This is a genomic window from Chryseobacterium sp. CH25 (genome assembly GCF_004119455.1).
Taxonomy (GTDB): Bacteria; Bacteroidota; Bacteroidia; order Flavobacteriales; family Weeksellaceae; genus Chryseobacterium.
In genome coordinates this window covers 1-57,671 of the sequence record NZ_NRQT01000013.1, presented here as the reverse complement: position 1 = coordinate 57,671, position 57,671 = coordinate 1, and the positions used below count along the sequence as shown (strand labels likewise).

The following is a 57,671-nucleotide window of genomic DNA, read 5'->3' as shown; positions in this document are numbered from 1 at the left end:
ATCGGCAGAAATTCCCCTTTTAGCAAATTCATCTGCAATGGTTAAAGCATAAGATGGAGAGCAGCAAATCACTTCCGGTTTAAAATCTATAATAAGATCTACCTGTCTGGCAGTCATTCCTCCTGAAATAGGAAGAACACTCATTCCCAGCATTTCTGCACCATAATGAAGTCCTAATCCACCGGTAAAAATCCCATAACCATAAGCATTATGTAACTGCATTCCCGGTTTTGCTCCAGCTGCATTGAGTGATCTTGCCACTACTTCGCTGAAAAGATCTACATCTTCTTTGGTATATCCCACCACCGTTGGTTTTCCTGTAGTTCCGCTTGAACAGTGAATTCTCTGAAGTTCAGCTTTAGGAACGGTAAACAATCCGAATGGGTAATTGTCTCTTAAATCCTGTTTGTAAGTAATTGGAAGTTTCGTAATATCCTCAATGGTCCTTATATCCTGTGGAGATATTTGCAATTCATCAAACTTTCTTTTATAAAATTCCGATTTCCCGTTCAGATAACCCATGAGATTTACTAACCGGTCGGATTGAAGCTGTCTCAATTGACCCAGCTCCAGATATTCAACTGAAAAATCCATAAAACTAACTAACATTTGTTAGGTGTAAATTTAACAAGATTTTGGAATATGACAAAATTTTTATGATTTTCGTCATATTTTGAATGATTCTAAATAATTAATCCAGACTACAAGGGAATAATCAGAAATCACAAAAGTTTTCAACCTTTAAATAAAGGCAAAAATATAGCTTAAAAGTATACAAAAGTCAAGATAAAATTAATTATTCATAGTGTACAATGATGTCATTCAGAGCGGAACAAAGTGTAGCGTGGAATCTAAATAAAGAAAATAAATAATAGAAAATATGAGATTCTCCCTTCGTCAGAAATCGAAGATTCGTCATAGTCAATGACAAAGAACATAAGATTTATTTTGGATTTCCTAGAAGTCCATAAAGAATCTTATCCCTTATTTCATCAGTAATTTCATCGGTAGAATCACTACTTCTTTTAAACCAGAAATAAGAATTGTTTAAGGTATGAAGAATAAACCTTGTAGTGAACGATGGTGATTTAAGCTCCCAGTTTTCTGCTTTATATATTTCTGAAATAAGTTCTTCCACTTCCTGTTGATAACTTTTTCTCAGCTCTATAAATTCAGGAAGTCTTTCCTCCAGATGTCTCCATTCTATGGAATAAATATGGGTAACATCCCGATTTTTAAGAACAACGGATAAGTGTTTATCCAAAAATAAATTCAGCTTTTCTCTTGGAGCGATATCTGTATTTTTTACTTCCTGAAGCTCATCGAAAAACTCCTGTGCAATACCAAAGCAAACCCATTCCAGAATTTCTTCCTTCGAACGGATATGTGCATATAATGATGCGGCTTTGATATTTAGCTTCGTAGCAAGATCCCTTACCGAGCTTCCCATATACCCTTTCTCTTTGAAAAGTTCTACGGCTACGTCTAATATTCTCCTTTGTTTTTCTTTAAGTTCCATCTGTAAAAATGCAAAAGTAGTTATTCTGAAATAAATTGAGCAGTTCTAAGAATCAAATTCATTCATTTTCAAATCTCTCTTCATCACTTTAAAGTTGGTGACTGACGGAATGTTCATCAATTTCAGAGAAAATTTTAAAGAATCGGAAATTTTGTCAAGTTAAATTATCGTTAAAAATACATAATCCGGAAATTTTGTCCATATTTTTTGTAAATTTAATAATTGAACAGTTTTTGCGATACAGTCATCGATTACATGATTAAATAATTGATAGGCATTAAGAAACTAAGCCTGAAAATTTAGTTTCTTGATGTTTTTTAAAACTAAACTTTAAACGAATCATTACCAAAAATATAGAAAATATGAACTTAAACCAATATACTGTAAAATCACAAGAAGCCATCCAGGCAGCACAACAGGTTGCTATGGAGTTTGGCAACCAACAAATAGAACCTCAACATCTCCTTGAAGGAATCTTCCAGGTAGATGAAAATATATCGCCTTTCCTATTAAAGAAATCTGAAGCAGATGCTAATTTAGTTAGAGAGCGAAACCGTGAGAATTTAGAAAAGCTTCCTAAAGTACAGGGCGGAAATATCTATCTATCACAATCAGCAAATAAAGTATTGCTGGATGCACCCAACATCGCTAAAAAAATGGGTGATGAATATGTAACAATTGAACATTTATGGTTATCTCTGATAGAAACCAGCTCTGAAGTTTCTCAAATGCTGAAAGATATGGGAGTAACCAAAAAGTTACTGGAAGGAGCCATCAAAGAATTAAGAAAAGGAAGTAAAGCAACTTCTGCAAGTTCAGAAGAGACTTATCAGTCTTTAAATAAATATGCTAAAAACTTTAACGAGTTAGCAGCAGAAGGCAAACTGGATCCGGTAATTGGGCGTGATGAAGAGATCAGAAGAGTATTACAGATCCTTTCCAGAAGAACCAAAAACAACCCTATCCTTATTGGAGAACCGGGTGTAGGTAAAACAGCTATTGCTGAAGGAATTGCTCACAGAATCATCAGTGGTGACGTTCCTGAAAACCTAGTGGATAAAACATTATATTCATTGGATATGGGAGCTTTGATCGCCGGAGCCAAATACAAAGGTGAATTTGAAGAGCGTCTGAAATCCGTAGTGAATGAAGTCAGTAAATCTGATGGACAGATCATTCTTTTCATTGATGAGATCCACACATTAGTAGGTGCTGGTGGTGGTGAAGGAGCGATGGATGCTGCCAACATATTGAAACCAGCCCTTGCAAGAGGTGAACTGAGAGCGATTGGAGCAACCACTTTAAATGAATACCAAAAGTATTTTGAAAAAGACAAAGCGTTGGAAAGACGTTTCCAGAAAGTAATGGTTGAAGAACCGGATACCGAATCTGCAATTTCTATCCTTCGTGGAATTAAAGATAAATATGAAGCTCACCACAAAGTAAGAATCAAAGACGAAGCAATTATTGCGGCTGTGGAAATGTCTCAAAGATATATTTCAGACCGATTTTTACCGGATAAAGCGATTGACCTTATTGATGAAGCATCTGCAAAACTGAGAATGGAAATCAATTCCAAACCGGAAGAACTGGATGTGTTAGACAGAAAATTAATGCAGCTGGAAATTGAATTGGCTGCTATTTCAAGAGAGGGCAATCAAACTAAAATTGATCATTTAAAAGAAGACATTTCAAAAATTTCTGAACAGAGAAATGAAATCAATGCCAAATGGCTGAAAGAAAAACAGAAAAGTGAAGATCTTACCCAGATCAAAAAAGATATTGAATCTCTGAAATTAGAAGCTGAAAGAGCTTCCAGAGCCGGAGATTATGCTAAAGTAGCGGAAATCCAATACGGAAAACTTCGTGAAAAAGAAGATGAGCTTGCCAAAGTTGAACTGGAAATGCAGAATCACCAGAATGAGCTTATCAAAGAGGAAGTAACTTCTGAAAATATTTCTGAAGTGATTGCAAAATGGACAGGTATTCCTGTTACCAAATTATTACAATCCGAAAGAGATAAGCTATTGAATCTCGAATCAGAACTCCATCACAGAGTAGTAGGCCAAGATGAAGCGATTGAAGCTGTTGCTGACGCTATCAGAAGAAACAGAGCCGGATTGAGTGATGATAAAAAACCGATCGGATCATTCTTATTCTTAGGAACAACTGGTGTAGGTAAAACTGAGCTTGCGAAAGCATTGGCAGAGTTCTTGTTTGATGATGAAAATAACATGACCAGAATTGATATGAGTGAATATCAGGAACGTCACAGTGTTTCAAGATTGGTAGGTGCTCCTCCGGGATATGTTGGATATGATGAGGGTGGACAATTGACTGAAGCAGTTAGAAGAAGACCTTATTCTGTTGTTCTTCTGGATGAAATTGAAAAAGCTCACCCGGATGTTTTCAACACCCTGCTACAGGTTTTAGATGATGGGCGACTGACTGACAACAAAGGCCGTGTGGTGAATTTCAAAAATTCAATCATCATTATGACCTCGAATTTAGGTTCGCATCTTATTCAGGAAAATTTTGAAAATTTAACAGAAGAGAATCAGGATGAAATTGTGGATAAAACGAAAGATGAAGTTTTTGATTTATTAAAACAAACTTTACGTCCTGAATTCCTGAACAGAATTGATGAGATCGTATTGTTCCAACCTTTAAAAAAGAAAGAAATTGGAAAAATCGTTCAGTATCAATTGAGAGGATTCAATGAGATGTTAGCAAAACGTAACATCATCATGACTTTCACTCAGGATGCCGTAGATTATCTGATGAACAAAGGGTATGACCCTGCATTTGGGGCCAGACCTCTAAAAAGAGTCATTCAGCAGGAAGTATTGAATAAATTATCTAAAGAAATTCTTGCAGGGAAAGTAAATGACGGTGATAGAATTACCCTGGATTATTTTGTAGAAACAGGGTTAGTATTCAGACCTACTGAACAATAAAAAGAAAGTAGTTTTTTTCATATACATTAATTTTTGTAGATGAGTGCTGTAGAGAAATCTGCGGCACTCATTTTTTGTGTAAAGACAGATTTTGATAACAGCAACGTTCATCCGCATGCATCAGAATAATAACCAATATAGAATGAGTTATAAACATTTTCTTAATTTATATCTTTTTAATGTGAAATATTATTAAATTTATCTTTCAAACAAATTAATAACTTAAACAAAATCAGTATGAAAAAGTTAAAAAGAACTGAATTAAAGAAAATCGATGGCGGAATCCTTCCTCCATTAATTGAATGTGATGAAAACTGGAACTGTCCCACAGGTCTATGCTGTACATCAGGAATGATTTGCAGAGATCCAAAAAATGGGGATGTATTTAAATATAAACGGAGAATTTTCTCCGTTTTTTTATGTATTATAATCTGATTTTACTTTATTTATTTTTTCATTAGTATACAACCCGTAAAAATACGGTAAAAATAACAGTGTAATTCCCTATTCCCTATTCTATTTTCTATGATATTTTTTTGCGAAATTTGCGGAAACACGGATATTCTAATATAAAACTAAGTTATGAAAACAGAATCTACTAATGAACAGGATCCTCTAGGATCAGGAGTAATGTCAAATGACCTTATTAAAGCTCTTATTGACAATTATCGCCAGAACCAAATGAATGCTATCAATGAAACTATGGGAATAACAGATTCCAATTCCATATGGTTTGACCTGCCAAAGCTGAAGAGATTTATTAGTCAAATAGAACATGAAGGCAAAAAAATACATCCTGAATGCGCTGAAGAAGATTTGGGAATCAGGTTTTATTACGCCGCCTATCCAAAAATTGAAAACTGGGACATTATGGAAAGCCATCCTGTTCCACAGGAGTATTCTGAAAGACATACGCTTGTGATGGTACCTACTTTGAAAAAAGAGAGTGAAGATGGTGAAGTTGTACACTTCGATTTCAATTCTATACCTGGCAAAGATAAAGAACCGAGAAACCTTTCCCTTTCTGCAAAAGGCATACACCCCCCTAAGGGAATTGGTGAAAACCAGGGAACTTTATCTCCCCCAGCAAGTTCAACCGGAATGTTTTAAAATTAATTAAAAGAACTTATTGTAAATTATGACTGAATTCCAGAGGTTTTTCGCACAATTTATGTATACTGGAGAGGCTATTGCTGCTTTAGTATCCATTATTTATTTTAACCGCGAAAAAAACTGCATTGGAAACTTTTCGCTTTGTATCTTATTGCCATTTTCCTGTGTGAATCATCTGTAAAATGGTTTGAGGAGGCTCTTCGTATCGATAGGATTATTTTCTACAACTACTTTGTAATGCCATTGCAGTTTATTTTCTTTTATTGGTTATATGCGATAAAATCTCTGAAGAAACCCAAACTATTCTATATCTTTTCTTTGCTCTATTTTGCAGCGTTTATTCCACAACTTTCACTCTTTGTAGAAAGAAAAGTTGTTTATGCTCCCAATTATACTTTAGGATGTATATTTTTGATGGTTCTGGTAGTTATGGAATATTATAAGCAGGTTAATTCAACAGAAATCCTAAAATTCAGTACCAACAGGATGTTTTATATCAATCTGGGTAATACTCTTTTTTATATAGGAACACTTCCGTTTATGACCTTCATGTCTCTTCTTTGGGAATATAGAGACATATGGGATCTATATTTTGCTTATTTTCAGGTTTCCGGAACTATCATGTATCTTTTATTTGCAAGTGCATTCATATGGGGAAAGCAGAATTAATAATTACGATCATTCTTTTTAATACATTCTTTGTAATGTTTGCCGTTGCTGTGGCTATCTATATCAGAAACTACAGACAACGCAAGAGGGAATATCTTAATGATATAGAAATGAAAAATGAGATTCACCAAAGAGAGCTCCTCTCTACTCAATTGGAGATTCAGCAAGCCACCATGCAGCAGATAGGAAGAGAACTGCATGATAATATAGGACAAAAGCTAACTTTGGTGAGTTTATATGTTCAGCAAATGCTTTATGAAAATAAGGTTCCTGAGGCAAATGAAAGAATTGACCAGGTCTCACAGATCATCAACCAGTCTCTTCAGGATCTCCGCAGCCTTTCTAAAACCTTAACAGATGATAATATCAGCCAGAAGGAAATTGTGACTTTAATTCAGGAAGAGGTTGATAATACCAATTCACTAAAAAGATGTCTTATTAGTTTTGAACATAATTTTGACCAGTTGGATCTTGGTTTTGTACATAAAAACCTATTACTGAGAATTACCCAGGAATTTATTCAAAACAGTATAAAACACGCTCACTGCAAAAATATTTTCATCAGTCTCAATACATCTGAAAACATACTTTGGGAGCTTACCATCCGTGATGACGGAATCGGGTTTGATCCCAACCAGACTAAATCCAACGGAATTGGTCTCACCAATATGAAAAACAGAGCAGAGATCATTGGTGCTAATTTTCTTCTGGAGAGTAAAAAAAATGCAGGAACCCGACTTAACATTATCTTAAAAAAACAGCCATGAAAAAAACAATTGTAATTGTTGATGATCATATACTTATTGCTAAAGCCCTTGAAGGCATTATTGGGAACTTCAGTGAGTTTGAAGTTATTTACGTTTGTGAAAGCGGTAAAGATCTGATTCAGAAATTTGAGGAAGGAAACACTATTCCGGAAATTATTCTAATGGATGTCAGTATGCCTATTATGGACGGTTTTGAAACAGCAGCCTGGGTCACTAAAAATCATCCGGATATTAAAGTAATGGCACTCAGCATGCAGGGCGATGATAACAGTGTCATTAAAATGATTAAAAATGGCGCAAAAGGATATCTTTTAAAAAACACCCACCCAAAAGATCTGGAAATAGCCCTTACAAGATTAAATACTGATGGCTTCTTTTATCCGGATTGGGCCTCAAAGATCATATTCTCTAACCTCAACAAAAACGACATAGAAACTACTGTAAAAATCTCTGAGCGTGAAAAGGAATTTTTAAAATACACTGTTACTGAGTTAAGTTATAAAGAAATTGCAGACAGAATGTGTTGCAGCCCGAGAACAGTAGAAAGCTACCGGGACCAATTATGTGAAAAGCTGGATTTAAAAACCCGCGTTGGTCTGGCCGTTTTTGCCATTAAAAATGGGTTTGCAAATTAAAATTAAGTAAAAAATTTTCTCTAAAAAAGATATAATTAGTTAATAATTTGCATGGAAAATATAAAACAAATAAAAACTCAAAAGCATTTTATTAAATTATGTAAAATTCAATGCAATATAAAATAACTTAAATTATCAACAATAAAACAATATAATAGATATAAATAATTTAATAAAACAAGAAAAATAGCTTGCATATTAATTTCAAATAATATAATTTCACATCCTCAATTTAAAAATCTTGATATGAAAAAACTATTTTTTGGAGCTCTTATGCTTGGCTTAATGACGGCATGTAACAATGATAACGTTACTAATCAAAATGAAGCTCCAGCCGATGAGCCTGCACTATCTGCTGCATTAGTACAAAGAGGATGTGCTTCCGAGGAAATAAGACAGGAAGCTTTAAAAAACAATCCTGAACTACAACAAAGATTTGCGGATCTGGAAATCAACACAGAAAACTTTGCTAAGAATCAGACATTTGGAAAAGTTCTAGCTGATGGAAGTGTAGAAATCCCTGTAATTGTAAATGTTCTATACAAAACTACCGCAGAAAATGTTTCTGATGCAAGAATCGCTGAGCAAATTGCGGTATTAAATGCTGACTATTCCGGCACAAACAGTGATGCCACTAAAATCCCTTCTGAATTTACGTCCGTAAGCTCAGGTGATACAAAAGTAAAATTCAAATTGGTAAATACCGTTAGAAAATCGACCTCCAAAACAAGCTGGGCAACAAATGATGACATGAAAAAAGCTTCCAAAGGCGGTATTGACGCTACTAACCCTACCAATTATCTAAATATCTGGATCGTTGGTAAAATGACAAGCCAGGGCCGTACTATTCTTGGTTACGCTACCTTCCCAGAATCTGCCGGATTATGGAATGATGGTGTTGTAATTGGAGCGCCATACTTTGGTAAAACAGGAGCATCTGCACCATTTAACCTGGGAAGAACAGCAACTCACGAAGTTGGGCACTACCTAAACCTAAGACACATCTGGGGAGATGCTAATTGTGGTAATGATCTTGTAAGTGATACCCCTACCCAGACAACAGCCAACTATGGAAAACCTAGCTACCCTATGTACAATACATGTAGCGGTGTACAAAGATCTGTAATGTTTATGAACTATATGGATTATGTAGACGATGCTGCTATGTTCATGTTCTCTGCGGGACAAAAAACAAGAATGCAGTCTGTAGTGGCATCTTCAGGAGCAAGAGCAGGATTAAGAGTCTATTAATAAAACAATTTTAAATATTTAAAATCTATCTCAAATCGAGATAGATTTTTTTTATGTCTTTACATTAGAACATAATGGCTAAAAAAAGAGCAGATTCAGAAATATTATTTTTATTAACTCATTCTCCAAACAAGAAACAACAAGGATATTCTATTCCCCCAATCCCAAACCCGTATTAATTGGAAAATAAATAAAAATCTAACATTTCATTCTTCTTTTAAGGGAACTTTACGATCAATTCAATGTAAAAAATATTCTATTAATAACTAAAAAGCATAAAATTATTCACCAATCAAACACACTTGATAGTGAAATATAAAACAATATATTGAAATTAATTAAAATACAACATAAACACAAATATATTAATACATGATCAAACAAAATCGCAATTAAATAATTATTTATTAATAAAACAGTAAAATAATTTGCATATCAATTTTAAATATTATAATTTCACACCCTCAACCACATTATATTATAACGATATGAAAAAATTCTTATTCGGAGCTCTTGCTCTGGGTTTTATGTCTGCCTGTAACAATGACAGCGTGACGAACCAAAATGAATCATCAATGAACTCAGAAGCTTCTCCTGCAGCTTTAACAGCTACACAGAGAAAATGTCCGTCAGAAGAAATAAGACAGGCAATGCTTCTTAAAAATCCTGCACTCCAACAAAAAGTAGCCGATATTGAATTCGGTACTGAAAAATTTGTAGAAAATCTTAAAGTAGGGAAAGTATTAGCAGATGGAACTGTTGAAATTCCGGTTGTTTTTAACGTTATCTATAACACTTCTACTCAAAATGTTTCCGATGCAAGAATCGCGGAACAAATTGCTGTACTGAATGCTGACTATGGTGCTACCAATTCTGACATTACTAAAATTCCTTCTGCATTTCAGCCTTCAGCCGCTGGTGATGTAAAAATCCGCTTCAAATTAGTAGCAACTAACCGTAAACAAAGTACAAAAACAGGCTGGAGATCCGACTTGGAAGAGATGAAAAAAGCCAGCACAGGAGGTATTGACGCTACAGATGTAAATAAAAATATGAATATATGGGTTGTTAACTCAATCCTTGACGAAAACAGCCAACCTGGAACTCTAGGCTATGCTTATTATCCGGAACATGCAGGGCAATGGTATGATGGTCTTGTAATAGGATATCAGTATATAGGAAAAACCGGGGCTTCTGCTCCGTTCAACTTAGGAAGAACCGTAACGCATGAGGTAGGCCACTACTTAAACCTTCCGCACCTTTGGGGATCATCCAACACAGGTTGCCAGACAGATTACTCTAATGATACTCCAGTTTCTCCTGGTCCTAACTACGGAAATCCAACCTATCCGTTAAACAGAGTTTGTGGAGGAGTAAGCCGTTCCCAGATGTTTATGAACTATATGGATTATGTAGACGACAAATCAATGGTTATGTTCTCTGCTAATCAAAAAACAAGAATGCAGGCTGTAGTATCCGCATCCGGACCAAGAGCTGGATTAAGATAATCAACAATATCAGCTGAAATATTATAAAAACATTAAAATAGTCTATCTCAATATTTGGGATAGATTTTTTTATATTTTTACGGGATTTTAAAAATAAAGACACGGTGATGAAAAAATCGGTCCTAACATTAGGGATTTTATTACATTTTTGTAGCTATAAAGCACAAGATACTATTCAGACTCGCAATCTTCAGCAGGATCTTGCTCTCATCAGTACAAACTCTCCAATAAAAGAGCCTACTCCTTTTTTCAAAAAAGAATGGGTAAAAAAATCTGTAGCTCCTGCTATTCTTTTCACTGCTGCTGCGGCTACATGGGGAGAAAAAGAGAATATCCGTGAGGTAAGAAACCGATATCTTCCCAATTTCAAAATGAAATATGATGATTATCTTCAGTATGCTCCTGCCGTAGCCGTTTACGGATTAAAACTGGGTGGTGTAAAAGGAAGAAACAATATTGGAAGAGCCACCCTATCTTATGGTACCAGTTTAGCCATAATGGCTATTTTGGTCAATTCGATTAAATACACTGCTAAAGTTGAGCGTCCGGATGGATCAAAAAACAATTCCTTTCCATCAGGCCATGCTGCTATGGCATTTACCAACGCAAGTTTCCTGCATAAGGAATACGGAATGGTAAACCCAGCCTACAGTATTGCAGGATACGGTTCTGCAACTCTTACAGGACTTGGAAGAAATTTAAATAACAGACATTGGGTTCCGGATATCCTGGCCGGTGCTGGTATTGGGATCATAGCAACAGAACTTGGATATTTTTTTGTTGATAAAATTTATAAGAACAAAGGAGATAATTTAAGCATCCTATCCAGAATACAGGGCAATGATTACCCTTCTTTTCTTTCCCTGAAAATGGGTACGGCATTAGGTACTACCAACTTCCTGAGAGAATCGGAGCTGGATGACAAGAAACAAACAGGTTTTGAAGGTGGATTGGAAGGAGCCTATTTCTTTTCAAAAAGATGGGGTGTAGGTGCAGATGTGTCTTTCAGCAGCTTCCCAATTAAATCTCAGAGGATCACCCTTGATGATGGACAGGATTTTGGGGATCATGAAATTAAGACACAATCTATGGGATTCTTGTCTGCAGGGATTGGACCTTATTTTTCTCATGAATTCTCAGATAAATGGCAGCTTATGGTAAAACTAACCGGAGGATATGCTGCTACTGCCAGTGGGAAAGTATTTGTAAAAGGAAACGATATAGATACTCCTAATCACGAGCTTCAGATAGCCAGATACAAGCCAAAACCGGCTTTCCGTTGGAATACAGGAGCTTCTATGACCTACAAATTCAATCCTGGACTGGGGCTTACTTTTTATACAGATTACAACCAGATCAATTCTACCATCCGTTATCATTTCAGTGATGAGATCAAGGAAAGTGCTGAACTGGATCAGGAGCTGAACAACCTGATTGCTAAAGAAAAAATCAATTATATTACTTTAGGTTTAAGATTAACTGCCTATTTTTAAAATAAAAAAGCCTTCAGATTCTGAAGGCTTTTACTTTTATAAAGTTTTACTGTTATCTTCCGGGGTGTAATCCATAAAGAGATCTCCATCCAGTTTTACAGATTTTACTTTTTTCTTAATCGGAATGACAAGATCTGTTAATTTTTGATCTTTCTCCCAAACAGAAGGTGAAAAATGCAGTTTCTCTGTAGTCCCGTCTTCATACGAAAGAACCGCATCAAACGGAATAGCAAATCCACCAACATTAGCTACATTTACAGTAAGCAAATCGTTCATTTGTGAGGTTCCAGCTACTTTTAAATCAATATAATTATTGGTATAGAACCAATTCTGGAAGAACCAGTTCAGGTTTTTTCCGGAACCCGTGTTCATTGAGTTGAAATAATCCCATGGCACCGGATGTTTTCCATTCCAGTTGTCCATATAGTGATGTAATGCTTTCTTAAATAATTCATCACCCAGATAATCTTTTAATGCAAGATAAGACAGTGATGCTTTCACATATGAATTGTTTCCGTATCCTGAGCCACTTACCTGTGTACTCATTGTAATGATTGGCTGATCCTGTTCTGCTGACGGATCATTGATCCATTTTTTTACCCGGAAATTTTTATAAAATTCTTTCGCTTTCTCTTCGCCATTTTCATCAATCCCAATTAAATATTCTAAAGTAGTTGCCCAGCCTTCATCCATAAAGGCATATCTGGTTTCGTTAATTCCCATATAAAAAGGGAAATAGGTATGTGCAATTTCATGATCTGCTGTAAGTCTGGCATCCTGAAGGTCATCCGGAATACTGGTATCATTAATCATCATAGGATATTCCATATCTGCATAGCCTTGAATAGCCGTCATTACATTATAAGGATATTCTACTCCCGGCCAGTTTTTGGAAAACCAATCCAGGTTATAGCGCATCCAGTCTACATAATGTTCAAAGTCTTTTGCTCCGGCATTATATCCAGCCTGAACGCTTGCTCTTTTGGTTTTCAGCTGCACACTGGCAGCATCCCATACATAATGATTACTCAATGCAAAACAAAAATCTGTAATATGACTGGCTTTAAATTTCCAGACATTCCATTTATTCTGTTGGGTTACTTTTCCGGATTTCATTTCCTGCTCTGTAGCGATATGCATCAGCTTATCACTTTTCAATGAAGCTTTATATCTTTTTAAATATTCCGGCTGAAGAACTGCTTCCGGATTCAGGAAGTCTCCGGTTGCCCATACTACATAGTTTTTTGGTGCTGTAATCGCAAAACTATAATCATTAAAGTCATTATAAAACTCCTGTCTGTCGGAATGTGGAAGCATATCCCATCCGTTATAATCATCGTATACAGAAATTCTAGGGAAAGAATAGGCTACATAGAATGTTTCAGGATCAATCTGCCCTTCTCTCCCACTTTGTACAGAAAGTGGGTATTCCCATTCAATTTTAACCTCAGCTTTTGACTTTGATTTTAGAGCTGATTTCAATTGTACTTTTTCAACGGTACCCCAATCATCACTATTGATGTTATATTTTTCACCATTTACAATAAATGATTTAATCTTAAGCCCTGTTGACAGGAAGTCTTTAGAAACAGACCCGGATCTGGGAGACTGTGGTTTGTGTAAATTATTAACGAATCTAATTGCCAGTTCATTGAGATTATCCGGACTGTTATTAGTATAAACAATGGTTTCTTTTCCGGAAACAGTTTTTGTATTAGCGTCTACTTTTACATCTACATTGTAAATTCCTTTATTCTGCCAGTAGTTTTTACCTGGTGCTCCGGAAATATTACGGGTTCCTCTTTCATAAGCATTTTTTATATTTCTCGGCATATACAATTCCTGAGCAGAAAGTTGCAGTAATGAAACTACCACCAGCATTCCGGAAAAAATTCTCTTCATAATAATCTATTTTTAGATAAGTATCAAAAATAGCGAAAATGTAACACCAGGCGATAATTTCTTCTACAATAATGTTTTATAATAATTAGTTTTTTATTTAAAATATTCTAAAAAGGTTGAAACCAGGAGATGAAAGCAGGAAATTATAAAAGTTATAAACAACGCTATTTCCTCTTTTTAATTTAATTATAGAGTGAAATCATTATAACTAAAAGTAGCTTCCAGCCTTCAATCCTAGTTTCCTTGCCCTGAATTCGCGTTAAAGTCTATCTGCTTCTGATGTCTTTTTTATCGTTTTGGCATTCTTCACAGATTGATTTCCAAAATTATACTTCAATGATAATGTGAATCCCTGAGTATCTGTATAATCCAGGAAATAATTATCCTGATTGGCATATTGAGTAGCCACCTTCTGGCGCGTGGTTCTGAAAATATCTTTCACAACTAATGCAACCTCCAGTTTTTTATTGAAGAATTTTCTATTCATTGCAAAATAGGCAGACCAATTGCTGGAAATCCTGAAAGGCCCCTGTATTCCTGAAGAGAAGTACTGATGCCCTACTTCCATTTTCCAGTCGCTGCTTTTGTCCAAAGTAAAGCTGGTAGAAATATCAGACACCCAATTCCAGACTTTATTCTGATGCAATATTCCGTCTACTCCATTGAAATAATTCTCATTATGCTCAAGATTTTGAGAAAGCACTATATTCCACCAGGGTTTTATTTGAAAATTTTTATATAGACTTGCTCCAAAAGCCTGTCCTTTCTCGATATTGGTAAAATTATAGACAACATTATTGGTTTCAGGTACCTGATATGAGATTTCCATTGCTGGAAATAGCTCTTTGCGGTAATAGAGATCAAGATGCCAGTCTTTCCAGGAATATGATAGATTAAGATTATGGATAATCGTTGCTTTTAGCTGAGGATCTCCTTGAAAATAGGAAAACAGATTGTAATAAGACTTTGCAGGATTCAACCACGAGTAAGCGGGTCTACTGATTCTTTTTCCATAAGAAAACCCAAACTCATGCTTATTTTCTGTGGTATACTGAGCATAGAAAGTTGGGAAAAAGCTCCAGTAATTATTTTTATTAAAGTTATAAGGTTCAGAAACAATTCCTTCAAGATCTGTCATCTCTGCACGAAGTCCTCCTTTGAAATTCCATTTTCCAATATGATAAGATAGTGAAGAATACAGGGCAAAATTATATTCTTTATAATCAAAAACACTACTTTTTTCAGGTCTGAATTCCATTAATCCATTTTCATTATCCGAGAAATCAAGTGTACTGTTTGTTTTCACAAAGCTGTATTTCGCTCCGGATTCAAATTCCAGCTTATCATCTTTCCATTGATAGTCTAATTGGGTAGAATACAGCTTCACATCTGCTTTATTCTGAGTTAAAAAATGTTCTTCTCTTGGAGACTGACCTGCAAAATCCAGATAAGTGGTTACATTCTGGTATTTATCTCCGTTATTTCCTGTAAAGTAGTTGATCCAAGAAAGGCTACTTTTTTTATTCAGTTTCCGGTCTATCTGAAAACTTACTGAATTATTTATGGAGCTTGATTCATGATCGTTCAATGTTCTATAATGAGATTCTACAACATTTTGATTGTTATAAATTAATGTAGGCACATCATAAATCCCATGAGATTTTGGAGAAAAATACCCTGAATAGTTGAGGCTTAGGCTGGTCAAGCTGTCCAGCTCATATTCCACATTAAAATTCAGGGTATTCTGGTTAGTGTTTTTATCCTTCCTGTTCATTGTACTTATCCATCGGGTCTGACTTTCGGAATAATTTACATAATCAGTTCCTTCACGGAAATAAGTTCCCATTCCCTTGTAGTAGCTTGCCATAACGGAAAGCTTATCTTTCTTATAATATTGCGACAATCCGAAAACTGCTTTTGCATACTGTGTTTGAATATATTTTGAAGACAGAATTCCACGATAGCCTTCAATCTTGTTCTTTTTCATCACAATATTCAGTACAGCACTTCCTGAAGCTTCATATTTTGCAGGTGGATTGGTAATAACTTCTATAGATTTTACCTCATCTCCCTGCGTATTTTCCAGAATATTTTTAAGTTCATCACCAGTCAGCATCACTTTTTTATCATTAATCGTGACCAGAATTCCTGTACTTCCTTTCACAGCCAGCACATTATTATTTACCGTAACACTTGGGGTCTTCTTTAAAATTTCCCATGCATTAAGTGATGAAATGTTGCTGTTTTCCACATTAAATTCCAGACGATCCACTTTTCTTTTCACCAGTGGTTTACCTTTCGTCATTACAATTCCTTCTATTTCCTGCGTTTCTTTTCTGAGAATGATCTGTAAAGCTTCAGGTTTTTCCAGATCAACATTCTTTTCAAATAAGGAATATCCGTTGTTTTTTACCACCAACTTCACATTTTGTTCTTCAATTCCTTCCAGGATAAAACCTCCACTACCATCAGTCTTTAACTCTTTCATTAATTCATTTTTGGAGTTGTACAAGGCTACACTTACTGCTGAAAGTTTTTCATTTTCGGTATTCATTACCGTTCCTGCAATTTTTTGTTTTTGAGCCAGCATCATCATAGGAAGACACAGAAAAAGAAGAGTTTTATTCATGATTACATTTTTAAAATAAGAATGATGTAAAACAGGACTAAACCTTGTTTTTACAGGACAAAATTCTATATTGAGCAGGAGAATTTCGGTTAACGGAAGGTTAATGATGGGTTAACGTCTTTTTTGCTTTATCTTCAAAACATAAGGTTAACAGAATGTTAATGATAAAAATTCGATTTAAGTACAATACGAAAGTTTTATCTTTGTTTCGATGATACCTAATAACAAAAACCTGATTTATATTTTCACCACGCTCTTCCTCTTATTGCTTGGAATTCAGGTTTATTTCATCTACAAAACATACCAGGTTAAAGAAAGAGAAATATACAGATCCATGGATCAGGGTATTTCCGTCTATACAGATCAAGTGGTGAACAATCATTCTGCAAAAGATTCAAAAGATGATTCTCTGCAAAAGAATATTATCAAATACTATCACAAAAAGCTTAACAAAGAGGATTTTTTAAAATATTTAGTCCATGAAAAAAAATATTCTGGTAAGAATTTAACCGCTTATATCAATGAGCGCCGAAAAAAAGACGGTTATATCATCTGTGTAAGAATTCAATATATCCAGCTTCTCCATCTTCCTGACAGCATCAGGCTTATACAGCAGCCGGTCACCATATACGAGACAAAAGATAAAGTCAGAAAAGCAGCTATTACCAGTATCGGAACCTGGAGAACGTCATCCACACAGGAATCTACAGGAAAAAAAACGATTAATAATATGGATTCATTCCATGTTGATACCCAAACAGAGATTGAAATTAAAAATATAAAAAGTCTCGTTTTCAGAGAAATCATTTTATTAATCATTTGCTGTATTATTCTGCTTGCAAGTGTTCTTGTATTGTATATTTTCACAGTAAAGAACCTCATCCGGCAACAAAAACAGGTTAAAGTTCTCCACACTGTTGTGGATAACATTTCCCACGAGTTTAAAACTCCGATAGCCACCTTAAAAATAGCATCTAAAACCCTTAAAAAGGGATGGAATCCTGATACTCTTCCACTGATTGACCGACAAATTTCAAGATTGGAAAGCCTGATGCTGCAACTGCATAAGGATGAAACCCCGGAAGAAATGACGGCTATACAACCTGAAAATTGGGACTTTTTTATTCAGGACCTTGCCTTCACCTATCCACAGGTAGATTTTAAGTTTGAAAATACAATTTCCAGCCAGCTTCCTTTTGATAAAAACCTCATGGAAACAGTAGTAAAGAATCTCTGTGAAAACAGTATAAAATATGGGGCTTCCGTTGTTACAGTTATTACCGGAAATTCTGCTCAGCAACTGAAAATTGTAGTTTCCGATAATGGGCAGGGCATGGAAAGTAAAGAACTGAAAAATATCTTTGAAAAATTCTACAGAATACAGGCTAATAATATTCACAACAGCAAAGGGCTTGGGCTTGGGCTTTATTTTGTAAAAGAAATTATTACATCCTACCACGGCAAAGTGGATGTATCCAGCCAGCCAGGCGCCGGAAGTACCTTTAAAATAACCATTCCTTATGAAAACTAAAATTTTACTGGCAGAAGACGACTCCGATTTCGGAATGATCCTTAAACAATATCTTGAACTGGAAGATTTTGACATCAGCTGGTTTCAGAATCCTGAGGATATTATCCCGCTTCTTTCTACTGATTTTCCTTTTCAAATGGGTATTCTGGATGTGATGATGCCCAATATTGACGGTTTCTCTCTTGCAAAAATGATATTAAAAGAACACAGCAACTTTCCACTTTTATTCTTAACTGCAAAGAACCAGAAAATTGACCGTTTAACCGGGTTAAAAATAGGTGCAGATGATTATATTTCAAAACCATGCGATCCGGAAGAACTGGTACTGAGAATCAGAAACATTCTGAAAAGAACATTACCTCCTGTGATGGAACCTCAACTGAAGATCGGAAACTATTCTTTAGACACTCAAAAACTTCTTTTATCCCATCCTAACGGAGATGTACGTATGACGGTCCGTGAACAGGAATTACTCTTATATCTTCTGAAACACAATCATTCTACCATTACAAGGAATGATATTCTGGATAGCCTGTGGGAAACCAATGATTATTTTACAGGAAGAAGCCTTGATGTGTTTATCAGCAGGCTACGCAAATATTTCAGTAGTGACCCGAAAGTAAAAATCCAATCCCTCAGAGGAATTGGATTTGAAATTGATTTTCCGACCAACTAATTCTTAAAAAGAAAGCTTCACAATAACCGGAAAATGATCCGATGGATAAAGGAGATTCTCTCTTCTGTCATTGATATGGCGATGAGATCTTATCTTAAAGCCGTTTGTAAAAATATAGTCGATTCTTTCCTTAGGTACTTCGTTAACATTGAACGCAGTAAAAGTTCCTACAGGTCCATAATGCTTCGTTTCCGAATGATAGAAAGTATCCTTCATATTTTGTGAAAGAATTTTCACAGGTTCTGTATCATCTGTAAGGTTAAAATCTCCGCTTACGGTTACAGGCAGATTCTTTGGATTAAGTTCTTTGATTTTTTTCAAAATCAGTTCTGAGGATTTTACTCTCGCTACATTTCCAATATGATCGAAATGAAGGTTCATCGCAAGGAATTCTTTCTTGGATGTTTTATCTTTAAAAACGGCATAGCTACAGATTCTGTTCAATGCAGCATCCCAGCCTTTTGAAGGCTTCTCCGGAGTTTCAGACAACCAGAACGTCCCTGATTTTATTACTTCCAATCTTTGGGTATCATAAAAAATAGCAGAAAATTCTCCTTTTTCTTTACCATCATCTCTTCCTACGCCAATATAATTGTAGTTATTCAATCCGTTTTTAATATCCTTCATCTGCTCAGGAAGCGCTTCCTGAACCCCAAAATAATCAGGATGGTAGTAGGTTAATAAATCAGCAACATCCTGCCTTCTCTCCGGCCATGCATTTTCTTTGTCTGAAGCAACATTCAGCCTGATATTAAAACTCATTACCGTAAGGTCCTGTGAAAATCCCCATGCAAACAACATCAGGAACACTATTGAAAATCTGAAATTCATAATTATTTTATCAATTTGAGACAAAAATAAGACTTCCCTGCCAGAGAGAAGTCTTATTTATATGATAATAATGTTAAATTATTTTTTAAAATTACAGTGTTAAACTGTTATTTTTCAAATTAGCATCAGGGATCTGAGAATCCGGATCTAATTTGATTTCTTTTATTGCCTTATCTGAGTCTACTTTGAAAGTCCATTCCGTATTTCTCTTCCAGACTTCGATAGGTATTTTAACACTTTTAGCTGTTCCGTCTGCAAAATTCAATTGAACAGTAGTAGGAACCGGCAATTGTCCGATATTTTCAATAGTGATCTGAACTCCTTTTTTAGCATCTCCATCAATATATTGAGCACTCTTCACAGCCTGATCAATTTTCCACTTATTGAAGAACCATCCTCTCCAGAACCAGGTAAGCTCTTCACCGGAAACATTCTCCATCGTATGAAAGAAATCCCAAGGAGTAGGATGTTTGAATGCCCAGCGATCAATATATGTTCTGAAAGCTTTATCAAATTTTTCAGATCCCAGAATGGATTCTCTTAAAATGGATAAACCAGCACCAGGCTTGTAATAGGCTAAAGCAGCAATATTCCGTTCACTCATATTATCTGGTCCTACCATAATAGGTTCCAGCTTATCATTCATAAAGAAATCTCCACCCTGTCCTAAATTTCTTTTTCGGGAATATTCACCTTTATTAAAAGCATCTGTTGAAAGTCCGTTGATAAATGTATTAAACCCTTCATCCATCCAGGCAAATAACCTTTCATTAGATCCTACAATCATTGGAAACCAGTTGTGCCCGAATTCATGATCCGTAACACCCCAAAGTCCTGCTCCTTTAGAGTTCATATGACAGAAAACAATTCCCGGATATTCCATTCCCCCTTCATTCCCTGCTACATTGGTTGCTGCCGGATACGTGTAACCATACCATTTATTGGAATAATGCTCTATGGATGCTTTCGTATATTCTGTAGATCTTCCCCATGCTTTTTCACCTGCACTTTCTACTGGATAAGCAGAAATAGCTAATGATTTTTTACCATTCGGAAGATTGATTCTCGCTGCATCTAAAATAAAACCTGCGGATGATGCCCAGGCAAAATCACGGGCCTGTGTAATTTTAAACTTCCAGGTTTTTGTTCCTGAAGATTTATTTTTACCGATTTCAGATTCCGGACGTATCATTACAGTTTTATCACTGTTTCTGGCCTGATTCCATCTGTTCGTTTCCTCCTTACTGTATACCTCATTTTCATTCAAAAGTTCTCCTGATGCCACTACATAATGATTGGCTGGTACCGTAATATTAGCTGTAATATCTCCATATTCCAGATAAAACTCAGAAGCTCCTACATAAGGAAGAGTATTCCATCCCATAACATCATCATACACACACATTCTTGGGTACCATTGTGCCATGGTAAAGATTTTACCGTTTTTCGTATCCTGTACTCCCATTCTGTCAGATCCGTATTCTGGTGAAATAAAAGAATACTCTATAGTTATTTTTGCAACGCCTCCTCTTGCTTTCAGTTCAACAGGAAGGTCAATCTGCATTCTTGTATCGGTAATTGTGTATTTTACCTCTTTACCATCAAGTTTTACAGATTTAATGGTATATCCACCATCTAAGGTCTCTCCATGCGCTCCATTTCTACTTCCGGATAAAGGAACAACAGCATTCCCGCGGGAATCTTTAGCAAACAGGTTCTGATCAAGCTGTAACCAAAGGAAACCAAGTTTATCCGGGCTGTTATTGGTATATTTAATTTCTGCGGTACCTGTAATCTCTTTTTTACTTTCATTCAGACTTACATTCAAATGATAATCTGCTGAGTTCTGCCAATAGGCATGTCCCGGTTGTCCACTCGCGGAGCGGGTTTCCGTACCTGTCTGAGGATAGAAGAATGGTTTAAATGCTTCTACATAATCATACTTTGGAGTTTCCTGTGCTGAAACAGTTCCTGTAAAAAAGAAAACCGTAATAGCCGAAACTAAGGTTGGAAGTTTTAAATTCATTTGAAAAAAATATTACTAATATAATACATAGGTAAAAAAAATACCCGGAATTGTTACAAATCCGGGCTTTTTTTTAAAATTAATTATCTTAGTTTGATTTTTTCGCTTTAATCATTGCTTCAAGCGCATCCCACATTTCCTTTGGAATAGCTTCCAGCATATTGAACTCTCCTGCTCCCTGAAGCCATTCTCCACCATCTATAGTTACCACTTCACCATTCATATAAGCAGAATAATCTGAAACAAGATAAGCTGCAAGATTTGCAAGCTCCTGGTGTTCCCCTACTCTTCTCAATGGAACTTTTTTCTTCATATCGAATTTTTCCTGAAGATCTCCCGGAAGAAGTCTGTCCCAAGCTCCTTTTGTAGGGAAAGGTCCCGGAGCAATTGCATTGAAACGGATTCCGTATTTTGCCCACTCTACCGCTAATGATCTTGTCATAGCCAAAACACCAGCTTTAGCGCAAGCAGATGGCACAACGTAGGCAGAACCTGTCCATGCATAGGTCGTAACAATATTCAGTACAGTTCCCGGAGTTTTAGAATCTATCCAGTGTTTTCCTACAGAAAGGGTACAGTTTTTTGTTCCTTTTAAAACAATATCTAAAATAGAATCAAAAGCAGAATGAGTCAGTTTTTCTGTGGGAGAAATAAAGTTTCCGGCTGCGTTATTCAAAAGAATATCAATTTTTCCGAATTCCTTCAGCGTTGCTTCCTTCATCGCTTCCACCTCATCCCAATTTCTCACATCACATGCTACACAAAGAACTTTTCCACCTGTTTCTTCTTCCAGTTCCTTTGCTGTAGTCTGTAATTTTTCCAGATTTCTGGATGTGATCACCACATTGGCTCCCAGTTCAAGAAAATATTTAGTCATTGCTTTTCCAAGGCCGCTTCCGCCACCGGTTACAATCGCTACTTTATCTTTCAGTGCACCTTCGCGCAACATTGGCTGTGTATATAGACTCATAAATTATTTTTTCTTAAAAATAATAAATATTAAAATGCAAAGTTTGAAAATCCCCTGAGAAATGATGTTATAAATAATTATTCTTTTCATCATTTTGAGAAACGATACAAACCATCATCTTTGTATAACAAAAAAACAACCCGACAATTAATGCGCAGGTTGTTTTCAATACATTTTTAAATAATAATTAGGAAACCACTACTCCTTTAAATGAAAGTGTTTTAGGAGTTTTGCTGTCACTTGTTGTAACGTTAACGGTTTTCATAAACATTCCTGGACTTGCTGCATTAAAACTAGCTTCTACAAATCCTTTTTTCCCAGGAAGGATTGGCGTTTTTGTATAATCTGCAGTTGTACAGCCACATGATGGAGCTACATTTTCTATTACAATGGGTTTTGAAGAGGTATTGGTAAATTCAAATCTGATCAATTTAGGTTTCCCTTGAGGAATGTTTCCTACATCAATAGATTCAGATTTCCATTTAATAACTCCAGCAATAGTCTTTACAACAGAAGTATTTTCAACAGGAAATACTCCTGCATAAAAAGGAGAGCATGCTAAAACAGCTAAAAGGGCAGTAATTTTTAAATTTTTCATGAGTACAATTTTTTGTTAATAATTAAAAAGGAAATTGAGAATGATCTTTTTTGATACAACAAATCTAATGGGGATTAGTGATCCGGCTTGTTAACCGTTCTCAAACATTTGTTAATAAGTTGTTAATGACAAAAAATAAATAGATATTTTTGGATAATATTGCTTCTGAAAATGGAGATCAAGAAACTTAATATTATCATCACACTTGGATTTGTCGCTATCATCGGGATTTTGATAGCTCAGCTTCTATGGACCCGGCAAGCCTATAATCTTGAAGATAAAAAGTTTAATCAGACCGTCAATATCGCGTTGCTGGAAGTAGTTGAAAAATTATCCGGTGGGAAAACGTCTTTTACTGAAAATCCAGTACAGAATATTTCCAATGACTATTATGTGGTGAATGTCAACAATGATTTTCATCCTACAGTACTTGAACATTATTTAAAAACTGAATTTACCCGTTTTCAGATCAATACCAATTATGTGTATGCCCTCTATAATTGCCGCAGCGACCGAATGATCTATGGGAAATATATTTCCACCCATCAGAAAAACACCAATAATAAGGTAATAAAATTCCCGAAACATGAAAACCTGGTCTATTATTTCTCTATACGCTTTCCGGATAAAGCCACTTATCTGATAAGTTCATTACGGTTTTGGTATTTGCTTACATTTGCTCTTATTATTATTCTCCTGGTGTATGTATATTCCATATATACGATCATTCAACAGAAAAAATTCTCAGAACTCCAAAGGGATTTTATCAATAATATGACGCATGAGTTTAAAACTCCTTTGTCCTCTATACTTCTGGCATCAGAAGCGCTTACCAAGCAGGAACTCATTAGGGAAAACCCTAAACTTAAAACCTATACTTCCATTATCACAGATCAGAGCTATAAACTGAACAATCATATTGAAAAGATCTTGAATATTGCTAAAAATGATGCCTCAGGACTCTCATTGAAACTCCAGAGAATTGTTTTATTACCATTCATCACAGAAATTAAGGACACCATCATTCAAAAGAATGAAGATCTTACGATACGGATAGAAATAGAAAATACAACATCCATCATTGCAGATGAATTTCATTTCACGAATATTGTGTATAACCTTCTGGACAATTCCATCAAATATTGTGATACAACCCCAAACATTCTCATTTCAGCATCTAAAGATTCAAAAGGATTATATTTAAAATTTAAAGATAACGGGATAGGGATTCCTCCTAAAAACATCCCTCATATTTTTGATAAATTCTACAGGATCAATACTCCAAAAAGTGATGAGGTAAATGGTTTTGGATTAGGATTATTCTATGTAAAAAAGGTTGTGCAACAGCATAACTGGAAAATTTCAGTTGAAAACAATCCTGACAAAGGAATTACGATTACTTTATTTTTACCATTTTAAATTCATACTATGCAAACCATGGAAAAGTCTAAAATTTTGTATGCCGAAGATGATGAAACCATAGCCTTTCTGATTCAGGATAGCCTGGAAAGCTATTATGACATTGCATGTTTCCCTGATGGAAAATCTGCATTGGAAGCATTTAATGCACAGGATTTTGACATTTGCCTTTTAGATATCATGATGCCTGGGATCAACGGATTTGAGCTGGCTCAATACATTCGTGATAAGAATACTGAAATTCCTATTATTTTCATTTCCGCCAAAGCATTGAAAGAAGATAGGATTAAAGGGTTAAAAATTGGAGCAGATGATTATCTGGTAAAGCCCTTCAGTATTGAAGAATTGATTCTAAAAATTGAAGTTTTTCTAAAACGTACAAAAAAAACAAACACCTATCCTTCCAAATACAAGGTTGGGAAGTATGATTTTGATCCTAAAAATTATACTTTACAAAACGCTATTGATACCATCACTCTTACTCAAAGAGAGTCTGAACTTCTTCATTATTTTATCCGTCACAAAAATACAGTTTTGAAAAGGCAGGATATTCTAAAGGCGATTTGGGGTGATGATGATTATTTTATGGGAAGAAGCCTGGATGTATTTATTTCAAGACTGAGAAAGGTTTTTGTAAATGATGAAAATATACTGATTGAAAATCTACATGGAATAGGCTTTCGATTTTCTGAAAAATGAAAAAATAGTTTATAAATTCAAATGAAACTACATTATTCTTTGATTTTTAATTATTTTTATCCTTTAATAATCTATTTTCTTCATGAAAAACCCCAGTACATTTATTTCCCTTTCATTGCTGTTTTTTACTTCAGTTTTGAATGCTCAAAAATTTGAAAAACTTTATCAATATGTAAACCCACTCATCGGAACTGAAAAAATGGGACACACCTATCCTGGTGCTACCGTTCCCTTTGGAGCTATCCAATTAAGCCCTGAAACTGATTCCATTTCTTATGAACTTAATGGAAAATATAATGGTGAAGTGTATAAATACTGTGCAGGTTACCGCTATGAAGACAAAACCATTACAGGATTCAGTTCTACGCATTTCAGTGGTACAGGACATTCCGATCTGGGGGATTTTCTGATAATGCCTACCATGGGAACACTTCAGCTTAATCCAGGAACAGCATCTAATCCTGAAAAAGGTTACAGAAGCAGGTTCTCACACCAAAACGAAAAAGCAGAAGCCGGATATTATCAGGTAAAACTTGACGATCATAATATCTTAGCAGAATTAACAGCTACTCCCAGAGTTGGAGTTCACCGATATACTTTCCCTAAATCTGACCAGTCCCATATTATTTTGGATCTGATGGCAGGAATCTACAATTATGACGGAAAAAATGTCTGGACCTACGCTCGTGTGGAAAATGGAAATACAATTACCGGCTACCGACAAACCAATGGCTGGGCAAGAACCAGAACCGTTTATTTTGCCATGAAATTCTCAAAGCCTTTCAAATCCTACGGACAGAAAAATTATGATGAGAAACAGGTATACAAAGGTTTTTGGAGAAAGTTCGATCAAACAAAAAACTTTCCGGAAATAGCTGGAAAGAACCTGAAAATGTATTTTGATTTTGATACCAATGAAAATGAAGCCATTGAAATAAAACTGGCCATTTCCCCGGTAAGTCAGGCCAACGCATTAGAAAATCTTGAAAAAGAGGCTGGCAACTTATCTTTTGATCAGATCAAAGCAAAAGCACAGGAAGATTGGAATAAGGAGTTAAATAAAATTGTCATTAAAGGTTCGGATATTCAGAAAACTAATTTTTATACGGCAATGTATCATACCTTTATCAATCCTACAACCTATATGGATGTAAACGGAGAATATAAAGGATTGGATCAGAATACGCACAAAGCAGAAAACTTTACCAACTATACTACTTTTTCTCTTTGGGATACCTATCGGGCACTTCATCCATTCTTTAATATTATTCAGCCGAAACGCAACAATGATATGGTAAGATCTATGATCGCACATTACAATCAGTTCTCTATGAAAATGTTACCCATCTGGTCACATTATGCTAATGATAACTGGTGCATGAGTGGCTATCATAGCGTAAGTGTGGTTGCAGATGCTATCATCAAAGGTAATTATGATGGTGATCCTAAAGAGGCTCTCAAAGCCTGTGTAGAAACGGCAAACAAAAGAGATTACGAAGGTATTGGTCAATATATTGACTTAGGCTATATTCCCGCAGAGAAAAACGGAACTTCTGTCTCCAATACTTTGGAATATGCTTATGATGACTGGGCTATCGCTCAATTGGCAAAACATCTGGGAGAAACAGAAATTTACAATCAGTTCATCAAACGTTCTGAAAACTGGAAGAATAATTTTGATAAATCTACAGGTTTTATGCGCCCACGTCTGGCTGATGGAAGCTTCAAAAAAGATTTTGATGTATTAAGTACCCACGGACAGGGATTTATTGAAGGAAACTCATGGAACTACAGCTTTTTTGTTCCTCAAAACCCAGATGCACTCATCACAATGATGGGCGGAAAAAAGAAATTTGCTTCAAAACTTGATGAATTGTTCTCCATGCATTTACCTGATGAGTTTTTCGCAGATACAGAAGATATTACCCGGGAAGGAATTATTGGTGGATATGTTCACGGTAACGAACCTGCCCACCATGTCGCTTATTTTTACAACTGGGCAGGCCAGCCCTGGAAAACCCAATCGCAGATTCGCCACATCCTTGAAATGCAATACAAAGCAACCCCTGATGGATTGGGTGGCAATGACGATACAGGACAAATGAGTGCCTGGTATATTTTAAGTTCATTAGGTTTTTATCCTGTGGCTCCCGGCTCAGAAGATTATTCCATTGGAAGCCCAGCCGTTGATAACGCTATTTTGAATTTAGAAAATGGGAAAACATTTGAGATTGAAGCCATCAATCAGAGCCCACAAAATGTATATGTACAGAAGATTCTCTTAAATGGAAAAGAAGTGAAGAATTTCACATTGAAACATTCTGAAATTACGAATGGCGGAAAACTTACTTTTTATATGGGAAGTAAAGCTAAAAAATAGAGTTTCTTAGAATACTAAATAATCTCTCGCAGATTATGCAGATAGAACAGATGATTATGTTTTAAAATCTGCGTAACCTGTGTGATCTGTGAGAAATAAAAATATTATCCAGTTTATTAAATTATGAATAAGTTTTGGCTAAAGCCAATGGAATATCTGAAATAAAAAAAGCGGGCTAAAGCCCGCTTCTATTGAATGTATATGATTTAGTCTCTCGCTTCAAAAAGCAATCTCTCTCCAAATTTCTCCTCTGCAATTTTTCCGTTATCATAAACAAGGTGTCCATTTACAAAAGTGTGGGTTACTTTAGAGTGGAAATTCATTCCTTCAAGCGGGCTCCAACCGCACTTGTATAGTAAATTATCTTTGGATACCGTCCAGTCTGCATTTAAATCTACCAAAACAAGATCTGCTTTATATCCTTCTTTTACAAACCCTCTCTTCTCTACTCTGAAAAGAATAGCTGGGTTATGAGACATCTTTTCAACGATTTTCTCAAGGGAGATTTTCCCGTTTTTATAATTTTCAAGCATTACAACCAATGAGTGTTGAACTAATGGTGCTCCAGAAGGGCATTTGGTATATACATTATTCTTCTCTTCTGCAGTATGAGGTGCGTGGTCTGTTGCAATTACGTCAATTCTGTCATCCAGCAATGCTTCCCAAAGTGCATCTTTATCCTTTTGGGTTTTTACAGCCGGATTCCACTTGATTAAACCTCCTTTTGTTTCATAATCATCATTCGTAAAAGTAAGGTGATGAACACATACCTCAGCGGTAATCTTTTTGTTTTTTAATGGAATATCATTTCTGAATAATTCCATTTCCTTAGCCGTAGAAAGGTGGAAGACGTGAAGTCTTGCTCCTGTTTTCTGAGCCAATTCAATGGCTTTTGATGAAGATTTATAGCAAGCCTCTTCACTTCTGATCAGATGGTGAAATTTTACTGGAATATCTTCTCCATATTCATCTACATATTTTTGAGTATTCGCTCTGATGGTAGCTTCATCTTCGCAGTGAACTGCAATCAGCATTTTGGTATTGCTAAAAATATTTTCAAGTGTCTCAGGATTATCTACCAACATATTTCCTGTAGATGATCCAAGGAATAATTTAATTCCCGGAACATTTCTTGGATTTGTTTTTAAAACTTCTTCAAGATTATCATTGGTTCCTCCCATCATAAAACCATAGTTGGCATATGCTTTCTGAGAAGCTATCTCATATTTATCCGCCAATAATTCCTGAGTAACAGCATTGGGAACTGTATTAGGCTGATCGATAAAACTGGTTATCCCACCGGCAATAGCTGATCTTGATTCAGTTTCAATATCTCCTTTATGGGTAAGACCCGGATCACGGAAATGTACCTGATCATCAATAACTCCCGGAAGAAGGTACTTTCCGGAACCATCAACTACCTGATCCGCTTCTTCAGAAATTCCGGCAGCAATTTTAGAAATTAAGTCATTTTCTATTAAGATATCGCTTTCGAAGATTTTGCCTTCGTTCACGATGTTTACATTTTTGATTAGGGTCTTCATTTTACTTTTTTAGAAATTAGATTAGAAATCAGAGGCAAAAAAAGGGTATTTTTCAGATAAAACTGATGAATAAATACAATCATTAACTGATAATATCCTGCTTTTAACATCTCTGAAAAGCAAAATTAAGGTTTATGAATGAATTTTAATACCACTCGTAATAAATCAATTTCTAAATATTTACATTTGCATAAAATTTTTTGAATTGTATAAGAAATTATTTGGACAGACGGCAGTATATGGGTTAAGCTCTGTATTAGTGAGAATTTTCCCTTTTATTATTGCTCCAATTGTTACCTCCTTCTTTGGTCCTGCAGCCTCATCTCCCTTTGTAGACTGGTATTCTATTGCAGGAGTAATTACAGTATTACTTACCCACGGTATGGAAACTTCTTTCTTCCGTTTTGCACAGGAAGAAAACATTGATAAGAAAACGTTGATTTCAACATGTTCAGTAAGTATCATCAGTATAGGTCTTATCTATCTTATTTTAGGATATGTTTTCCGATATCAGCTGGCACAGGCTTTTGAAACACCGGATCAGGTCAACTTTCTGGTTATCTTTTTATTTATTCTTTCATTAGATGCTTTTGCTACCATTCCATCGGCAATTCTTAGACTTCAAGGGAAACCTTTTAAATATATGCTCTCAAAAGTAGCAGGTTCATCCATCTATTTTTTACTGGTGTTATTTTTTATCAAATGGCTTCCGAAACATCCTGAAGGAATATTAGGTTTTAAATATAATCCTGATTTCGGTATCGGATATGTTTTTGTGGCCAATCTTATACAAAGTATTATTACTCTTTTAATTGTTGGGAAAGAATTCTTCAGTTTCAGTTTTTCTAAATTTGATTTCAACTTGTGGAAAAGGATTATGAATTATTCATGGCCAGTGATGATTGCCGGACTTGCTGGTATTGTAAACCAAACGCTGGACAGACAGTTCTTGAAATATTTACTCCCTGAAGAAGAAGCCCGTCACCAGATTGGTGTATATGGTGCTGTATATAAAATAGCCACTTTTATTACTGTTTTCAGACAGGCCTACCAGCTGGGTATTGAACCTTATTTTTTCTCAAGTTTTAAAAATAAAGACTCTCATAAAACCTATGCTGTATTGATGGATGTATTTGTCATTTGCAGCTGTATTATTTATATGGGACTTATGGTAAACCTTCAATGGATATCCGAAAAATATCTGGGAAATCCTCTTTATTATGAAGGAATTAAAATCATTCCTTTTGTAATGCTTGGAGCCTTATTCTTAGGAATTTATCTTAATCTTTCTATATGGTATAAGCTTTCAGATCAGACAAGAGTTGGATTGTATATCTCTATTATCGGAGCATGTATTACTATTTTAATCAACTTCCTGTTTATCCCTCAATATGGATATTGGGCAAGTGCTATGGCCGCTTTGATAACTTTCACCTCCATGATGGTTATCTCTTATATCTGGGGACAAAGACAATACCCTATTCATTATAATACTGGAAAAATAGTAATGTATCTGGCATTCACCATTACTTTCTCTTTACTGTCTTTTTATGAGTTCAGAACTAATTATCTAATAGGTAATCTATTTTTAATCTTATTTCTTGGGCTTGTTGCTTTTAAAGAAAAAGCCATATTATCTAAAATTATTAAAAGATCATAGAAATTGGTCTTGGTTTTGATGACTATTAAGCTTAAAAAAATTAAACAGGTTCTTAAATATGATAAGTATTACTTTTTCAAAATGTTTTAATTATTATATTTAGTACAAAATACACTACATTTAAACAAAAAACATCGTTATATCATCTATGAAAATTATTGTTCCAATGGCTGGACGTGGTTCCAGATTACGTCCACATACATTAACAGTTCCAAAACCACTTATTCCTATCGCAGGGAAACCTATTGTACAGAGATTAGTGGAAGATATTGCTAAAGTTGCAGGGGAAAAAATTGAAGAGGTAGCTTTTATCATCGGAGACTTTGGTCCTGAGATTGAAAAATCATTAATTCAGATTGCCGAAAAACTGGGAGCAAAAGGAAGTATATATTATCAGAATGATCCTCTTGGAACAGCTCATGCTATTAAATGTGCTGAACAGTCAATGACAGGAGACGTGGTTATTGCTTTCGCTGATACTCTTTTCCGTGCGGATTTCCAACTGGATAAAAACTCTGATGGAGTAATTTGGGTTAAAAGTGTAGAAGATCCATCTGCATTCGGAGTAGTAAAACTGGATAATTATGGATTCATTACAGATTTTGTTGAAAAACCTAAGACCTTTGTATCAGATCTAGCCATTATTGGTATTTATTATTTCAACAGTGCCGAAAAACTGATGGAAGAGATCAATTATATCATGGATAATGATATTAAAAATGGTGGAGAATATCAATTAACTACAGCATTGGAGAACTTAAGATCGAAAGGAGCTAAATTCACACTAGGTAAAGTAAATGACTGGATGGACTGCGGTAACAAAAACGCTACAGTAGAAACCAACAGCAAGATCCTTGCTTACGAAACAGCTGAAATGGCTCACTATCCTGCTTCTGCAGTGATTGAGAACTCACTGATTATCCCACCATGCTTTATCGGAGAAAATGTAAAAATCTCTAACTCAAAAGTAGGACCTGGAGTTTCATTAGGAAACAATACCATTATTGTAAATTCTAACATTGAAAACTCTCTGATCCAGGAAAACACAAAAATTAACCACGGAAATCTTTCCAATTCTATGATTGGTAATTCTGCTCAATATGTGGGAGTAGCAAGAGAAATTTCTCTGGGAGATTATTCTGTTTTAGATTTTCTATCCAAATAAATTAAAATTAGAAATTCTTTAACTTAAATAAGATAAAACCAAACCACACAAAATCTTTTGTGTGGTTTGGCGTTAATATTGCACCGTTTTTTAAATCAAAAAAGATAAATACATGAAAAATTGGATTCCACTTCTTTTATTACTTCTTGCTTTATCGTCATGTAAAACCCGTAATGCTTTAAAAAGTGATACAGGTAACACTAAAGACAGTATTAAAACTGCAGAAGACAGTAATAGTCCAAAAGATGCAAACCAGCCCGTAAAAGATAAGCTTACCTTTTACGAACATGTATTGATCCCAGCAAAATTCGAACAGATCAAAATCGACAGTAAAGTACGTGTAGAAACCGGAAGTTTTATTCCAACACTGGATGCAACCATTTATATTGAGAATGATAAAAAGGTTTGGATGAACCTGAGGGCTCTTTTCCTAAATGTAGCCAGAGGAATTGCCACTCCGGAAGGAATAAAAGGACAGGATAAAACAAGTAAGACCTATATTGATTCTGATTTTGATTATCTTAATAATCTGTTGAATGTTAATTTTATTGATTATAAAGCATTAGAAAAGATTCTTCTGGGAAGAACTTTTGTAAAGATTAACGATTCCCAGTTTACACTTACTCAAAATGCTCAGGGATATAAAATGGTTTCTAATGTAAACCAGAAAATTGTAACCGATGAAAAAAACAGAGAGTATAAAATTGCCCTGCAATATGATACCAACTATGATTTACTGAGCGTTAATCTAAAGGATGTTTTATCACCGGATGAACTCGAAATATCTTACAGTGACTGGAATGAATACAATGGAATTCGCCTTCCGCAAAATGTTAAAATAATTATAAAAGGCTCAAAATCTAGTCAGATTTTACTGGAAAACACGAAATTTGACTTTTCGAGGATGGAAACACCTTATTCTGTACCATCCAGTTATAAGAAAATTGAGATTAAATGATTAAAAAATTTAGCTTTTTAATAGGTGTTCTTATGTTCGGACTGCACCAGGGACAGCAGAAGAAAGAACAGCTGCAGAAGCAGAATGCCGAACTTAAAAAACAAATTGCACAAATAAATACAGATTTAGCTAAAACAAGAAGCGAATCTAAACTCTCTATAGCCTACCTGACCAGCGTTAATCAAAAGCTAGTATTAAGAGAAAAAGTCTACAATAACACTCAAAAAGAAAAGAGATTTATTGAAGATGATATTTATCTGAAACAGCTTGAAATTAACCGTCAGAATAAAGAACTCGCAGTTCTGAGAAAGAACTATGCTGAGGTCTTGGTAAATGCTTATAAAAATAAAGGAGTACAGAATAAAGTAACCTTTATCCTTTCAGCAAAAAATCTTGGTGAAGGTATACGAAGAGTACAATACCTAAAGCAGTATTCTGATTACCAGGATAAAAAAGCTGCTGAAATTACTGACGCTGCCAATAAGATCAAAAAAACCATTACGCAAAGACAAAACTCTGTAAAAGAGAAGCAAAACCTTCTGACAAACCAACAGAAGGACTTAGCTACGATTAATGCAGAAAGAGCTCAAAAAGAACAATTGGTAGCTGATTTTAAAAAGAATGAATCAAAACTTACTGCTGAACTGAAGCAAAAACAGGTTCAGTCTAAAGTTCTTGAAGGCCAGATCAGAGCTATTATTGCTGAAGAGATAAGAATTGCAAAGGCTGAAGAAGAAGCAAGAAGAAAAGCAGAGGCAGAAAAAATACGTTTGGCAAAACTTGCCGCTGAAAGAGAAAAAGCAAGAATTGAAGCCGAAGCTAAAGCAAGAGCTGAAGCATTAGAAAGAGAAAGAAGAATAGCTGAAGCAGAAGCTAAAAGAGCAGCTGAATTAGCAGCAAAAAGAGCTGAAGAAGAAAGAAAACGTAATGAAGAAGCTGCAAGAGCTGAAGCTAGTGCAAAAGATGAAGCAAGAAAATTAGCAGCTAAAAAAGCTTCAGATGAAGCAGCTGCTAAAGCTAAAGAAGCAGCTGATAAACTGGCGGCAGCAAGAGCAGCTGAATTAGCCTTAGCCAAGAGAAAAGAAGAAGACAAAAAAGCGGCAGAATCAAAGGCTATGACCAACTATGGAGTTACCACTTCCGCAGGAAGCAGTTTTGCAGAAAGCAGAGGAAGATTAGGATATCCTGCAGACAGAGCCGGGCAGATTACCCACCGTTTCGGAAGACAGCCACACCCAGTTTTCAAAAATATTACAGAAGAAAATAACGGTATCAAGCTATCTGTTCCATCAGGAACTCGTGCAAAATCCGTATATCCGGGATCTGTATCTTCAGTACTGGCTAATAATGATGGCACAAAGACTGTAATTATTAAACATGGAAGCTACTTTACCATTTATTCCAACTTAGGAAGCGTAAGTGTTTCCAAAGGACAACAGGTTTCTTCAGGAACTCCAGTAGGAACTGTAGCCCAGGATTTCGACGGTGCTTATACCCTTGATTTCCAAGTATGGAACGGAAGTACACCAGTTGATCCACTAGGTTGGATTTCATATTAAAAAAAGTGTAACTTTGCAAAAATTTTAAGAGATGAATACACTAACAATACTTGCCATATCTTGGCAGCATATCCTTATCGTAGCGATCGTTTTGGTGCTACTTTTTGGAGGAAAGAAAATTCCGGAACTAATGAGAGGCGTTGGTTCAGGAATCAAAGAATTTAAAGATGCGGTAAAAGAAGAAGACAAACCAGGTTCTGAAAACAAATCGTCTTCTACAAACAATAATTCTTCAAGTAACTAAAATTCCTTAGAATTAATGAAATTTACTGAGACTGCATGGAAAGTCTTCAATCAATCTATTGAAGACTATCACGTGTCTGATGACGTTAACACTCTAATTAATAACCCGTTCGAAAAAGATAGTTTGGAACGGATTTTGTATGCAAAGAACTGGATTGATACCGTTCAATGGCATCTGGAAGATATTATTAGAGATGAAAATATTGATCCGGCTGAGGCTCTTCAACTGAAGAGAACAATTGATGCCTCTAATCAGAAAAGAACTGATTTGGTTGAATACATTGACAGCTGGTTCCTTAATAAGTTTGAAAATATAACTCCTAAACCTGAAGCAAAGATAAATACGGAAACTCCCGCTTGGGCAGTAGACAGATTATCAATTCTTGCCTTAAAGGTTTATCATATGTCATTAGAAGCTAATAGAGAATCCGCTTCTGAAGAACACAGAAACAATTGCCAGGCTAAACTGGATGTTCTGCTTACTCAGAGGGAAGATCTGTCTACTTCTATAAATCAGTTGCTTGCTGATATTGAAAACGGTAATGTTAAGATGAAGATATACAAACAAATGAAAATGTATAACGATGAAAGTCTTAACCCAATCCTTTATCAAAAAGGGCAACAAAAATGAAAAGACTAGTTTTTTTTGGAGTATTACTAATATTAACATCTTCCTGCGCAACGGAAAAGCTTAACCTTTCTCCGCTGTCAAATAACTTTTATAGCGATACAAAAGGCTCTGATTCTGATAGAAGCTCAAAGAAGAGTTTTAATATCAATATCAAGGAAAACGTAAACGCTTCTGAGATTTCAAATATCATCTCCACATTCCCGAAGTTTAAAAACAATGGGCTTAATGATGAAATTGCAAGTTTGAAATACAGCCTTCAGAATTATTTATATGCTATTGATGCCAATAATTCTACAGGTAAAAGCAGAGCACTGAAAAGCTTCGAAAAATCATACAAAAAAATTCAAAAGCAAAGACAAAGCCTTGAAAAAGATGATGATGAAGTTCTAAACAGATACTTGGTACGTTTAAAAACCAACATTTCTGTGATTGAGGATGCTTTACCAGGAAGTTAAAAACTAATTGAACTATCAATGATTAAAATTCAGGCGGAAGCCAATGTTCCTACAGAGCACGGCAATTTCCGAATGATCGCTTTTTCCGAAAATGAAAACGACTGGATGCCTCATATGGCTATCATCGCAGACAATACAGATTTTTCAAAACCTGTTAATGTCCGTTTCCATTCAGAATGTATTACCGGAGAAGTCTTCCATTCAAAAAAATGTGAATGCGGCCAGCAATTGGATGCAGCCATGAAATATATCCACGAGAATGGTGGCATTATTATTTACCTTCGTCAGGAAGGACGTAATATTGGAATCATCAATAAATTAAAGGCATACTCATTACAGGAAAAAGGACTTGACACTGTACAGGCTAATCTTGAACTTGGGCTTCCTGCAGATGACAGAAACTTTGGGGTAGCCATTGAAATTCTTAACCTTCTGGACGTGAAAGATGTCAATCTTTTAACCAATAATCCTGAAAAGGTAAAATATGTGGTAGACAGTAATGTTCATCTTAATTCCAGGATTCCATTACAAATCCCAGCCAACGAGATCAGTAAAGGCTATTTACAGACAAAAAAAGATTTCTTTGGACATCTACTTGATGACAATGATAACTAGATAAAATAAAAGCTTCAGATGAATTCTGAAGCTTTTTTTATTGGGTGAAATACCTCAACAAGCTGTGAACCTAATAAAATAGTTTCATCTCTATTTAAACTCATCTTTTTTCTTATTTATTACAAGTTCATTATTCATCTCATCCTTTCCCCTCATTCTATAAAAATCAAAAGCCCCGGAAGATAACTCCCGAAGCTTTTTTAATTATAAAAAACTGAAAAGATATTTCTTAATTAGTGTGCGTTGATTGTCTTAATTTTAGACTCATCAAGATTGTAATGTTTTACTACCGCATTATAATCGCTGAAATCAACAGTGCTTGCTTTCGCAGACTTTTTCACCGGATCTGCTGGTACCAGCACAATTCTGAAAGTCTGGTTATTTAAAAAGTCATTAGCCTGATCCGTAGTTAAAGTTGATAAAAGAAAGTTTTGATTTTCAATTCTCACCTGAACGGCTTTATTACTGAAAACAAAATTATATTCAAATCTTCTTGGTGAAGCAGAAGTTGCAGGATCTACATATACCGTTTTAGGAATTTGCTGCCAGGCATCACCTGCTCTTCTATAGACTAATACTACATCAGTTGGTTCAATGGAGATGTCTGCAATTAATGAATAATTGTTGCTGGCGCTAAATGTACCAGGTGCATCAAACATAAGTGGAAAAGTATCATTATCCTTTCCCGGGTTTACCACAACCGGATCATCATTACTATTATCACAACTATATGTAAGAAATCCAACACCGGCTAATAATATAAGTGGAAGAATTTTTTTCATTTCTATAAATGTTTAGTTATTATTTATATTGCGTATTCAAATCATATACCAAAAATTTCAAAATCTTTGTTTTTGTCAATTTTTTTAATTGTATTTTTGTTCTTATTCAAAAAGTCATGAAGAAATTATTATATACTTCACTCTTTATTGCAGCATTGATTAGTCCTAAGGTTAATGCCCAGTATCAGCCTAAAAACACTTCTAAAGAAGATATGAAAAAGGCTCAGCAATGGGTTGAAAAAACTTACAAAAATCTTTCTCAGGATGAAAAACTGGGACAGCTTTTTATTATTGCTCTTTATACCAATAAAGGAGAAGACTATATTAACCAGGTAAGAAATATTGTTACCAATGATAAAATCGGCGGTCTGATTCTGATGCAGGATGATGCTGCAAGAGAAATCAATTTGGTGAATGAATTCCAACAGAAATCCAAAGTCCCTTTAATGATCGGAATGGATGCTGAGTGGGGATTGTTCCAAAGAATTGCAACAGCACATAAATTCCCATGGGCAATGACTTTGGGAGCTATTCAGGATAAAAATTTAGTTTATCAGATGGCTGCTAAAATTGCAGAAGACTGTCACAGAATGGGGATCAACTGGGACTTTGCTCCGGTAGTGGATGTAAATACCAATCCGAACAACCCTATTATTGGCAACAGAAGCTTCGGTTCTGAGGTGGATAATGTGATCAGTTCTGCTCTATCCTATTCTAACGGACTTCAGGACAATAATATATTAGCAGCGATTAAGCATTTCCCTGGTCACGGAGATACCAGTACAGATTCGCATCTTGATCTTCCGGTAGTTTCCCACAATATGGAAAGACTTAACTCTACAGAGCTAGCACCATTCAAAGCTTTAATGAATAAAGGTATTGGCGGAGTTATGGTGGCTCACCTATATGTTCCAAGCTTAGAATCAGGAAAAGGAATTCCGGCTTCTGTTTCTAAAAATATCATTACAGGATTACTGAAAGACAAACTTGGATATAAAGGATTAATTATCACAGATGCCCTAAACATGGGTGCTGTGGCCAACAAATATAAACCTGGAGAATTGGATGCGATGGCATTTAAAGCAGGAAATGATATCATGCTTTTCTCACAGGGAGTTGCTGAAGGAAAAAAACTGATTCAAAAAGCTATTGACAGTAAAGAAATCTCTCAATCCAGAGTGGAAGAAAGTGTAAAAAAGATTCTTTTAACAAAATACTTCCTGGGGCTTACTCAATACACGGCAAAAAATCCAGACAACATCAATGCTGATCTGAATAACGATTCTCATAAAACTTTGGTTCAAAATCTTTATTCTAATGCTTTAACATTATTAAAGGATGAAAAGAAGCTTCTTCCTTTAACAGGAAAACAAGTTTATTATGTTCCTTTAGAAGAAGCTCCTTATCAGACATTCGCCAACAGAATGGGATCTAATGTTATCATTAAAAAAGCAGGTGAAATCAGTACAATTCCGGCTGGTTCTACCGTAATCGTTGGTTTCCACAAGGATAATTCAACAGCTTATAAACCCTATAAAGTATCTTCAGAATCTAAAAAAGTTCTTTCCGATCTTACTAAAAATCAGAATGTAATCCTTAATGTATTCGGAAGTGCTTATGCTTTAAAAGATATTGACCTGTCTAAAGTTTCAACCGTTCTGGTATCATATGAAAACAATGACGATTCTATGAATGCAACAGCAGATGCACTCAACGGAAAAACAAAAATCTGGGGCAGACTTCCTGTACTGGTGAATGACCAGCTGAAACCGGGAATGGGTATAGACCTGAATCCTGCTGCTCCAATGAACACAAAATAAAACAACATCAAAACAACGATAATCTAATGAAAATAGGCATACTTTGCTATCCAACCTATGGTGGAAGCGGAATTGTAGCAACAGAACTGGGAATGTCCCTTGCCAATAAAGGATATGAAGTACACTTTATCAGTTCTGCTCTTCCTGCAAGATTAGACATTACCAATCCAAATATTTTCTTTCACAGAGTGAATGTTCAGACGTATCCGCTTTTCCAATATCAGCCTTATGATATTGCGTTAAGTTCTATGATCTACAGGGTTGTCAATCTATATAAACTGGATCTTTTACATGCTCACTATGCTATTCCTTATGCGTATGCAGCATTTACGGCTAAACAGATGCTACAGGAAGACAACAATGATATTCCTTTGGTAACAACGCTTCACGGAACAGATATTACTCTTGTAGGGCAACATCCAAGTTATAAACATGCGGTAGAATTTTCTATCAACCAGTCGGATGCCATTACTTCGGTTTCTGAAAGTCTGAAGAAAGATACTCTTCAGTTTTTCAATATCAAAAAGGAAATCCAGGTAATTACCAACTTTATTGATAATTCTGAATTTGACGACTGTACAGAATGCCAGAGAACTCAGTTTGCCAATCCTGATGAGAAAATCCTGATCCACGTATCAAACCTTCGTCCTGTAAAACGTGTGGATGAAGTATTACAGATCTTTAAAAATGTTGAAAAGAAGGTAAAATCTAAACTGATCATCATTGGTGAAGGTCCTGATATGGAAAAGGTGAATCAATTCCTTGAAGAAAATCCGGATCTTATCTCAAAAATCCGTCTTCTGGGGAAAGTTAATGATCTTTATAAAATTCTTCAGCTGTCTGACGTATTTTTACTTCCTTCTGAGCAGGAAAGTTTTGGTCTGGCAGCACTGGAAGCTATGGCAGCTTATACACCAGTTATCAGCTCAAATGCGGGGGGAATTCCCGAAGTAAACATTCAGGGAGAAACTGGATATTTAGCAGAAATTGGAAATGTAGAAGCCATGAGTAACTACACCATTAAGTTGTTGAGCAATGAAGATCTTTTAGCCAAAATGAAAGAAAATGCGAAAGAACAGGCTATAAAATTCGATTTGAAAAACATTCTTCCTATCTATGAGAAAATGTATAGAACGACTATAGAAAATTTTAAAAAGGAGTTGACGAAAGTATAATATTTCTATTATATTTATCGTCACACTATGACGGAAAAACTACTTCAATATCTTTGGAACTATAAGGTTTTCAAATATTTTGACTTCAAAGATATTGAAGGTAATTCCGTTGAAATTATACAATTTGGGAAATGGAATAAAGATGCCGGCCCGGATTTTCTCGATTCAAAAATTAAAATCAACGGTGTAGTTCTTGCCGGAAATATAGAACTTCATATCCGTTCTTCGGACTGGATTTTTCACAATCATTCTCAGGATCCGAATTATCAGAATATTATTCTACATGTTGTTTTTCAGCATGACATTGAAATCAGTACGCTTACCGATCAGAGAGTTCCCACTCTTGAACTGAAACATTATATAGATGAAGATATAGTGTGGAAATATGAAAGATTAATTAATGGAAATCAGTTTATTGCTTGCGAAAACATTTTTAACAGAGATAAAATTCCTGTAAACTTTCATGAGGGAAATATTCTGAAAAAACTGGAAGAAAAATCTGCTGAGCTCGAGCAAAGTTTAGCTCTTTATAAAAATAATTTTGAAGCCGTTTTATTCCATAGCCTGGCCTATTCTTTCGGGCTAAAAGTAAATGCTCATATTTTTAAACAGATTGCAGAAAGTGTAGATTACAGCATTATCAATAAGATCCGACAAAATCCACCTCAGCTTGAAGCATTGTTCTTTGGTATTTCGGGATGGCTTACTCAACCTGAGGATGGGCAGATGAAAATTTGGAAACAGGAATTTGATTTCCTTAAAGCAAAGTTCAAATTTACTGATCTAGTATTTCATCCTAAATTTTTAAGATTAAGGCCCCCTAATTTTCCTACGATCCGCCTGTCTCAGCTGGCCAGTCTTTATCAGCATCAGAATCTATTCTCAAAAATCATGGAAGCAGAACGTATTGAAGAATTGTATGATCTTTTTAAATCTGTAAAAGCTTCTGAATACTGGGACTATCATTTTAATTTCGGAACGATTTCAAAAGTACAGCCTAAAACATTGAGTAAGGATTTTATAGACCTCATTATTCTGAATACTATTCTTCCTTTAAAGTATGCTTATCATAAATACCACAGTGAAGAAATCGCAGATAAGATCATAGATTTCTATCAAAGTATCTCTGCTGAAAAAAACTCAATCATCCAGAACTGGAAAAATCTTGGAGTTCCCGTAACGAATGCTCTGGAAAGCCAAAGCTTCATTTATCACTATAAAAATTCATGTGAAGAAAAAAATTGCTTAACTTGCAGTATTGGATTTAAACTTTTAAAAGAATCTTGAAATGCTGAGTAATATCCGTCATAAAATGGAAAGAGAATGGTTTGGTGTACTGACAAGAACGGGTGCCAAACTGGGAATTCCTGTCTCCAAATTAAGGATCTTCTTCATCTACTCTACTTTTGCTACTGCCGGATTTTTCTTTCTGATCTATCTGGGTTTGGCATTTACTTTGTGGATTAAAGATATTTTTATCACAAGAAGACCAAGCGTTTTTGATTTATAATTATGGAATTTTTACCAATTACTTCTGCTGAAGATCATAGAGTTCAGGGAATCTATACTTCTTACACCCATACTTTTCCTGTAGACGAACAAAGAGATCAAGAACAGTTTCTGGATTTATTTTCAAATCCGAAAGTAAAATTTATGTCTATACTGCATGAATCTGAAGCAATTGGCTACCTCATCTTATGGGAACTTAGTTCTTTTGTTTTTGTAGAACATTTTGAAGTGTTTGAGGCTTTCAGAAGTAAAAAACTAGGATCTAACATCATGCAGCATCTATTGGAAAACTATCCGAGAATTATCCTGGAAATCGAGCCTGAAGATCTGAATGAAGATGCTAAAAGACGTTATTCTTTCTATCAGAGAAACAATTTTGATGTGATTGATACTACTTATATCCAGCCAAGCTATGGAGAAGGGAAGCTGTCTCTGAACTTATGGTTGTTGGCCAACTATTCTCCTGAAAATGTGGAGGAACTTAAAACTGAAATTTGCGATATTGTTTATCCTTAATATAGAACGCCGGAAAATTTCCGGCGTTATTTTTTTATTACTATTGAAATACTATCTGAATAAGATTAATCACAGATTTTTGTGTTGTATTCTTTCTGTTTATGAGATTTAAACTAATCAACATCTAGTTTACTTCATATTCTAGTTTTATGGTGATACTGGCTTCTTTTTCTTTAGAAGATGTATTGAATGTTCCGCCGTAAGAATAGTCTTCGTTCGAGTTAGGAGCTGTAATCTGAATAACTCCCATTGTTGCTTTTTTTAGATTTCCTAAACTGCTTCCGGAGTTCTCTGCAATCTTTTCAGCTCTTTCTTTAGCATCTTTTGTTGCACTGGCGATCATTTCCTGCTTTACCGTGGCCAATTTTGTATAAAAATAGGAAGGTGAAGAAGAGGTAAACTCAATTCCACGGTTGATAATTTCAGTGATATTTCTGGAAAGGTTTTCAATTTTGCCGACTTCCTTACTTTCGATAGATACATTTTGAGTCAGGTTATAACCAGAAAATTCTCCCTGTACGTAATTTCCATTGGAATCATTGTAACTTCTGAACTGTTTCTGAATATCAACAGAAGAAAAGACAATCTCATTCTGTTTTATTCCTTTTGAAATCAGATAATCATTGATGACTTTTCTATCCAAAGCTAGTTCATCATAAGCAGATTTCAGATCGGAATTATTCTTAGAAAAACTTCCGGACCAAGTAATAAGATCAGAAGTAAAGTGCTTGGTTCCCAATCCAGTTACAGAGATGGTATTTTCAGATTTATTTCTGTTTTTGATTGCATTTCCTAAAAATCCTAAGCCTAGAACAAATCCCAAAGCTCCCACCGCTACCGCAATAATATTTTTATTCATAAAATTCGTGATTTTGATTTGATTATGAGTTTATTGCAGCAATTTCCATTCCAATATTTTAAGTTTTTTTTAACATTTTAAAAAGAACTTAATTTTATGAATAAACCTTGTCTATCTATGACTGTTATTAAGCCGTTCAATAAAAACCGGAATCACTTCTTCCATTCTCAGCATAACCCCTGAAAGATTTCTCGCTTTTACATAGGTACGAACCTGAGGTTTTGCTAAAAATGAAAATTCAATAAATTCAGAAATTTTATCTGCAGGAATCCCGGCCTTTACAAAATAATCATCTTCTACCCTGCTCCGAACCCAGGCAATATGTTCCTGCAAATCGTCATATCTGTACTGTCTCTTCTGCTTCCTCGCCTTACCGCTTATCAAATCATAAACTCCCTGTACGTTAAGATTTCCAAGTAATATAGGCAAAAGAACACTTTTTACTTCTGCCGGTTTTTCTCTCATCTTTCCTACAGGTTCAGGCAGTCCAACAGCTTGTTTTACCTGCTCTCCTCTGTCTACTTTCGCAACAATTCTGGAATCCTGCTCCAGGTCGCCGGACAGCTTTTTTACAATTTTCACTTCTCCAACATCTTTGGGAATCTGAAATAAAGTTATTAACAATTGTGGATTGATCCCATCCGTAAGAACCCGTCTGGAAACTCTTTTGAAATCTTCTTTTACAAACCTCAGTTCATCACTAGGATTAGCATCAATAGAAAATATTCCCTGTGAATTAGAGTATGTCTTTTTATCTGTAGACATATTGACAATGGTTACAGCGCTCAGACTTTCTCCATTATCATCAATAATTCTTCCTGTTACAGTCTGCTGGGAGAACAAAAAATTACTGCATAACATCATCAGGAAAATAATTCCTTTTTTCCAATTCGTCATTACCCTATTTCTGAAGTTATAATCCAATTGTTCTTATCTCTTTAAAAATGTCAATATTTTACTTAGTATCAAGCTTATTTAGTTTTCGGTATTCTGCAAAAGCAACCTGCAACTCAGACCTTAATACAGCTTTGTCAAAGTCCTTTCTAAATTTTCTAGAAAGGTATCTTGTTTCTTCCGCATACACTAAAAATGTATCAATCTGTTCATCTTCCATCCCATATTTTCTAAGGAAATCTAAATTTACTTCATTTTTAAGCTGTATCATAAAGTTTTGATACTCTATATAATTTGCTTTTGTAATTTTAGGTTTATCTGCCTTACTAATTAGACTAACTGCCTTACCAATAACACCTAAAACATCCACCTGCCCTACTTTATAATCATGGCCTGTAAAAGTTTTAGAGATCGATTTATCTGGTAAAGGTTCCTTTAAAGGACTTCTCATATATTTTGACATCTCCGATTTTAACGATCTCAGCTTTTGTGGCTCACTGAGACGTTTACTATCTTTTGCAAGGTTCCCGGTAGGTTTGAAGGCAATCTGTACTTCCGGAATCTGGATGGTTGACCGGACAAGACTGATATTCATGGGCTGCTGTACATTTTCCTGAGAAACTTTCTTCACTACTCTATCATACCCTGCTTTTATAAATCGTAATTCATCTCCTATTTTTCCGGAAACCATAAAGTGCCCATCTCTATTTGAAAGTACCATCTCATCAGTTCGAATGTTAACTACAGTTACATCCTGTATTTCAGCACCACCATCAGAAACCACTTTTCCGAAAATGTAACTTTGGGCATTGAAATGGATAGAAAAAATCAGAGATAGAAAAAGAAGTAGTTTGAATTTCACAGGTTATTTTTTATAGAGCAAAGCTAAAATTATTTTTAAATTGTTGTATAAGTTTAACCACCGTTAACGCGTTTTAATATTTCTTTCTGCTTTTTGATGCTGAAACTGTTAAATAGGCTGTTTAAATTGTTAAATTTTCTTTTAAATTTTAGCTAACTTGCAGTCTCAATTCTCTTTTAACAATGCAAAATTCTTACACAGTCATCAATGCTTCAGCCGGATCCGGGAAAACATATGCCCTGGTTCAGCGACTTCTGATGATCTGTCTCCGTTATCCTAATCAACAGCAATCGATCAGGAATATTCTTGCTCTTACGTTTACGAATAAGGCTGCCAACGAGATGAAGGAAAGAATTTTGTCATGGCTTGGGAATTTTTCAGCCAGTAATTATGCAGAGAATGCTGATCTTAAAAATATTCAGAAGGCTTTTGAAGAACAGGGGCTAAAGATTACTATTGATGAGCTGCATCATCGTTCTAAAAGATTACTGGATCATATTCTTCATAACTATTCTACTTTAAATATCGGGACGATTGACCGTTTTAATTCAAGGCTGGTGAGAAGCTTTTCTTATGAATTGGGATTGGCAAAAAATTTCAATCTTGAAATTGAAGCGGAACCGTTTCTAATTGAGGCTGTGGATAAAATGCTGGATCAGATTGGTGAGAATGACACCATCTCTAATTCTTTTATGGATTATGTGGATTACAGTCTTGAAAATAATGAAAGGATCAATCTTAATAAAAACCTTTACGACTCGGCAAAGGAGTTTGTAAAGGATATTCACTATGAACACCTGAAAAACAATGATAGTTTTGATGATACGAATTATGAAAACATCAAAAATACGCTTCGTAAAGAAATTGTCCTGAACAAAAAACAGGCTGCAGAGCTTGCTGCATCCTCTATTGAATTATTCAAATCCAGAAATATTGAGATTGAAGATTTTGCTCAGGGAAAAAACGGAATTGGTGGTTTCTTTACCAAGGTCATTGATTTTTATCAACAGAAAAGAGCAGGTTTTCCTTTTCCTACTACCCAGGAAGAATCTGTCATCAACAATTACAGAAAAGGAGCCTCTTCAAAATCTAAGCATAAGGAATCTGAAATTTTTGAAATTCTGGATCAGCTTATTGAAAACAGAATGAAGCTTATTCTTCTGTATATTGAGACTCAGAAAAAAGAAAAGGTTTTATCTGCACTGTTGCCTTTAAAGGTGAATAAGGATATTCAGGATGAGCTGAAGAAAATTGAGGAAGAGAATGATCTTGTTCTTCTGTCTAAATTTAATATTCTTATCAATGAGAACCTTAAAAATGAGCCTTCAGCTTTTATTTATGAAAAAGTAGGAGCACAGTTTCAGCATTATTTCTTTGATGAGTTTCAGGATACCTCAGAATTGCAGTGGCAGAACTTTGTTCCTTTGAGAGATCACAGTGTTTCCACAGAATATACATCCTTTACTCTTGTGGGAGATCCTAAACAGAGTATCTACAGATTCCGTGGTGGGGAAAGTAAACTGATGCTGGATATTATCAACAAAAAAGAATTTTCTCCCAAAGAAGCGGATCTTTTGGTCCTTAAAGACAACTGGAGAAGTGCCAGAAATATTGTACATTTCAATAATGAACTCTATCAGTATCATTCTCTGGAACTGGAAGAGGAACATAAAAATATTTTCGGGGCAGATGCTGAACAGACTCCGAAATCCAAGATTGACGGACGCGTAAAGGTAAACCTGATCGAAAATCTCACCAATGAAGAGTTTTATGATGATACATCAGAGAGCATGAGGAAAGATATTCAGGAATGCCTGGATAACGGATTTAAGTTTTCCGATATTACGATTCTGTGCCGTGGGAATTTTGATATTTTCAGCTATTCTCAAAAGCTGGGAAGTTTAAAGGTTAATTACCATGGTGAGGAAACCAATATCAAAACGATTTCTGATAAAGGTCTTACGCTGGAGCTTTCCAATACATTAAAAGCGGTTATTGAGTTTTTAAGATGGGAAATCAATCCAAAGAACAAACCCTGTCTTATTATGATGATGTATTACCTGAATACATTGGGGAAAATTCACATGGCAGATTTCACACTGGAAATGAAAGAGATTCTGGATATTGAAAGTCATGAGGAAATACTTCAGTTTATACAGCAGAAATATTCATTACAGTTAAAACAGGATCATTTTCCGAGATTCAACCTGTATAATTTTATAGAGTATTATATCAATGAATTTTCAGTGAAGAATAAAGAAACGGATTTCCTGCTGAACTTTTTAGAAATGCTTTTCAACTTTACCCAAAATGCAGGTGCAAGCACCAAAGAGTTTTTAAAATATTGGGATGAAGAAGCTTCTTCTTACACTATTCAGGCTTCAGAAAATATTGATGCTATCCAGATCATGACCATTCACAAGTCTAAAGGGCTTGAGTTTCCTATTGTTTTTATTCCTATGATGAACAAAAACAGGGACAGCGAATTTACCAACTGGTTTGAAACAAACGAGAATGATGCTTTAAAATCCGTCAACATTAACCAGTTCAGTAAGAATCTGGAAGTATATGATGAAGAAATTCAAAAATTCAATAAGAAAAATTCATATAAAAATCTGATTGACAGATTGTGTCTGCAATACGTAGCAACAACAAGACCTGTTGAACAGTTATTTTTCTATCTTCAGAAGGCTAATAAAACTTCAAATAATCTTGAACTGCTGGAATTTATTCAGACTAAAAATACTGAAAATGCAGATTCATTTGATTTATATGAGGTGAAACCTGAGATGTTGAAAAAGCACTCCAAAACCAAGAGTTCATCTTTTAAAACACAAAACATTCAGAATCTTAAGAATGTAAATGAAAAGAGTACTTCTATCAAAATTGCTACCCCATCTAAAAACTACCAGGTAAGAAATGAGAAAGTAAGAATCGGGCTTTTTGTACATGAGCTTTTATCTAAAATCAATACTGAAAAAGATATTAACAAAGTACTGGAAGGTTATGCATTGGAAGGTCAGATTACATTAGAGGAAAAGAATGAAATACAGACCACTTTACAGGAGATTGTGAAAAAATATGCCGAATTCTTTGATGAGAAGTGGGAAGTGATCAATGAAAAAGATATCATGATTTCTGAAAATGGAGAAAGCCATATTTCAAGACCTGACCGCATTCTAAAAAGTGAAGAAGGTTATATTATTGTAGATTTTAAAACCGGAGAGGAAAAAGGCAAGGATGAAGAACAGGTACAGGGCTACAAGAATATACTTGAAAGATTAGGCAAAAAAGTTCTGAAAACACAGATCATCTATCTCTAATCTATAGACCCCATTGGAATTAGGGACTGATATTGTTGAGCAATAAATATGATACCCTACACATACCACTTTTCTTAACCAAAATATAATACTCATTGAAGTATTTAGGACAATAGATTAAATTGTATCTTTCGTCATATAAAAAAACTACTGGAAAATGTAAATTAATCTTTATGCTTAAAAACTAACACAAGTATTTATTATATAGCCATGAAAATTTATTTTATCTCATTTCTTATAAGCATCATTATGATAGTCTTATCCGGAACGGTCATATTTAATATTCTGGAGTGTATTGATCCCCCTGTAACCAAGGATGGTCATAGGTATATACCTACAGAAAACCTGGCAAAAGCCTCATTTTCAAGCCTTATTATAGGAGCTGTTACTTTTATTGCTGCTATCAGAATACAGAGATTAAAGAAGAATAAATAAATATTCTATAGATCAGTCACAAACATTATGTTAAGGAATCGGATCATTAAAAATTGGAAAGTCCTATACAATATTCAATGGGTTGGCTTCAGTATTTTCATTGTTTTAACAGCTATCTATTATTGGAATAGGGCGGCTCATATTTATTTTAACAGGAGTCTTCAAACCATTAATTTTAAAAGTATATTTTCTCTGATAATGACCTTGCTTTTTGCTTCTTTTGCAATGGTTATACTGATATACCCCCTACTGTTTCTCATACAGGCTTATATCATCCGACATGAAAAAAGGTACGGTAGAAAGCTCCTTTTTTTATTTGTATTATATCTTTTGGCTGTCTTTTCAGTATTCTCATTATATACAATCAATAACAGTCATGCTATAAAAGCCTTGTAAACTTTGCATTAACCGCTTATAATAAACTACCTAAAAAATATAAAACAACAGACTAAAATAATCACCATATAATGATTATTATATCACAAAACTAATATTTACTCTTTTATCCATAGTATATCCCATTAATTAAATAGAGTATTAATTTTACTTAATTTATATCTCTTTTTAATGAATTAAATGTATATTTACACCTCAATTTTAAAAATTTTAATAATTATGAAAAATTTCAAGAAACTATCTCGTGAAGATCTTAAAAGATTAGGTGGAGGTAATGGAGTTAAGTGCGAATTAAGCAGAGGAGAATTTGTATGTGAAGATCAGTCAGGAGGGGGTAATGAGCCTTGTAAGCAGTGCGTATCCTGTTCAAACAGACAGGGAGCCCAGTCTTGTTACACAGATCCAAACGGTGACTGCGCTGAAGCAAAAAGAAAAGCAGCATACCTTTGCTAATTATTATTCATGTATAAATATTTTCTTTTTATTTTCTTTTGCATCCAATCTACTTATGCTCAAAACTATAGGATTATCTATGATTTTAGTTATAAGTTAGATTCTACAAAATCTAACCCTGATACAATCGAAATGGTTCTTGATTTACAAGGTAACACCACCAGATTTTATTATAAAAAATTAATTAAGCTTGATTCTCTGGTAAGAAATAAAGAAATCATTTCTTATACATTTCCTATCCAACAAGTTATAAAAAGGAATCGGAACTCTTTTGAAAATGAAAATTTTGTGAATGTAGAGGATAAGTATTACAGTTATCTGTCGAGTGATAAAATAGTCTGGAAAATACTGCCTCAAATTAAATACACAAATAATTATAAACTGCAAAAAGCGGAAGCTATATGGGGTGGCCGAAAATGGGCAGCATGGTTTGCACCGGAAATTCCAATATCTGAAGGGCCTTACAAATTTAAAGGCTTACCAGGATTAATATTAGAATTAGGAGATACTGGTGAAAATTTCAGTTATAAACTGATATCGTTTCATAAGGACTTATCAGATTATAATACTGCAAACATTGTTGAAACCAATCTAGGAATGATCCCAATAAAAATTTCACTTAAAAAGTATCAGGAATTATTATTAAACCGATATAGCAACCCGTTCAGTGAATATAATAACATGAAGGAGGGATCCTGGGGACTAACAATTAATGATAAATATATCAATACCTTGGAAGGCTTAAAAAGTATTAAGAGAGATTATCAATTAGAAATCAAAAGGAATTATAATCCTATTGAATTGGATAAAGCTGTTAAATATAAATAAATAATATACAGAACATGAAAATAAAAAACCGCGGTCTTCTGATCGCGGTTTTATATTGTTAAAAACTTTCGGGTTTTAAGCAGTTGTATCAGGAGCAAATACTCTCTGAGACAATTCCTGGTCAAAAAGGTATAATGCAGATGGATTATCGCACACCATTTTGATTTTAGTTACATACTGAGATGCACTTGCCTCTTCTTCCACCTGTTCATTGATGAACCATTGCATGAAAGATGTTGTTGCGAAATCTCCCTCTTCATTAGCATTCTTTACAATATTGAAAATACTTTTAGTTACAATTTTCTCATGCGCCAATGCCTTTTCAAAAATATCTGTAGCACTTTCGAACTCATGTGGTGGCTTTGGAATTGCTCCAATGATAATTTCTCCTCCTACATCATTCAAATAATCAAACATTTTATCTGCGTGCATTAATTCTTCTTTGCTCTGTACTCTGAAGTAATTTGCAATCCCATCCAGGTCTTTTCCTGAAAACCATGCAGACATTGAAAGATAATATTGAGCGGCGTATTGTTCGTGGGCAATCTGTTCGTTAATTAATTTTGCAATTTTTTCGCTAACCATAAGTATTGAATTTATATTCAAAAATAAGGAATAAATGCCCGAAATCAAAAGTTTTACGGAAAATTAATACAGAAAGGATGGAAAAAATCCCATCCTTTACACATTAAAAAATCAAAATTATAAATTGCTATTTTACTTCAGGAGCAGCTGTATTCATCGGCTTTTTCATCATTCTTCTATCCTTCATTGCCATTCTTTTCTGTTCCATTTTAGCTTTTCTGTCAACCTGCCATTTATCATACTGTTCAGGAGTAAGGATCTTCTTCATATCAGCATCCATTTGTGCTCTTTTGGCTTTCATTTCTTCCATTTTAGCCTGTCTTACTTCTTTATTCTTTGCAAAATCAGCTTTCATTTCGGCTTTTCTTTTTTCATGTAATGCCTTTACCTGTGCTACCTGCGAAGCATTAAGGTTAAGATCTTTCTGCATCTGTGCAAGATGCTCCTGCTCTTTTTGTTGCATTTTCTGCTGCATTTCTGCTCTTTTTGCTTCTCTGTCCTGTGGAGTTGTCTGTTGTGCCATTGCAAAACTTCCCATTCCGATAAATGCTATTGCTAAAACTAATTTTTTCATCTTTTTAAAATTTAATTAATTGTTATTATACCTTTTTGATTCAGTATTAAACCATAGGTTAAATTAACGCATTCATAAATAATGTTAAATTTTAACTAAAATAAATCAATAATTAAACAAAAAAAGGACAGATTATAAAAACCTGTCCTTCACACCACTTAAATATAATATATGAAAATTAATTCCTTACCAAGCTTCCTCTAAAGCCTCCACTATTACCACGACTTGGTGAAGAATTTTCAGATCTTTGCTGTCTGAAACCACCACTTCCTCCTCTGAACCCACCATTATTTTCTCTTGATGGAGCCGCTTCCCGTCTTACTTCATTACTACCTCTAAATCCGCCATTATTATTCCTAGAACCTCCATTATCTGAGTTTCCTCGGAATCCACCGGAATTAGAGTTTTCTCTAAAACCGCCTGAATTACCATTTCTGAAACCCCCATTATCTGAATTTCCTCGGAATCCACCGTTATCAGAGTTTCCTCTAAAGCCCCCGGAATTATTATTCCTGAAACCTCCATTATCTGAATTTCCTCTAAAACCTCCCGAATTACGGAATCCACCACTTGATGAACCAGAATTTCCAAAACCGTTATTAGGTCTGCTGCTGCCTCTTACAATATCAAAAGTAGGATTCTCAACTCTTCTGAACCTTGAACGGTCTACTCTGTAAATATTGATGTTTACATTTCTGTATCTTGGCATTACAGTATATCTTGGAACATAATACGTTCTTCTATAATTTTGGAAATATATGATAGGACTTGCCCCTCTGTAATAGTTGTTCTGAAATACTATGAAAACTCTTGGTCCCATAATTCTTTCCAAAGCATAGAATCTATCATAATACCATCTATCCGGATTAAATCTGTAGAAGTTATCCCAAGCTGTAAAATTTGCATACAGGTTATTCAATCTTATAATCTGATCTACCTGCCAACGGTTTAATCTGTTCTGTATAAAAAAACCGTTCCAGTCTATATTGATAATACTGTTTCTGTAATCGTTATAATAGCTTTGATAATAATCTCCTGGATAATAGTCCTGAGGATAGTTATAATAATAATCATCAGGGAAATAATTTCTGTCATCTTCATCGCTATAATAGCCATTGCCATTCTGATAATAACCATCATCACCCCAACCATTATTCGGATACTGCTGAGCAGACGTTAAAACGCCAAGCCCAAAAGCTAATCCCAAAAATATTTTTTTCATCTGTATAGTCGTTAATTGGTTAATATATAGCAGAATATCTCAATTCTATCTTTTTGATGCAAATAAAAAAAGAAGTTAAATCCATAGATCAAACTTCTTTTAAAATATATTTAACTAATTGATAATCAGATGTTAAATTTACACTCTACCACTATCTTTTATCCAGTGAGCAATTTTTTCGTTGAACACTTTTTCATCTTTAAGCGCTTCCAGTTTTATATGCATTCTATACTGCCAATAATGAGGGAAAACGGCTGGATTATTTATCCTTTCATTATCTATTTTAGGATTGGTAAGTTTTGCATCTGTAGCCAGGAATTCCTGAATTGGGAAGATAGCCAACATAGATTCATTATATAAATGCTGCTTCATAATGATTTCCGCCAAATGAGGAGTTAATTCTGCAGGAGCTTTTCCATATTGAACCAATTGCTGATTAAAATATTTCTGGGTTAAAGCAGGTTCTTCTTTCCACCATTGTCTCAAGGTTGAACTGTCATGAGAAGATGCAGTCACCACATTCATATAATTGGCATTTCGTGGATCATAGAATGGAATATTCTCTGCAGGCATACGTTGAACTTTCAGAGCGATAATCGCCAGTTCATCCATTACAACTGGTACACAGGCAGGAACCATACCAAGGTCTTCTCCACAGATCAGCATTTTAGTAGCATTCAGAATCATCGGAAGTTTCTCCATAGCTTTTTCATACCAAAGATGATCCTGTCTTCTGAAGAAATAATCATGATACAGCTCATAAATATTTTTCTGTTCAGCTTCCGGAAGATATTGATAAGATTCTGTATTATAAACATTGAATCTTGGATGGTAAACTGTTTCTCCTTTTCTTTCTTCCGGTAAAAACAAAACATTGGCACAAAGGGAAATCAACTTTTCCTCAAGTGGACCATATGGGTTTTTCTTAAAGAAATCTGCCAGCTTTCTTTGGGTATCAAATTCTTCTTTAAAGGAATAAGTTCCATCTGCCTTACGGTCCATAAATACCAGAGCCTTTCCGCTATCTGCCGCAAAATATTTCCATAAGATTTCATTGTTGATAAAGGGCTTACAATATCTTTCAAATGTAAATGGAATCTGCCAAGCCTTAAATTCGTCTGCAACAATAGGAACAGCAGGATAAAAATATCCTAAAATTCCCTGTACGGCAGAGATAGGCATTCTCCATATTCTGAAGAAACCTAAAATATGATCAATTCGCATGGCATCAAAATACTGTTCCAATGCTTTGAACCTGTTTTTCCACCATCTGTAATCATCAGCCTTCATGGCTTCCCAGTTATAGGTAGGGAATTCCCAGTTTTGCCCAAGTTCTGTAAACTGATCAGGTGGTGCTCCGGCCTGGAAATCCATTCCGAAAAGTTCTGGCTCTGTCCAGGCTTCAACAGAATATCTGTAAATTCCAATAGGTAGATCTCCTTTTAAAGATACTCCAAGATTATGAGTATAATCTACAGCATCCTTCAACTGAACATGAAGCTGGTACTGTACCCAGGCATGAAGCATTGAAAGATCATAATCTTTACTTTTTGTTGTAAAAAGCTGAGTAATCTTTCCTGCAATATATTTTTTATGAGTTTTCCACTCATTGAAATTAGGTGTTTTGTATTTATCTCTTAAGACACAGAACGCTGAATAAGGAACCAACCAGTATTCATTATCTTTAATGAACTTTTTAAAGTTCCTATCCTTATAAATTTTATCTTTTTCGGCATTGAAAACTGCTCTCAGATACTTCCATTTCCCATCGATCATTTTTTCATAATCAATAAGATCAAGAGCGTTTAAAGCCTCTTTATCAGCCTTATATTCTTTAACTAATTCTTTCGGTAAAGAATAATCAAGCTTTTCTAGTGAAATATATTGGGGATGTAATGCATACACTGATACAGCTGCATAAGGATATGAATCTGTCCACGAATAATTAGCTGTAGTATCATTAATAGGAAGAATCTGGATAATTCCAAGGTTCGTTTCCTTTGTCCAGTCTGCCAGTTTTTTGATATCTGAGAATTCTCCTACTCCAAATCCTTCTTCACTTCTTAAAGAGAATACTGGAACAGCAACTCCGGCATCATGATACATCTGATACCCTTTAAATCTGAAATAATGATTAGAAACAATTTGCAAAACATCCGGCAATGGATTGGCAACTGTGATTCTGTTTTCACCGGTTTCAACATCTATAACCCTGTTCTCTTTAGTATCGAAAATACAATATTTAAACTCGATAATTTCATTTTCAGGAATTTCAACAGATACTTCCCAAAGACCAAAATCGGTCTGATGTAAAGGAACCACTCTGTTATAATCCCAGTGTCCTAAAGATGCAGTGCTTCCAAACAATACAATTCTCCAATCTTTATTATAAATAGGAGCCTCAAGTCTGAATAAGTGAGTATGTTTTTTTAGAATTGTTGATTTTTCCGGATTAAAGTCATGTAACTTATTGTAGAGAATTTTATTATTCAGATAATTCTCAGGGAAGTTTTTATTATTCCATTCATCAAAAATGATAAACTCTTTATAGTTATGTGGGAAATTAAGATGATGCTGAACAAACTCGTCTCTTAAAACATTTCCTTTTTCATTAACAACTCTGTACTGATAGGAAATGGATCTGGAAAAAAATCCACCTCGCATTTCCACAAACCATTCTCTGCACAAAACATCGTATGGATATGGGCCGCAGTACCTTCTTCACGAATCACCAACTGCAGATTTTCTCCGGCTTTTACAATATATCCTACATTAAAGTATAGCTTCATCTATATTTTTTTATAAAAATACATTTTAATATCGAAAAATAAAACTTGTTGAATATCAAATAATCATTAAAAAACCTTCTCAATAAAATCGAAAAGGTTTTTGTAATAAGTCTAATTTTCCATATCACTATTGAGGTGATTATTCAGTAACAAGAATTTTTTTGTTCAGTATAACTTTTCCGGATTCGTCAGTTAAACTTATAATATAAGCTCCGTTAATCAATCCCTTAAAATAAACCTTCTGATCCAATGATCCATCTTTAACAGATAAGCTCTGGCTCATTACATTTTTACCGGACATATCGAAAACATTCAGCTTAATATTTCCTTTTACATTCTTATTATTAACGTATACATTTACAAACTGCTCATTAACTCTGGTAGGATAAATATCAAGGTTAGCTAAAGCTTTACTATTTGCAGAAACTCTATCATTCACAAAGTACTTACTGGCCAAATCATAAATATGCAGGTTCTCTTCTCCAGGAAGTTGCTTAGCCTGTAAAGTAGCAAGGTCCACTTCAAATAAAGGAGCACCTTTAGCGCTTGCTATCACAACTTTTCCTTGTGAATTTACAGCGGAACCATTTACAGAATAGTTATCCGGAATCCCTGCAATTTTCCCCACAAATTTTGCTTTTAATTCTTTAGCAGATACTTTAAAAACATTTCCTGAAGCAGCAAAAATATAGAAATTGTTATCCGCATCGGCAACCATATCGCCACCAAATCCTGTTTCTATTGTAGTAAATGAATTTTTACCATTTGAAACATCATCCTTTATGATTCCAAGATCAGCAACCACATATTGCTGTCCTTTTTTACTGATCTGCAAAAGCTGTGTCCCTGAATTATTAACTGCATAAATATTACCATCATAGCCTGTAGTCATTCTCGTGATATGAGAATTAATATCACAAGATGTTACTTTTACCACATTATTTTCTACTAAAGTAATTTCCTTAGTCTGAGGGTTTAAAACATAAATATTAGAAGAAAACATAGGCATATATACCAGATTATTATTGGATGGATCATATGCCAGCGCAGCCATTGTAGTTGCCTGAGAATTATTAAAAGAATTTTTATCCTCAGTAACCAAACTTCTCTTGGTTTGAGAAGTAACTTTTGAAGAAGAATCAGCAGTAAAGATTTTCTCACCGGAAGTACCACTCATTGCATCCATCACACGGAAATCACTGAAATTAATAGCCTGAGTATCCTTTCCTGTGATAGCAAAAAGATCCTGTTGAGCATAGGCATTTACACCTAACAACAGTACAAATAGAGGGAATAAATGTTTTTTCATAGTATGTATATTTTAGATTCGTAATCATTATAATATGACTAAGTTACATAATTTACTCATTGAAAAAACAAAAAATATTTATGAATTCACTAAATATCAGAGACAAACATAATTTATATGCTCTGCTATCTTAAATATGACCAAGTATTATTATTCATTAAACAAAATATAAAAAACAGATTTTTATAGATGCAAAAATAGATTGCTATTGTTTGATTCCAAAGTTTACAAAATTAAAATCGGCTGCATCTCAAGTGATACAACCGATTTTATTATTTTAAAGACATTTTGAATATAATATTAGTTTAGTAATATATTATTGAGGGAAACGTTTTTTGCAGGTCTCTTCATTTCCACCAAGTTGAACACAACATTGATATCTACTCAAGCAAATACCATTTGGAAATCCTGTAATATAGCATATACCAAATCCCGGATCATCTGTTGGGCACCCAGGTCCCGCTCCAGTAAATGCTTTTAAATTTTCTCTTGAGATTTTCACTAAGTTTTTCATAATTATTTAGTTTTAATGTAGCCTACTCTATTAAAGCTTTTCGGCTTCCGCTTCTTATATCAATAATAAGAAATTAACTTAGATTACTGAAAACCAGAATCAATATTTAACAGCAAATTATAAACAATAAATCACAACATAAAGATTTAATTTATGGAATTATTATTAAAATCAAAAGAGAAAATAAAGAACATTTGTGTGAAACTTTAGTATATCTAGCCCATACGTGCGTAGTCCAAAGGAATTATGATAGTTTAAAGCTTGTCCTGGGAAGTATTAATAATGAATAGAGGTCTGTTACTTGATAAAAGTATTGGGAAACTATGTTTAGCTCCTTCCAGGATGACAAAATCAGATGGTTTATCAGAAGTAATGATACCAGGAAATAGATCCATAATACAAGTAAGAATAGATCATAAATCT

At 34.8% G+C, this 57,671-nt stretch carries 51 protein-coding genes (1 of these 51 running past the window's edge); 31 read left to right on the top strand and 20 right to left on the bottom strand.

Annotation, left to right across the window (positions count from 1 at the left end; genetic code table 11):
• Both BOQ64_RS21280 and BOQ64_RS21275 read right to left on the bottom strand, forming a co-directional pair.
• Positions 1–594 carry the beginning of a phenylacetate--CoA ligase family protein gene (locus BOQ64_RS21280; protein WP_129059246.1) on the bottom strand. Its footprint begins 723 nt before the window's first position, so 594 of the gene's 1,317 nt are visible here — the first part of the coding sequence; the start codon lies at positions 592–594; its stop codon lies beyond the left edge, outside the window.
• 349 nt (positions 595–943) lie between these two features.
• Positions 944–1,519: a TetR/AcrR family transcriptional regulator gene (locus BOQ64_RS21275; protein ID WP_129059245.1), complete on the bottom strand. Its 576-nt coding sequence runs from the start codon at positions 1,517–1,519 to the stop codon at positions 944–946.
• 362 nt (positions 1,520–1,881) lie between these two features.
• On the opposite strand from BOQ64_RS21275, the gene clpB reads away from it, so the two are divergent.
• The 9 genes from clpB (at position 1,882) to BOQ64_RS21230 (ending at position 11,912) form a co-directional block, all read left to right on the top strand.
• Positions 1,882–4,476 carry an ATP-dependent chaperone ClpB gene (clpB, locus tag BOQ64_RS21270; RefSeq protein ID WP_129059244.1) on the top strand — a complete coding sequence of 865 codons (2,595 nt, stop codon included), beginning with the start codon at positions 1,882–1,884 and terminating at the stop codon, positions 4,474–4,476.
• 237 nt (positions 4,477–4,713) lie between these two features.
• Positions 4,714–4,911: a hypothetical protein gene (locus BOQ64_RS21265; protein ID WP_129059844.1), complete on the top strand. Its 198-nt coding sequence runs from the start codon at positions 4,714–4,716 to the stop codon at positions 4,909–4,911.
• Between the two features lie 147 nt (positions 4,912–5,058).
• The gene (locus tag BOQ64_RS21260) at positions 5,059–5,586 is read left to right on the top strand and encodes a hypothetical protein (RefSeq protein WP_129059242.1); all 528 of its coding nucleotides are present in this window, start codon (positions 5,059–5,061) and stop codon (positions 5,584–5,586) included.
• A 144-nt stretch (positions 5,587–5,730) separates the two neighbouring features.
• Positions 5,731–6,258, top strand: coding sequence for a hypothetical protein (locus BOQ64_RS21255; RefSeq protein ID WP_228448511.1), 528 nt, complete (start codon positions 5,731–5,733; stop codon positions 6,256–6,258).
• Positions 6,240–7,025, top strand: a complete 786-nt coding sequence (locus BOQ64_RS21250; protein ID WP_129059241.1) for a sensor histidine kinase — start codon at positions 6,240–6,242, stop codon at positions 7,023–7,025. Before BOQ64_RS21255 ends, BOQ64_RS21250 begins: the two co-directional genes overlap by 19 nt.
• Positions 7,022–7,660: a response regulator transcription factor gene (locus BOQ64_RS21245; RefSeq protein WP_129059240.1), complete on the top strand. Its 639-nt coding sequence runs from the start codon at positions 7,022–7,024 to the stop codon at positions 7,658–7,660. The genes BOQ64_RS21250 and BOQ64_RS21245 overlap by 4 nt, the downstream gene beginning before the upstream one ends.
• 246 nt (positions 7,661–7,906) lie before the next feature.
• Positions 7,907–8,911, top strand: a complete 1,005-nt coding sequence (locus tag BOQ64_RS21240) for a zinc metalloprotease (protein ID WP_129059239.1) — start codon at positions 7,907–7,909, stop codon at positions 8,909–8,911.
• Positions 8,912–9,399: 488 nt separating this feature from the next.
• Positions 9,400–10,419: a zinc metalloprotease gene (locus tag BOQ64_RS21235; protein WP_129059238.1), complete on the top strand. Its 1,020-nt coding sequence runs from the start codon at positions 9,400–9,402 to the stop codon at positions 10,417–10,419.
• Between the two features lie 107 nt (positions 10,420–10,526).
• Complete coding sequence (locus BOQ64_RS21230; RefSeq protein WP_129059237.1) at positions 10,527–11,912, top strand: phosphatase PAP2 family protein; 1,386 nt, start codon at positions 10,527–10,529, stop codon at positions 11,910–11,912.
• Positions 11,913–11,948: 36 nt separating this feature from the next.
• Here the strand turns inward: BOQ64_RS21230 and BOQ64_RS21225 are convergent, their stop codons facing one another.
• Both BOQ64_RS21225 and BOQ64_RS21220 read right to left on the bottom strand, forming a co-directional pair.
• Positions 11,949–13,814: a M1 family metallopeptidase gene (locus BOQ64_RS21225; protein ID WP_129059843.1), complete on the bottom strand. Its 1,866-nt coding sequence runs from the start codon at positions 13,812–13,814 to the stop codon at positions 11,949–11,951.
• 259 nt (positions 13,815–14,073) lie between these two features.
• Positions 14,074–16,443 (bottom strand): outer membrane beta-barrel family protein, encoded by a 2,370-nt coding sequence (locus BOQ64_RS21220; protein ID WP_129059236.1) that lies wholly within the window; start codon positions 16,441–16,443, stop codon positions 14,074–14,076.
• Positions 16,444–16,654: 211 nt separating this feature from the next.
• Between BOQ64_RS21220 and BOQ64_RS21215 the strand changes: the two genes are divergently transcribed.
• Together BOQ64_RS21215 and BOQ64_RS21210 are read left to right on the top strand one after the other, a co-directional pair.
• Complete coding sequence (locus BOQ64_RS21215) at positions 16,655–17,974, top strand: sensor histidine kinase (RefSeq protein WP_129059235.1); 1,320 nt, start codon at positions 16,655–16,657, stop codon at positions 17,972–17,974.
• The gene (locus tag BOQ64_RS21210; RefSeq protein ID WP_129059234.1) at positions 17,964–18,650 is read left to right on the top strand and encodes a response regulator transcription factor; all 687 of its coding nucleotides are present in this window, start codon (positions 17,964–17,966) and stop codon (positions 18,648–18,650) included. Before BOQ64_RS21215 ends, BOQ64_RS21210 begins: the two co-directional genes overlap by 11 nt.
• A gap of 3 nt (positions 18,651–18,653) precedes the next feature.
• Here BOQ64_RS21210 and BOQ64_RS21205 read toward each other — a convergent pair whose 3' ends face one another.
• From BOQ64_RS21205 to BOQ64_RS21190, 4 genes are all read right to left on the bottom strand, one after another.
• Complete coding sequence (locus BOQ64_RS21205) at positions 18,654–19,481, bottom strand: endonuclease/exonuclease/phosphatase family protein (protein ID WP_129059233.1); 828 nt, start codon at positions 19,479–19,481, stop codon at positions 18,654–18,656.
• 91 nt (positions 19,482–19,572) lie between these two features.
• Positions 19,573–21,507: a M1 family metallopeptidase gene (locus BOQ64_RS21200; protein ID WP_129059232.1), complete on the bottom strand. Its 1,935-nt coding sequence runs from the start codon at positions 21,505–21,507 to the stop codon at positions 19,573–19,575.
• Between the two features lie 88 nt (positions 21,508–21,595).
• Entirely contained in the window at positions 21,596–22,477 is an 882-nt protein-coding gene (locus BOQ64_RS21195) for an SDR family oxidoreductase (protein ID WP_129059231.1), read from the bottom strand.
• Between the two features lie 187 nt (positions 22,478–22,664).
• Positions 22,665–23,075, bottom strand: a complete 411-nt coding sequence (locus BOQ64_RS21190) for a DUF1573 domain-containing protein (RefSeq protein ID WP_129059230.1) — start codon at positions 23,073–23,075, stop codon at positions 22,665–22,667.
• Positions 23,076–23,246: 171 nt separating this feature from the next.
• Between BOQ64_RS21190 and BOQ64_RS21185 the strand changes: the two genes are divergently transcribed.
• The 3 genes from BOQ64_RS21185 to BOQ64_RS21175 all read left to right on the top strand — a co-directional run bounded on the left by BOQ64_RS21185 (position 23,247) and on the right by BOQ64_RS21175 (position 27,573).
• Complete coding sequence (locus BOQ64_RS21185; protein ID WP_129059229.1) at positions 23,247–24,494, top strand: sensor histidine kinase; 1,248 nt, start codon at positions 23,247–23,249, stop codon at positions 24,492–24,494.
• An 18-nt stretch (positions 24,495–24,512) separates the two neighbouring features.
• On the top strand, positions 24,513–25,193 hold the full coding sequence (locus tag BOQ64_RS21180) for a response regulator transcription factor (RefSeq protein WP_129059228.1): 681 nt from the start codon (positions 24,513–24,515) through the stop codon (positions 25,191–25,193).
• A gap of 82 nt (positions 25,194–25,275) precedes the next feature.
• The gene (locus tag BOQ64_RS21175) at positions 25,276–27,573 is read left to right on the top strand and encodes a GH92 family glycosyl hydrolase (protein WP_129059841.1); all 2,298 of its coding nucleotides are present in this window, start codon (positions 25,276–25,278) and stop codon (positions 27,571–27,573) included.
• 206 nt (positions 27,574–27,779) lie between these two features.
• Here BOQ64_RS21175 and BOQ64_RS21170 read toward each other — a convergent pair whose 3' ends face one another.
• On the bottom strand, positions 27,780–29,117 hold the full coding sequence (locus tag BOQ64_RS21170) for a dihydroorotase (RefSeq protein ID WP_129059227.1): 1,338 nt from the start codon (positions 29,115–29,117) through the stop codon (positions 27,780–27,782).
• A gap of 205 nt (positions 29,118–29,322) precedes the next feature.
• On the opposite strand from BOQ64_RS21170, the gene BOQ64_RS21165 reads away from it, so the two are divergent.
• The 8 genes from BOQ64_RS21165 to ribA all read left to right on the top strand — a co-directional run bounded on the left by BOQ64_RS21165 (position 29,323) and on the right by ribA (position 36,403).
• Positions 29,323–30,777: a lipopolysaccharide biosynthesis protein gene (locus BOQ64_RS21165; protein ID WP_129059226.1), complete on the top strand. Its 1,455-nt coding sequence runs from the start codon at positions 29,323–29,325 to the stop codon at positions 30,775–30,777.
• A 148-nt stretch (positions 30,778–30,925) separates the two neighbouring features.
• Positions 30,926–31,942, top strand: a complete 1,017-nt coding sequence (locus BOQ64_RS21160) for a sugar phosphate nucleotidyltransferase (protein WP_129059225.1) — start codon at positions 30,926–30,928, stop codon at positions 31,940–31,942.
• 112 nt (positions 31,943–32,054) lie between these two features.
• Positions 32,055–32,900, top strand: coding sequence for a DUF4292 domain-containing protein (locus tag BOQ64_RS21155; protein ID WP_129059224.1), 846 nt, complete (start codon positions 32,055–32,057; stop codon positions 32,898–32,900).
• Complete coding sequence (locus BOQ64_RS21150; protein ID WP_129059223.1) at positions 32,897–34,459, top strand: peptidoglycan DD-metalloendopeptidase family protein; 1,563 nt, start codon at positions 32,897–32,899, stop codon at positions 34,457–34,459. Before BOQ64_RS21155 ends, BOQ64_RS21150 begins: the two co-directional genes overlap by 4 nt.
• Before the next feature lie 31 nt (positions 34,460–34,490).
• Entirely contained in the window at positions 34,491–34,703 is a 213-nt protein-coding gene (locus tag BOQ64_RS21145) for a twin-arginine translocase TatA/TatE family subunit (RefSeq protein ID WP_129059222.1), read from the top strand.
• Positions 34,704–34,718: 15 nt separating this feature from the next.
• Positions 34,719–35,333 (top strand): DUF4254 domain-containing protein, encoded by a 615-nt coding sequence (locus tag BOQ64_RS21140; RefSeq protein ID WP_129059221.1) that lies wholly within the window; start codon positions 34,719–34,721, stop codon positions 35,331–35,333.
• A complete protein-coding gene (locus BOQ64_RS21135) occupies positions 35,330–35,788 on the top strand; it encodes a hypothetical protein (RefSeq protein WP_129059839.1) in 459 nt (152 codons plus the stop codon). The genes BOQ64_RS21140 and BOQ64_RS21135 overlap by 4 nt, the downstream gene beginning before the upstream one ends.
• An 18-nt stretch (positions 35,789–35,806) precedes the next feature.
• Positions 35,807–36,403 carry a GTP cyclohydrolase II gene (gene ribA / locus BOQ64_RS21130; RefSeq protein ID WP_089739566.1) on the top strand — a complete coding sequence of 199 codons (597 nt, stop codon included), beginning with the start codon at positions 35,807–35,809 and terminating at the stop codon, positions 36,401–36,403.
• Positions 36,404–36,636: 233 nt separating this feature from the next.
• Here ribA and BOQ64_RS21125 read toward each other — a convergent pair whose 3' ends face one another.
• Positions 36,637–37,185, bottom strand: coding sequence for a hypothetical protein (locus BOQ64_RS21125; RefSeq protein WP_129059219.1), 549 nt, complete (start codon positions 37,183–37,185; stop codon positions 36,637–36,639).
• 116 nt (positions 37,186–37,301) lie between these two features.
• Here BOQ64_RS21125 and BOQ64_RS21120 point away from each other — a divergent pair, with 116 nt between their 5' ends.
• The 5 genes from BOQ64_RS21120 to BOQ64_RS21100 are packed head-to-tail and all read left to right on the top strand — an operon-like array spanning position 37,302 to position 42,205.
• On the top strand, positions 37,302–39,005 hold the full coding sequence (locus BOQ64_RS21120; protein ID WP_129059218.1) for a glycoside hydrolase family 3 protein: 1,704 nt from the start codon (positions 37,302–37,304) through the stop codon (positions 39,003–39,005).
• Between the two features lie 26 nt (positions 39,006–39,031).
• Positions 39,032–40,180 carry an N-acetyl-alpha-D-glucosaminyl L-malate synthase BshA gene (bshA, locus tag BOQ64_RS21115; protein ID WP_129059217.1) on the top strand — a complete coding sequence of 383 codons (1,149 nt, stop codon included), beginning with the start codon at positions 39,032–39,034 and terminating at the stop codon, positions 40,178–40,180.
• A gap of 27 nt (positions 40,181–40,207) precedes the next feature.
• Positions 40,208–41,467 carry a DUF2851 family protein gene (locus tag BOQ64_RS21110; RefSeq protein WP_129059216.1) on the top strand — a complete coding sequence of 420 codons (1,260 nt, stop codon included), beginning with the start codon at positions 40,208–40,210 and terminating at the stop codon, positions 41,465–41,467.
• 1 nt (position 41,468) lies between these two features.
• Entirely contained in the window at positions 41,469–41,690 is a 222-nt protein-coding gene (locus BOQ64_RS21105; protein ID WP_034695702.1) for a PspC family transcriptional regulator, read from the top strand.
• Between the two features lie 2 nt (positions 41,691–41,692).
• Entirely contained in the window at positions 41,693–42,205 is a 513-nt protein-coding gene (locus BOQ64_RS21100) for a GNAT family N-acetyltransferase (protein ID WP_129059215.1), read from the top strand.
• A gap of 124 nt (positions 42,206–42,329) precedes the next feature.
• On the opposite strand, the gene BOQ64_RS21095 is transcribed toward BOQ64_RS21100, so the two are convergent.
• From BOQ64_RS21095 to BOQ64_RS21085, 3 genes are all read right to left on the bottom strand, one after another.
• Positions 42,330–43,064 carry an SIMPL domain-containing protein gene (locus BOQ64_RS21095; protein ID WP_129059214.1) on the bottom strand — a complete coding sequence of 245 codons (735 nt, stop codon included), beginning with the start codon at positions 43,062–43,064 and terminating at the stop codon, positions 42,330–42,332.
• A 111-nt stretch (positions 43,065–43,175) separates the two neighbouring features.
• The gene (locus BOQ64_RS21090) at positions 43,176–43,961 is read right to left on the bottom strand and encodes a carboxypeptidase regulatory-like domain-containing protein (RefSeq protein ID WP_129059213.1); all 786 of its coding nucleotides are present in this window, start codon (positions 43,959–43,961) and stop codon (positions 43,176–43,178) included.
• Positions 43,962–44,019: 58 nt separating this feature from the next.
• Complete coding sequence (locus tag BOQ64_RS21085) at positions 44,020–44,820, bottom strand: hypothetical protein (protein ID WP_129059212.1); 801 nt, start codon at positions 44,818–44,820, stop codon at positions 44,020–44,022.
• A gap of 182 nt (positions 44,821–45,002) precedes the next feature.
• Here BOQ64_RS21085 and BOQ64_RS21080 point away from each other — a divergent pair, with 182 nt between their 5' ends.
• The 4 genes from BOQ64_RS21080 (at position 45,003) to BOQ64_RS21065 (ending at position 50,255) form a co-directional block, all read left to right on the top strand.
• Entirely contained in the window at positions 45,003–48,143 is a 3,141-nt protein-coding gene (locus BOQ64_RS21080; protein WP_129059211.1) for a UvrD-helicase domain-containing protein, read from the top strand.
• Between the two features lie 249 nt (positions 48,144–48,392).
• Positions 48,393–48,578 (top strand): hypothetical protein, encoded by a 186-nt coding sequence (locus BOQ64_RS21075; RefSeq protein ID WP_129059210.1) that lies wholly within the window; start codon positions 48,393–48,395, stop codon positions 48,576–48,578.
• Positions 48,579–49,193: 615 nt separating this feature from the next.
• The gene (locus tag BOQ64_RS21070; RefSeq protein WP_129059209.1) at positions 49,194–49,427 is read left to right on the top strand and encodes a bacteriocin-like protein; all 234 of its coding nucleotides are present in this window, start codon (positions 49,194–49,196) and stop codon (positions 49,425–49,427) included.
• Between the two features lie 9 nt (positions 49,428–49,436).
• Positions 49,437–50,255, top strand: a complete 819-nt coding sequence (locus BOQ64_RS21065; protein ID WP_129059208.1) for a GLPGLI family protein — start codon at positions 49,437–49,439, stop codon at positions 50,253–50,255.
• A gap of 75 nt (positions 50,256–50,330) precedes the next feature.
• On the opposite strand, the gene BOQ64_RS21060 is transcribed toward BOQ64_RS21065, so the two are convergent.
• The 7 genes from BOQ64_RS21060 to BOQ64_RS21035 all read right to left on the bottom strand — a co-directional run bounded on the left by BOQ64_RS21060 (position 50,331) and on the right by BOQ64_RS21035 (position 57,248).
• Positions 50,331–50,840 (bottom strand): ferritin, encoded by a 510-nt coding sequence (locus tag BOQ64_RS21060; protein WP_129059207.1) that lies wholly within the window; start codon positions 50,838–50,840, stop codon positions 50,331–50,333.
• Positions 50,841–50,967: 127 nt separating this feature from the next.
• Positions 50,968–51,414: a hypothetical protein gene (locus BOQ64_RS21055; RefSeq protein ID WP_129059206.1), complete on the bottom strand. Its 447-nt coding sequence runs from the start codon at positions 51,412–51,414 to the stop codon at positions 50,968–50,970.
• Positions 51,415–51,592: 178 nt separating this feature from the next.
• Positions 51,593–52,636, bottom strand: coding sequence for a hypothetical protein (locus BOQ64_RS21050; RefSeq protein WP_129059205.1), 1,044 nt, complete (start codon positions 52,634–52,636; stop codon positions 51,593–51,595).
• Between the two features lie 138 nt (positions 52,637–52,774).
• Positions 52,775–55,300, bottom strand: a complete 2,526-nt coding sequence (locus BOQ64_RS21045) for a 4-alpha-glucanotransferase (protein ID WP_228448510.1) — start codon at positions 55,298–55,300, stop codon at positions 52,775–52,777.
• Positions 55,228–55,425: a hypothetical protein gene (locus BOQ64_RS24245; RefSeq protein ID WP_228448509.1), complete on the bottom strand. Its 198-nt coding sequence runs from the start codon at positions 55,423–55,425 to the stop codon at positions 55,228–55,230. The genes BOQ64_RS21045 and BOQ64_RS24245 overlap by 73 nt, the downstream gene beginning before the upstream one ends.
• A 139-nt stretch (positions 55,426–55,564) precedes the next feature.
• On the bottom strand, positions 55,565–56,734 hold the full coding sequence (locus tag BOQ64_RS21040; protein WP_129059204.1) for a T9SS type A sorting domain-containing protein: 1,170 nt from the start codon (positions 56,732–56,734) through the stop codon (positions 55,565–55,567).
• Between the two features lie 316 nt (positions 56,735–57,050).
• The gene (locus tag BOQ64_RS21035) at positions 57,051–57,248 is read right to left on the bottom strand and encodes a hypothetical protein (RefSeq protein ID WP_129059203.1); all 198 of its coding nucleotides are present in this window, start codon (positions 57,246–57,248) and stop codon (positions 57,051–57,053) included.
• Positions 57,249–57,671: the final 423 nt, after the last annotated feature.

Excerpts from the sequence above, each read along its gene's own strand:
- BOQ64_RS21040 (WP_129059204.1), bottom strand. The coding sequence starts at position 56,734 with ATGAAAAAACATTTATTCCCTCTATTTGTACTGTTGTTAGGTGTAAAT.
- BOQ64_RS21090 (WP_129059213.1), bottom strand. The coding sequence starts at position 43,961 with ATGACGAATTGGAAAAAAGGAATTATTTTCCTGATGATGTTATGCAGT.
- BOQ64_RS21105 (WP_034695702.1), top strand. The coding sequence starts at position 41,469 with ATGCTGAGTAATATCCGTCATAAAATGGAAAGAGAATGGTTTGGTGTA.
- BOQ64_RS21200 (WP_129059232.1), bottom strand. The coding sequence starts at position 21,507 with ATGAATTTAAAACTTCCAACCTTAGTTTCGGCTATTACGGTTTTCTTT.
- BOQ64_RS21245 (WP_129059240.1), top strand. The coding sequence starts at position 7,022 with ATGAAAAAAACAATTGTAATTGTTGATGATCATATACTTATTGCTAAA.
- BOQ64_RS21100 (WP_129059215.1), top strand. The coding sequence starts at position 41,693 with ATGGAATTTTTACCAATTACTTCTGCTGAAGATCATAGAGTTCAGGGA.
- BOQ64_RS21230 (WP_129059237.1), top strand. The coding sequence starts at position 10,527 with ATGAAAAAATCGGTCCTAACATTAGGGATTTTATTACATTTTTGTAGC.
- BOQ64_RS21150 (WP_129059223.1), top strand. The coding sequence starts at position 32,897 with ATGATTAAAAAATTTAGCTTTTTAATAGGTGTTCTTATGTTCGGACTG.
- BOQ64_RS21055 (WP_129059206.1), bottom strand. The coding sequence starts at position 51,414 with ATGAAAAAATTAGTTTTAGCAATAGCATTTATCGGAATGGGAAGTTTT.
- BOQ64_RS21065 (WP_129059208.1), top strand. The coding sequence starts at position 49,437 with ATGTATAAATATTTTCTTTTTATTTTCTTTTGCATCCAATCTACTTAT.
- BOQ64_RS21060 (WP_129059207.1), bottom strand. The coding sequence starts at position 50,840 with ATGGTTAGCGAAAAAATTGCAAAATTAATTAACGAACAGATTGCCCAC.
- BOQ64_RS21235 (WP_129059238.1), top strand. The coding sequence starts at position 9,400 with ATGAAAAAATTCTTATTCGGAGCTCTTGCTCTGGGTTTTATGTCTGCC.
- BOQ64_RS21135 (WP_129059839.1), top strand. The coding sequence starts at position 35,330 with ATGAAAAGACTAGTTTTTTTTGGAGTATTACTAATATTAACATCTTCC.
- BOQ64_RS21070 (WP_129059209.1), top strand. The coding sequence starts at position 49,194 with ATGAAAAATTTCAAGAAACTATCTCGTGAAGATCTTAAAAGATTAGGT.
- BOQ64_RS21185 (WP_129059229.1), top strand. The coding sequence starts at position 23,247 with ATGGAGATCAAGAAACTTAATATTATCATCACACTTGGATTTGTCGCT.
- BOQ64_RS21145 (WP_129059222.1), top strand. The coding sequence starts at position 34,491 with ATGAATACACTAACAATACTTGCCATATCTTGGCAGCATATCCTTATC.
- BOQ64_RS24245 (WP_228448509.1), bottom strand. The coding sequence starts at position 55,425 with ATGAAGCTATACTTTAATGTAGGATATATTGTAAAAGCCGGAGAAAAT.
- BOQ64_RS21175 (WP_129059841.1), top strand. The coding sequence starts at position 25,276 with ATGAAAAACCCCAGTACATTTATTTCCCTTTCATTGCTGTTTTTTACT.
- BOQ64_RS21155 (WP_129059224.1), top strand. The coding sequence starts at position 32,055 with ATGAAAAATTGGATTCCACTTCTTTTATTACTTCTTGCTTTATCGTCA.
- BOQ64_RS21215 (WP_129059235.1), top strand. The coding sequence starts at position 16,655 with ATGATACCTAATAACAAAAACCTGATTTATATTTTCACCACGCTCTTC.
- ribA (WP_089739566.1), top strand. The coding sequence starts at position 35,807 with ATGATTAAAATTCAGGCGGAAGCCAATGTTCCTACAGAGCACGGCAAT.
- BOQ64_RS21240 (WP_129059239.1), top strand. The coding sequence starts at position 7,907 with ATGAAAAAACTATTTTTTGGAGCTCTTATGCTTGGCTTAATGACGGCA.
- BOQ64_RS21110 (WP_129059216.1), top strand. The coding sequence starts at position 40,208 with ATGACGGAAAAACTACTTCAATATCTTTGGAACTATAAGGTTTTCAAA.
- BOQ64_RS21275 (WP_129059245.1), bottom strand. The coding sequence starts at position 1,519 with ATGGAACTTAAAGAAAAACAAAGGAGAATATTAGACGTAGCCGTAGAA.
- BOQ64_RS21140 (WP_129059221.1), top strand. The coding sequence starts at position 34,719 with ATGAAATTTACTGAGACTGCATGGAAAGTCTTCAATCAATCTATTGAA.
- BOQ64_RS21045 (WP_228448510.1), bottom strand. The coding sequence starts at position 55,300 with ATGCGAGGTGGATTTTTTTCCAGATCCATTTCCTATCAGTACAGAGTT.
- clpB (WP_129059244.1), top strand. The coding sequence starts at position 1,882 with ATGAACTTAAACCAATATACTGTAAAATCACAAGAAGCCATCCAGGCA.
- BOQ64_RS21120 (WP_129059218.1), top strand. The coding sequence starts at position 37,302 with ATGAAGAAATTATTATATACTTCACTCTTTATTGCAGCATTGATTAGT.
- BOQ64_RS21125 (WP_129059219.1), bottom strand. The coding sequence starts at position 37,185 with ATGAAAAAAATTCTTCCACTTATATTATTAGCCGGTGTTGGATTTCTT.
- BOQ64_RS21080 (WP_129059211.1), top strand. The coding sequence starts at position 45,003 with ATGCAAAATTCTTACACAGTCATCAATGCTTCAGCCGGATCCGGGAAA.
- BOQ64_RS21095 (WP_129059214.1), bottom strand. The coding sequence starts at position 43,064 with ATGAATAAAAATATTATTGCGGTAGCGGTGGGAGCTTTGGGATTTGTT.
- BOQ64_RS21260 (WP_129059242.1), top strand. The coding sequence starts at position 5,059 with ATGAAAACAGAATCTACTAATGAACAGGATCCTCTAGGATCAGGAGTA.
- BOQ64_RS21035 (WP_129059203.1), bottom strand. The coding sequence starts at position 57,248 with ATGAAAAACTTAGTGAAAATCTCAAGAGAAAATTTAAAAGCATTTACT.
- BOQ64_RS21075 (WP_129059210.1), top strand. The coding sequence starts at position 48,393 with ATGATAGTCTTATCCGGAACGGTCATATTTAATATTCTGGAGTGTATT.
- BOQ64_RS21195 (WP_129059231.1), bottom strand. The coding sequence starts at position 22,477 with ATGAGTCTATATACACAGCCAATGTTGCGCGAAGGTGCACTGAAAGAT.
- BOQ64_RS21190 (WP_129059230.1), bottom strand. The coding sequence starts at position 23,075 with ATGAAAAATTTAAAAATTACTGCCCTTTTAGCTGTTTTAGCATGCTCT.
- bshA (WP_129059217.1), top strand. The coding sequence starts at position 39,032 with ATGAAAATAGGCATACTTTGCTATCCAACCTATGGTGGAAGCGGAATT.
- BOQ64_RS21170 (WP_129059227.1), bottom strand. The coding sequence starts at position 29,117 with ATGAAGACCCTAATCAAAAATGTAAACATCGTGAACGAAGGCAAAATC.
- BOQ64_RS21180 (WP_129059228.1), top strand. The coding sequence starts at position 24,513 with ATGGAAAAGTCTAAAATTTTGTATGCCGAAGATGATGAAACCATAGCC.
- BOQ64_RS21210 (WP_129059234.1), top strand. The coding sequence starts at position 17,964 with ATGAAAACTAAAATTTTACTGGCAGAAGACGACTCCGATTTCGGAATG.
- BOQ64_RS21265 (WP_129059844.1), top strand. The coding sequence starts at position 4,714 with ATGAAAAAGTTAAAAAGAACTGAATTAAAGAAAATCGATGGCGGAATC.
- BOQ64_RS21250 (WP_129059241.1), top strand. The coding sequence starts at position 6,240 with ATGGGGAAAGCAGAATTAATAATTACGATCATTCTTTTTAATACATTC.
- BOQ64_RS21225 (WP_129059843.1), bottom strand. The coding sequence starts at position 13,814 with ATGAAGAGAATTTTTTCCGGAATGCTGGTGGTAGTTTCATTACTGCAA.
- BOQ64_RS21160 (WP_129059225.1), top strand. The coding sequence starts at position 30,926 with ATGAAAATTATTGTTCCAATGGCTGGACGTGGTTCCAGATTACGTCCA.
- BOQ64_RS21050 (WP_129059205.1), bottom strand. The coding sequence starts at position 52,636 with ATGAAAAAAATATTTTTGGGATTAGCTTTTGGGCTTGGCGTTTTAACG.
- BOQ64_RS21205 (WP_129059233.1), bottom strand. The coding sequence starts at position 19,481 with ATGAATTTCAGATTTTCAATAGTGTTCCTGATGTTGTTTGCATGGGGA.
- BOQ64_RS21220 (WP_129059236.1), bottom strand. The coding sequence starts at position 16,443 with ATGAATAAAACTCTTCTTTTTCTGTGTCTTCCTATGATGATGCTGGCT.